This window comes from Exiguobacterium sp. Leaf196 (assembly GCF_001423965.1).
In the GTDB taxonomy this organism is placed as follows: domain Bacteria; phylum Bacillota; class Bacilli; order Exiguobacteriales; family Exiguobacteriaceae; genus Exiguobacterium_A.
In genome coordinates, this window is sequence record NZ_LMPV01000010.1 from 113018 (window position 1) to 162232 (window position 49215).

The following is a 49215-nucleotide window of genomic DNA, read 5'->3' on the forward strand; positions in this document are numbered from 1 at the left end:
ATTCTATTTTTACATGTATAAAAAATATAACTTAAATGCCGAATATATTCATCTTACGCAGATTTCAAGGGTCTCGGCAAATTTGAATCTGCAAAGTTGACTAAAACTAATATATCATATACAGGTAAAAACGGAATAAGCGATACATTTTTTGAGAATAAGGATTAACAGATGCTGTTTTAAGGAAAACAATAGAGGATATGGGACTTCATACTTTTAAATAGGGAAGTGGTTAGATGCAAAAAATGTTCGAAAACAAATGGTATCGATTCGCCTGGTGGGTCATGACATTACTGATTATCGTTTGGATTGGCGATCATGTTACGTTCCTGTTCCGACCGGTCGCAATTCTGCTTCAGATGGTCGTACCGCCACTCGCGATTGCTGGCATTCTTTATTATGTTTTGCTACCGATCGTCGAGTTGCTCGAGAAAAAGATGAAGCGGCGACCTGCTGTCTTAATCGTGCTCGTCGGTTTAATCGGTATTTTAACGACACTCGGCTTCATCTTTGGTCCGATGTTGTCGGAGCAGATCACACAGTTCGTCAATTCGATACCGACGCTTGCAACACAGTTCCAGCGTCAATTGGTCGATGTCCGGGATCAACTCGAAAACAGTGCAGCCTTTTCACGTTTCCTATCAGGACCAGATAACTTGTTCAATAAGTTCTCGGGAAACATCTCGGAATACGCGTCGACGTTCCTGAAAAACATTGGTACAGGTGTCGGTGGGTTCGTCAGCGTCCTGACGACAGCGGTCGTGACGATCATCATCATTCCGATCATGTTGATCTATATGCTGCTTGACGGCGATAAGCTTAAAGGCAATCTCGTTAAGCTGATGCCGTATGAGTACCATAAGGAAACGCAAAAAATCCTCGGTGATGTCCACGTGACGATCATGAGCTACATCCGCGGACAAGTCATCGTCAGTATCGGTGTCGGGGTCATCGCCTATATCGGATATCTCATCATCGGGATCGATTATGCGTTGTTACTCGCCTTGTTTGCGACACTGACGAACATCATTCCATTTCTCGGTCCGGTTCTCGGTGTCATTCCAGCATTGATCGTCGGGTTCATCCAGGATCCAATCCTTGCGATTTATGCGATCATCGTCATGACGGTCGCGCAACAGATCGATTCGCACATCATGTCACCACTCGTACAAGGGAAGACACTCGATGTCCATCCGTTGACGATCATCATCGTCTTGCTCGTTGCGGGGAACATCGCCGGTTTCTTCGGAGTCTTGCTAGGTGTACCGTTCTATGCTGTCATGAAGGTTGTCATCTTAAACATCCGTCGTCTCTATCACCTCCGATCGCAGAAGAAGATGGTCATCACGGAGGAAGAAAAGACGTTCGATACGATCATCACGGAGCGCGATTGAGTTTTGAAATTCATGTAAAAGTGCGTCATACTGAAGAGGTAGCTAAGAGAAGGGGGCAAGAATCAGATGGATTCACGTCATACCAAAGAACAAGCCGATCTACTAGCGTTGCAAAAATTTCAACACAACTTCGAGAACAGTCTCAAGTCGAGTATCATTTATCTCTTGCGTGATGGAGCGTTGACGATCGGGGAACTCGAGCAACGGATTGATCAGTCACACGGGCAAATCCTCGAGCAACTGCAGGAGCTGATTGAAGATGGTCTCGTCATCCAGCAGATGTCTGAGAAAGTACACGGACTGGCCTATTATTTGACGGCACCGGCAGAAGACCTCGTTCGACAATTCACGGAATCAATCCGGTGGAGTAAACAGCACATCCGATATTAAACAGCAGGATTCTAGACCTCCGAGCAGCTGCTCGGAGGTCTTTTTTACGTTTTTTGAAGCGATCCTCCTATAAAAATGGCATGCGCAGGAAAGAATCAGATTAAAACAAGGCGATGCATTTTTTCTTCAATAATTCTGAAGGAGTGAACGAACTTGAAGTGTAGCAGATAAAAGTAAAGCAGGAACCAGATCATCCGTTGGTTCCTGCTCTGCTATCATTTTTGGACGGCGCTGAACGCGTCCTCTGATTCGATTCCGGCTTTACTGACGGCTGTGACGATGAAACGACCTGTTGCATCTTCAGGGAGCGGGAATGCTTTACGCTCGATCGATTCCGTTGTACCGAGTTTTTTGCGTTTTCCGTCCTTCTCTTGATAGATGTTGTATTTGACAACATCCTCATCTGTTGACGCATACCAGTTGATGAATCCACCACTGACACGGATGTTCGTCGCTGGTTTTGGTGGTGTCTTGATGGGGTCAGATGCTTTCTCGTCAAGCTCTGTGAAGACGACGAGGCGGTTATCATACGTTCCTTGATTCTGATCGTACGTTCCGATACAGGTGATTAAGTTCAAATTCCGGGTGTCGGCTGGACCGAAGATTTTCTTCAGTGGTGCTTTTAAGTGATCGTACTGGACGAGCTCTTTGACACGAAAGACGAGCTTACGTCCGGAAGCGTCCGTCACTTCGACCGGATCGCCCTTTTTCAGTTCATGCAGTTTATAGAAGATGGCTGGACCAGTCTTCGTATCGGTATGACCGTCAATGACAGCGTTCCCGACATCACCTGGACGCGGACCGAACTTATACCAACCGGCTTGTTGTTCATTTTTAGGTGTCGCCATGGCACCGTCTTGATCGAGGCCGACTTGTTCGACCTTCGTCTTGATGTCGTGTTTCGGTATGAAGAGTTGTTTTGGGAGCTCGACCTCCGTGGTCGAGAGATCCTTGAACTCCTTCTTAAAGATTTCTGATGGCTTGAGCGGATCTTCCTTCGTCTCGGAAGAGGCCGCGGATTCTGTTTTAACATCACCTTGCGTGATGTTCGATGTGTCCGGTTTTGGTTGACCGAATAAGAGGAACAGCAATGTTCCGACCGATGCGACCATCAAAAGAATGCTCGCCGGTAATAACCAACGTTTCATATGCGCGTAGCTCCTTTCCGAGAGAAGGGGTTCCCTCTATGTAAAAAAAAACAGGATAGCGGATCGCTATCCTGTTATTGAGTATACCCAATTTCTTAGGCGTTTTGACGTTTACGTGCGAGGACAAGACCAACTGCTCCGAGTGCAAGACCGAATACTGCGATCGCACCAGTTGTTGCAGCTGTGTTGTTGTTATCGCTCATACCACCGTTACCTGTGTTCGGCATTGATCCTGGAGTACCATCCATGAATTTCTCTGGTGATTGTTTGACGATGGCATCACCGAGGTTAGCTCCTACGCCGTACATGTAAGCGTAAGACTCACGGAATGTGTCGACAGAACCTTTGTAGTCGCCTTCAACATACTGCATGAATGTATCTTGGACGTACGTCTCGTGACCTGATACGGCTTCTTGTGCTGCTTTTGTTGGAAGGTTTTCTTCTGTAGCTGCACCAAGGAATGCGCCGAAGTCGTTCGAGAACATTTTGAGCATATCTTGCGCGTCACCCATCAATTTCTTGTCGTCGTTGACGGCTGCTGTGACAAGGTTCGCTTGGGCTTCGATGTGATTTTTCGTCCAAACTTGTTCGAATTGATCGGCACCGGCTTGACCGTAGATTGATTTGATGGCTGCTTTGAAGTCAGCTGTGTGCATATCTTCAGCCCAGTTTGCTGCATCGTAGTCTTTCGCTTGGTCAACGCCAGCAGTCATGCTGAGGTTTGCAAGAGCGACGTGTTCAGCTGCGAGGCTGTTGAGTGTTGAACGAAGATCAGCTGCTTTTGAGTCAGCTTTCGTGTTGTCGAATTTCTCAGGCATCTGTGTTGTGATTGCGACAGAGAGTGCTTTAGAGATATCATACATGCGGCTGTATCCTTCGCGGAACGTGTTGTACGATCCTTCGTAGTCACCAGCTGCGTATTGTTGGAAAGTCTTGTAGACGTCTGCTTCGTGAGCACGGAGAACTTCTTCAGCTGCTGCTTTCGGGAGTTTGCCTTCCGTTGCTGTATCGAGGAAGCTTGAGAGGTCTTGTACGAACTCTTCTGTTTCTTTCTTCGAAGCGTTGATACCGTCTTGGTCGTCCGCTTTTACGGCTTTAACGAGGTCTGTCGTATATTTGTTGTGAGCAACGAAGATTTTCTCGAATTGTTTCGCGCCTTCGTCACCGTAGACAGAAGCGATTGCTGGTGTCATGTCGAGTGCGTTTTGTTTAAGTGCTGCTTCGTAGTACTGTGCGTCTTTTGAACCGTCATATTGTTTCTTCATGTCCATGACGGCAAGAACGAAGTGCTCAGAGAGTAATTGATCGAGTGTGGCACGAAGGTCAGCGGCTTTCGTTTTGACCGTGACGTTTTTCGGTGCATCTTGTTTCATGTCTTCTCCGCCACCGGAAGCGAATGCTGCCGTTCCTGGTAGTACGAGTGCTGCTGCCATTGCTGATGCTGCGAATTTTTTCGTGTGTTTCATCTGAAATCATTCCTCTCATTTTTTGGTTTATTTGGTAGGTGTTTCTTGCCTGTTCTGAATAGCTTACGCATCACTGGTCGATTTGGATTGCATGAAGTTTTATTTTTTTCAAAAGACTGTCGAAGTGATGTTTCATGCCATCCGGTGGACCGTTGCTGCGTCGTTCTGGAGAGCTTACGCTGAGCCGTTCATTTTGGATTTAAAAAAATCGCAAAAATCCGCAGATCGTGGGAAACTGTTTTTCTGCTTCCTTATATACACAAACTAAAATTTTTTAGAGAAATTGCCTGTCTGGTCGTGTTACACTAGTTGCGGAACACGTTTTGTAGCGAATTTGGAACTATTTAATACCAGGTACTAATATGCTATACTGTTCTCAGACTGAATCAATGAAAGGTGATCAAGATGGTACAAAACCAAACAGGCACGGATCAGCCAACGCGTGAACGCCTGAAGAAGCAACAGCCTTCGAACCAGGAAACCGGCAATCCAGAGCACAAATCAGAGCGACGTCTTCGTGCGTACTCGACACGCCGAGTTCCGATCATCGTACGTGTACTGATCGTTCTCGTTCTCATCGTCGTAGCACTGATCGTCGGCGCAATGGTGGGTTATGCGACGTTTGGTGGTGGCGAGGCAATGGATGTGTTAAAGCTCGACACATGGACCCGCATCACCGATTTTTGGATGAAATCTTAATTTTAATCAGTGATGGGAGCTGTCGAATATGTATACAATCGAACAAATCAAGGAAGTCATTCCGCACCGGTATCCGTTTTTACTCGTTGACCGCATTTTAGAAGTCGAAGAGGGCAAACGTGCCGTTGGAATCAAGAACGTGACGGCGAACGAAGAATTCTTCAATGGTCATTTCCCAGAATACAATGTCATGCCTGGCGTCTTGATCGTCGAAGCACTCGCACAAGTTGGTGCCTTCGCTGTGCTGAAGATGGAAGAAAACCAAGGGAAGCTTGCCTTCTTCGCAGGAATTGAAGGATGTCGCTTCAAACGTCAAGTCGTTCCCGGGGATCAGCTCCGCCTCGAAGTCGAATTGACGAAGGTCCGTGGACCAATTGGTAAAGGTCGTGCCACAGCAACAGTCGATGGGGAAGTCGCCTGTGTCGCTGAACTGACGTTTGCTATGAAGTGAAGCCAACATGAAACGCTGGCTGATCCCTCTCGCGATTTCCTTACTTGTCATTCCGGGTTGTCAGCGCGCGGAACAAGCGAAGACCGCTTCCCCGACGGTCATCGTTGATCCCGTCAAGCGTGCTGGGCAGACCGAGAACATTTCCGCACAGGTCATGCTGACGGAAAATGATCGGATGCGTCTCGTCATCCGGACAGCGAATGACATTCGGCTCGATGATCAACAGGTCGATATCCGTCTCGATGTCGCCAATCAATCGATTCCGTTTCCGTTCGTCTCCTTCCAAGCGAAGAAGATGGGGGAAATCCGGACCTATACGTCCGATACGACGATTGAAAAAGAAGTCTTCGATGACCAGCGTCTTCCGGTCCTCATCATTGATGCAGGAGCAGGGCGTGGGATCGAGATTCCGCTTGAGATCGTTAAATAAGACAGCATGGTGAGCATTTTGCTCCAGATGCTGTCTTATTTTTGTTTTGTTTCAAGTCATCAGGGTAATCAAAACCTATACAAAGGAGGAATCAATATGGATCACGCAGTACAGCAACGACTGACGGATTGTATTCTCGCCTGTAATCATTGTTTTGATGCCTGTCTGAATGAGGAACATGTCGGACATATGGCAGATTGTATTCGGCTTGATCGCGATTGTGCCGATATCTGTAGCTTATTGCTGCAAGCGATCGCTCGGAACAGCGCAAATGTCGCGGTCCTTGCAAAGGCATGCCAAGAAATTTGTGAAGCATGTGCGACTGAATGTAGTAAACATGATCATGACCACTGCCAAGCCTGTGCGAAAGCTTGTACGGAATGTGCAGAAGCGTGTCGCCAGCTTATCTAATACCTTGTCCTTGGACGAGGTTTTTTTATTATAAAAAAATAGCAAGAATTCAAGATTTCTTCTGGTTATTTTTGGCGGATTTGTTTACTATTTAGGGAGGTAATATTAAATCATGATAGGAGCATACATACACTCATGAAAAAACTTAGCTTACTTTTGATGGCACTCGTTGTTGCATTTGGTCTGAAGTTACCGGTCTATGCAGAAACAGTCGAGTGGGACGTCACAGGAACGGGCACAGGTCCGTACACGTTGACGTTTGAAGGCACAGGCATCGTCGATATCACGTCTGAGACAGCACTTGTCTTTGAAGACGGCGTAACAGGGGAAGATGTCAACATCGAAGAGACACCGGTCGTGACGTTTACGGCAGAGACGGCACCTGTCGTCAAGGTCGTCTCAGCAGATGGACAGCGGACGGTTCTCGTCCAGTTCGGTAAAGTCGTTACACCAGATGAGCCGACGACAGACGAACCGACAACAGACGAACCGACGACAGAGACACCAAAGATGGATGAGCCGGTCACAGAAGATCCAGCGACAGACGAACCCGTCAAGGAAGAACCAACACCGGAAGAGCCTGTGAAAGAAGATCCAGTCAAAGAAGAGCCGGTCACGGAAGAACCAACGACCGAAAAACCGGAGACAGGTGATGACGCGACACCGACACCAGTCGAAACACCGACGACGGCAACGATCGAAGGAACGATCTGGTTTGATGAGAACGAGGACGGGATCCGTCAAGAGAAGGAAACACGTCTCGATGATATCCTCGTCTCTTTGATGAATCGGAACGAAGATGTCATCGATGAAGCCTACACGAAGAACGGCGCATACAGCTTCAAGAATTTGAAGCCAGGAACATATGAAGTGGAAGTCGACGGATATGATATGGGTTATTACTTCTATTCCGAGCAAAACGTCGGTGACGACCGGACGATCGATTCCGATGTCGACGAAGACATGGGAACGAAGAAAGTCCGTCTTGTTGCAGGACAAACGGAAGTGATTGATGCAGGAATCTACGGCGACGAAGAGCTCGATGGTATGTTCGAACATTGGTTAGCCGTCGTCAACTTCTTGGATGCGAACGGCAACCAAAAGCCAGATTATGACGAAGGAACAGTTCCTGCGACATATACGGTGACGGATGCAATCACAGGAAAAGATGTCTATCAAGAGAAGATTTCGAAAGATGACTTAATGATGATCCAGCTCGATCCAGGAACATACACAGTCAAGACGGAAGTCGCAGAAGGCTACACGGTCAAAGCGATGCACCATCTTGACATGGATGACTTAATGATGGATATGGACGAAGAAATGTATGAAGATTATGAGTCATTCGCTCAGCAAGCAAAAGCGATGAAATTGATGGCGAACGATGAAGAAGCCTTGACGCCAGAAGAACAAGAAATGGTGGATGAGTTGTTGAAGTACTTTGAGCGGAAATCACCGGAAGCGGGTGTGACGATCGAAGAAGGTAGCTTCGGTACGATCTTGCTCGCAGAAATTGCGAAAGTAGAACCGGTCGCGAAGCCGACGCCGACGCCAACATCAACACCAACGGCAACAAAAACGCCAGTCAAAGCAGTCGATGCTGCGGCAAAACAGTCGACGCCAACAACAACGGGAACATTACCACAAGCTGGGGAAGACAAGCCATTCCCATATGCAGCAACAGGAGCAGGTCTTGCTGTCGTGGGTCTTTGGTTACTCGTACGTCGTGGAGCATAATCATTACAGAGGGACCTTCTATAGGAAGGTCTCTTTTTTTTTGATGTGTGTATCCTTTGACACACACGCACACATGTGTGTATAGTGAAGATACTACTAGAAGAAAAGAGGGATGACGATGTTAACGACAAAACAGATTAGTGAATTGTTGCGCGTCTCAGAAGAAACGGTCCGTCGCTGGATCCGGACAGGTGAATTACATGCCGAACAGGACGGAAAAGGGTATCTCGTCGATGAGTTAGCGCTGAAGCGTCTCGTTGATCAGAAGTCACAAATTCCAGGTACAGCGATGAATAAGATTCTCCCGCTCATCCAAGACATGTTCGGACCGGAAGCAGCGCAGTTTGCGAAATCGAACCTGTTCGACCCGCTCCGTCAATCGATGGAACAGGCACCCCCGAAACCGGAAGCGTCGACAGAGTCACTCGCGGAAGAACTCGATCGCCTGAAACGGAAAAAACGTCGTCTTGAACTCGAACATGAACTGAAGTTACTAGAGATTGAAGAAAAAATTGCGGCGATTGAACGGAAAGTTCAATCGTAAATATAAAAAGCGATGTCCCTGACCTAGGAGACATCGCTTTTCGTTTCGCTACAAGAAAAACCCACTTCACGAGGCGGAAGGGGTTTTGTCGTTTGCTTGTTTCTTTTTACGTTGCCAGTACCAGTAGGCAAGTCCCAGTCCAATCGGGATTGCAGCCAGATACGGATTGGCTTCGATGAAGCCGATCATCTCAAAGAGCGCGAACCATCCACTGAGTAAACCGAGGATGAGTAAAATCGTCCGTAGTGCTTCGGGAAGCTTGCGGATCCGATACGCAATGAGACAGACGAGGCAAAAGATAATGATAGCCACGAGCATTCCTCCCATTCCCGTAATCCAGTATAGCGTATTCGGAAAGCTTTTTCGATGTTGAATGATGTGAAATGATTCGGATCAGTTCCGAACAATCGAACCATTTGACCTGTCATGATAGGTGAGCCCCACGCGGACTCACCTATTTTTTGATGAAAAGGAGCAGACGAATGGTCATTGATTATTTCGCAGTCTTACCGAGTGGTAAAAAAGGAGCGCTAGAGCCGCACTGTCTGACGCAAGGTACCTGGTATCAGCGTATCAATGAGGAGTTGTTCCGGGCAATTCATTACGGGGCGGGCATCATCCGGATACGAGACAAGGGAGCGGAGCTGCGGATTCCGATTGAGTTCGGGTTCGGTTATGTCCTCCAGTACTTGCGCCAGTTCACGGAAGCGGAGCGACAGGACGGACGAAAGCGTCATGTCTTGCAACGTCAACTTGATTGGATTGGTCGTGGATTACCGATTGAACTCAAACGACGTGGATCAAAAATCGAGATGTGGGCCGATGATGTGCATCGGCTACATCGTGAATCATTTCTTCGGGCAATCGAAAAAGCAGATCATTTCATCTCATGAAATCAAACTTTATTTTAGTAAAACGAAAACAAGACAAAAACTTAATACTATGTAAGCGTTTTCTTTAAGGAGGTAAATCCAAAAATTAATTTCCATGTACAGCCCATATAAATATATTTTAACTTACTACTATTCACCTATTTTTTACAAAAAATCTATTGTGGCGTCTTTTCTAGTTTTGTATATTTGACGTGTAGCATTCTTACCGATTCTCAAAAACGAAACGGTGGTGTGCACGAATCTACAATAAAAATAGCTTTTTGAAGCGGTTTTGGCAGTATCTTTAGTTCATCCCAATCGGATACATATGAATCACGGATAGATCGTCTTGATGATAGACGAATGATCGCACGTGAAACAGAACGTACTCCTCCTAAGACGACTAAAGAATTTTTTGACTGCTCTAAAGTAAAATATTTCTATATTTTACTTATATTGTAGATTTAAAATTGGGATTTTCGCTTTTGATTTGTTAGAAAAGAGGAGGAATAGTAAACATGGGTTATTCGAAGAAAACGAACAAATTGTACGCTGCTGCAGCTGCGCTTGCAGTCACGGCGTCTGTCGTAGCTCCGGTTGCTGCTGATGCAGCATCGAAGGTCTCGGTTAAATACATCTCTCCAATCTTGATGAAACATGCAGGTGGTTCGAAATACGCAGTCAAGAAATTGACGCTTCCGACGAAAGTCAAAGTCAAACTTTCGAACGGCAAGTATGAGATGCGCTCAGTCAAATGGAGCGGTTCTGTCAAATTCGAAAAGAAATACATCAACAAATACCAAGTTCTCTACGGTAAGGTAGCCGGTACGACGAAGAAAGCAGTTCTTAAAGTCGAACTTCAAAACTATGTCGTAGATATCATCGAACCAGTCCTCGAACCGGTTGCTGTTGGCGGAAAAGTTCAATTGCCAAGCACAATCAATGTTCAATACAAATCAGGTATCATCGTCAAGCGCCCAATTAGCAAGTTCAACCTCAAAACTCCATCGACTTCAAAAGCAGGCAAATATAAATTAGCTTACACGTACAAAGGTGCTAACTCTGTCGTAACAGGTTACATCAACTACGAAGTTAAGGCAGCAAACATCTCGAACGTCATGGGAAGCGTTGACGATCAGAAGCTTTCAGTCAAAGCAGACGTTATGTACCCAGCAGTGGGCGCGAAGGCAGAACTCTTGATCTACCCAGGAAAAAACATGTCAGCTACACCAATCGTAGCGAAAGGAACGCTCTCGAAAGGGAAGTTCATGGCATCGCAAGGTGGTATTCCAGAAGGAACACACAGCTATGTCGTCAAAGTCGGCGCTGTCAAATCAGCTGCGATGGACTTCACGATTGCAAGCACAGTCCTCGCTTCAGCAAAAGCAATCGGCAAAGAGAGAGTCGAAGTTTCATTCTCGCGTGCCGTTGACTCTGTCACAGCAGACAACTTCAAAATCGCAGGTGCGACAGTTAAATCCGCGACACTTAGCCCAGACAAGAAATCAGCAGTTCTTAAAGTGGAAGGACTCGAGTATGGCAAAGACTACTCAGTTGACGCGAAAGGGATCATGGTCGGTGGCGTCGCGAAGGATCTCGGTTCGCTTAGCTTCATGACACAAAGTGTTGAAGATATTTGGATGCTAGAAGTATCACCAAAAGCTTCGACAATCGTTGCGAACGGAGCAGATAACACGGAAGTGACATTCGCTCTTAAAAACAAATCGACTGGTGAAGTCGATAAAAATGCAGATGATATCGTCTTGAAATTGTCGACATCATTCGGTGCTCTCGCGAAAGATCGTGTCACGATCCAGGACGGTAAAGCGACGGTTCTGTTGACGTCTGAATTCAGTAATACAGATATCGAAGCAATCATCAAAGCAGAAATCATTGAAACGGCAGCTGGCGATTACAAAAACCTAATCGGTAAGATTGCTGGAGAAACGAAAGTCAAATTCAGCACGATCGCTGTGACGCCTGCTCCAATTGAGATGATCAATGTTCTTGCAGCTGAGTCGAACCAAGCAGATCGCGTAACGATCTTCCTTGATAAAGCGGTCTCACGTGAACTTCTGCTTAAATCATTTGGACTCGATAAAATCATGCAAGGTCTTCATGAAGAAGATTACCTCGCAAACGATAACATCCAAATCGAACAATTTGAGGGAACAAAACGTGTCATCGGTATCAAAGCAGTTCCTTCGAATCCAAAAGCATTCGAGTTGATCTTGGACAAAGAAACACCACTCCAAGATAACGCAGTCGTTAAGCTGACAGCGAAAATCACGAGCAACACGGATACAGAAGTCAAATCAAAAGCAAGCTTCAAGTTAACAGATGCTCGTCAGCCTGAAGTCACTTCTGTTAAGGCTGTAGGGTTGAATCAACTCGAAGTGAAATTCTCTGAATCTGTTGCTACGGCTGATTTCAAAATCGACGGTCAGTACGGCGAGAAGTACTTCGACGTCCTCCATTATGGATTTGATAATAAAATGGGTGTCGATCGCCGCGATACAGTCAAAATCACTTTAAAAGATAACTATCCAGGTCTTAAACAAGGTTACTTCGCAGCGGGTAAACACTCTCTTCAAGTATCAAGCATTTACGACTATGCAGCGCTTTCTGATGAAACGAATATCGGTACGACTCAAAACCTTGACTTCACTGTTGCAGCAGACACGGTTAAACCGACAGCTGGTGTTGTAGTTGAGTCGCCTGAACAATTCCGCATCATGTTCAGTAAAGGTCTTAAAAAAGCGAACATCTTAGCATTGCTTGATAATGAATTGAAGTTTGAGCGTTACAACTCGAATACGAAGAAATATGAAGACTTCAGCAAATATGTCGATGTCACGTCGTATAACAAAGAGACTGGCGAAGCAGTCATCGAGTTGATGAAGGACTGGACGGAAATCTATGATACCGTCAATACGAAAGAAAACTACTACAACGATAAATTCCGCATCACACTCGCGAAAGATGCGATTCAGGCTGAAGCGAATGGAGAGAAGAATGACGCACTCGTACTTGATTTGAACTATGATGGGTCTCCTCTTAATTCACCAGATTTGAAGAGTGCTGAGATTAACACGATCGATCGCTTAGCGCCAAGTAATGATTTCGTTGTTATGATGAGTGAGCCTGTTAAAATCCGCGATCTCGATGAGTACAACACGCCACTCATTAATAGTGATGGTGTAGTCTTACCTCCGAAGACATCTGTTGAATTCATTGGTAAAAACAAAGACGGAAAAATCGTTACAATCGATGGTTCGGTCCTTAATTACACGGATACAACAGACAAAAACTTCCGCGTCGCAGCAAACGAGAATCTACAAAAGCTTGTTGACATGGAAGGTTACGGTGAAGAGTGGAAAGTCGTCGTCAAATCACTTTCGGATGATGTCGGCAACACAGTTGCGACAGCGACACATGATTTCAAACTCATGAAAACACCACCAACACCAGTCTTATCACCATTTGAAATCCTTAAGGTCACTGCTAATGAGAAAAACGAGAAAGATGTCATTCGCATCAAATTCACAGAGGGCGTTCAGTACTCTGGTATGTACGATGCGACAAGTACAGCGAATTATGTCCTGAACGGAAAAGCACTTCCGGTCGGAACAACAATTTCGCTTGCTGACTCAGATGACATCGTATCGAACGGACTGGACATCGTGAAGATCAAAGTCCCAGCTGGTACGCTGAAAACGTTGTCGAACGTCATCGTCGTCAATAAAGATCTTCAGTCGTATGACAACTCTGTCTTGACTGGTGGTTACGAGAAAGCTGTTCTTCTCGGATTGAACTAAGGAATGTGAACCTCTTTCTACTTCGGTAGGAGGAGGTTTTTTTGATTCACATCAATGATTTGTTATATTCCACATAATTCCATCTAATCAGGGTATTGGTAAGAAAGACCTAGAGGGAGGAACGATGATGCGAACATGGATAGCGGGAAGCCTAGCACTTGGTTTGATCTTTAGTACAGTACCGGTCAATGCGATTGAGAAAAAAGAGGCGATTCGTCCTGCGACCTTGGCGAAAGCAAAAGAAGTACCAGCTTTCTCGAAACAAGCGGGGAGTGCTTTAACCGGACGATTTGATTCAAAGGGATTAGCGGTCTGGTATTTTGATGCGAAGGATTTTGTGGCGAAAGGGACACACTTCGAGTTCGAGCTTGATTACAACACGTACGGGACGATGTTCGCGAGCAAGGCGGACGCCGAAGCGGGACGGGTCTACAATCGTTATTACCAAGTCACAGATGATACACTCTACTTCCCGCTCAGTTGGAGTGGACGACAGTACTTAGTACTCGAAGGGTATCCGGGCGACCGCTATTCTGTTCCCGCCTACATTTCTCGTTACGAACCCATCGAGGAATCGATGACAGCAGCCGTTCAATCGGTCAAACCGGCGCTACTCGTACAGACGCGCCCCGGTGCGATGCGAGCGCAATCCTTCGGCGCCGCAAAAGTCGAGTCGATCGCGTCCGAGCTTCGAATCGAGCGACTCGTCTATGCTTCCTACGCGGAAGCGAAAGCGGCACAACAGAAATTCGAACGCTCATCAGCTGTCGCGTTCGCGGAGTTCGATGCACCGATTCAAGCATTCGGAGTCGATGCCTATCAGAAATATCAATGGTCCTTGCAGAATACGGGGCAAAAGAAAGGTCTCAAAGGGGCGGATATCGGTTTCGTCGCCATGCAAAAACGGATCAAAGGTAAAAAGTTATCTGCGACCAAAGTCGCGGTCCTTGATTCTGGTATCAATCCGAGTTACGCCGACTTCGCAAGGAAAGTCCGCATGGATCTTGGCTATGATTTCATCAATGGCGATAAGAGCGCCTGGGATGATAACGGACATGGCTCGCATGTCGCTGGGGTCATTGCAGCTGGAGGAAATAACACATATGGAATGACTGGCATCAGTCCGATGGCGACGTTGATTCCGATCAAGGTCCTCGATGAGTCAGGGGCTGGTTCAGTGTCAGGACTCGTCAAAGGCATTCAGCATGCGACGAAACAAGGTGCCCGGGTCATCAACATGAGTCTCGGTGGAAGTTCCTCTTCGAAATCGATTGAGTCAGCGTTAGCAGCAGCAGTCAAGAAGAATATCCTGATCGTTGCGGCTTCCGGGAACGAAGGGCGTGGAACGATTGCTTATCCGGCTCGTTCGAAATATGTCTTGTCGGTCGGGGCGACAGGACGAAAAGATACGAAAGCCTCGTTCTCGAACTACGGGACGGGACTCGACCTTGTCGCACCGGGTGTCTCGATTCCAAGCTACCTCGCAGATGGGGAGTTGCTGTACGGTAGCGGAACCTCGATGGCGACGCCACACGTCGCTGGTGTCGCGAGTCTCTTGATCAGTTTGAAGCCGTCTTTGAAGGCAAGCAGTGTCGAAAGCATCCTCAAGAAATCGGCAAAAGATCTTGGGAAAAAAGGCTATGATACGAGCTATGGTGCTGGTCGGTTGAACGCCGATAGCGCCGTCAAACTGATTCCTTAAATCATTAAAGAAGTCCTGTGCTGACAGGGCTTTTTTTTTTCGGTCCATTCATTGATTGATGGAGGTGAAAAGAACTAGAAAAATCAATTTTTTCCATTATAATGAAAAAGGATACATGAATGAAGGAGTGAAATCATATGAAAAAGATCATCGTCAGCGCTCTCCTCGTGAGTGCGTTTAATATATATACGTTGGATACAACGGAAGCGGCGACAACGGCTAAAAAAGTACCAGCCATCGAAGCGAAAACGAAAAAAGGCTATATCAAAGGGAAGTTCGATGCAAGTGGGAAAGCGTTGTTCTATTTCGATACCAAAACCTATCTTGCCGGCGGAACACACTTGAAGTTCGCCTTTGATGCTTCCAAAAAAGCGACGGTTTACACGTCGCAGACGGAATACAAACAAAAAGACCCGTATGCGCGGTATGCGAATAGTAAAAAGACACTCTTTTTCCCACTGACGTGGAGTGGGCGACAATACATCGAAGTGACGGGGGCGAAGAACAAAGCTTTTACGATTCCCTATAAACTCGAACGCCTCGAACCCATTCGGGAATACGCGACAAAATCAGCAGCAACCGGACAAGCGACGAGTCTCGTCGTCCGTCTAAACGGAGCGACGAAAGCGAGTACGTTGTCACAGACGTCACGGGCCACTGATCACGAAACGATCGACAGTGCGTTACGTCTTGAAAAGTTCTCCTACAACAGCTTCATCCAAGCGATGGCAGCCAAACGCGAACTCGAAAAAACGAAGGGTGTCCGGTACGTCGAACTCGATCAACCGATGAAGTTACTCAGTACGGATCCGTTCCAGTCCGTCCAGTGGGCGTTAAAAAATACCGGACAACGCGGTGGTGTCAAGGGAGCGGACATCGGTTATCATGCGATGGTCAAGCGGATTGCGAATAAGTCACGTTCAATCGTTCGCGTGGCGGTCGTCGATACGGGCATCAATCCGACCTATGCAGATTTCGCTGGACGCGTCCGGATGGATCTCGGATACGATTTCGTTCATAAGCGCCAGCTCGCTTATGACGATCATGGACACGGTACACACGTCGCCGGTGTCATTGCCGCAGCATCGAACAATGGTTACGGGATGACGGGAATCAATGATCGGGCGAGCATCATTCCGATCAAAGTCATCTCGCGCAATAACTATGCGTCGAACTCGAATATCGCCAAAGGCATTCTGTTCGCCGTAAAACAAAAGGCGAAAGTCATCAACTTGAGTCTTGGTGGTGGCGGTGTCTCACTGGCGATTGAAGATGCCTTAGCGGAAGCGCGTAAGAAAGGAATCTTCGTCGCAGCAGCAACTGGCAATGAAGGTGCACCAAAACTGTCCTATCCGGCACGCTCGAAATATGTTTTCTCAGTCGGGGCGACGAATCGATTCGATAAACGAGCATCGTTCTCGAACTACGGCGAAGGACTGGATCTCGTCGCACCAGGGCAAGACATCGCGAGCTACTTACAAGACGGCGAATCCATCTTCTGGAGCGGCACATCGATGGCGACACCGCATGTCGCAGGCGTCGCGAGTGTCCTCTATAGCTTGAAGCCAAGTATCAAAGTGACGGACGTCGAATCGATTCTTCGTAAGTCAGCGAAGGACCTCGGCAAAAAAGGTCGTGACACGACGTACGGATACGGTCGCTTGAATGCTGATCGTGCCGTTCAGCTCGTGAAATAAAGAGAGGGGATCAAACGATGAAAGTACTCGGAAAAGTGATGGTGATCGTCCTTCTTGCAATAGCCGTTTTAGTTCCAGATACAGCATCTGCAGCAACTAAAGAAGAAACGCGCTTAACAGAATTGTATAAGGACTTAAAGCATGGGATGACAATCGAGCAGGTCGCTACAACACTTTATGGAAAAGAAGCCAAAAAACACATTCGATATCGTAAAGGACAGCCGACGATTTTACGCGTGCCGATCAATGACGAAACAGTCGAAGAAGGGCATAAGCAATTGATTCAAGTGATGGAGGATCGCTCCGTGAAGCAAGGTCCAAGCCTTGTCCTGCATTTCATGACAAAGAAAAGAAGTAACGTCTATCGATTGGTCATCAAAGCCGTGTTCATCGAGCGGAAGTCGAAGACGGGTTACCGAGAAAGTACACATCATCTTAAAAAAGGTGCGAAACCAGAAAATGGGATGACGGAAAAACAGATTGATGCGATGCTCTCGGGTAAAGGACTAGGTCACTGGACGGCTGTTGCAAATATGGATACGACGTCAGGCTACTCTAAAGAAGAAATTCGTCGAGAATTTCAAGAATTAGATCGGATTAAGATTTATGTCTTTCCGACTACACAAAAAAATAAGTGGAAAGAAGTTCAATTTGCTTACAATAAAGAACGAAAAAAATTTGTCGTAGATAATATTCGTACAGTGGGACCAAATGATACAGCTCCTGAGTTTTAATGAAGTAAGTCCCGTCATCAAACGAAAATTGCATTAAGAATGGAAAGTGAGTGGAACCGATGCAGAAATGGATCAAGGTAAGTATTGTCTGTCTGATGGCAATTAGCTTGCTTGGTAGTGGTGCGGTCTCGGCAGCAACAAAAGCCGAGACGATCGCCACAAAACAGTATCATGCTTTAAAACCGGGTATGACGGTGGAGCAAGTCGCAAAAGTACTTTATGGAAAGACATATAAGAAGCAGTTGAAGATGAAAAATGGTTCACAAGTTTTACGATTGAACACAGAGATCGAGATGGAGGAATGGGATCGGAACGTACTGCTCTATGATCTCGTAAATCGAAAAGTGGAATTCCCGTCAGCAATCGGTGTCCTGATGTTCATGACGGAGACAGGTGGAACGAAGTATCGGCTGACGATGAAACAAATGGAGTTCAAGCGTGACACGGCAGCCGGATTTCGGACGAGTGATCGTAAACTGATCAAAGGTGCGAAAATCAAGAACGGGATGACAGAGCAACAAGTTGATCGATTACTAACGGGGAAAGGGCTCGGGGCATTTGGAACACTCGGTCACGTCGATACGACATCTGTTCTTCGAAAAAAAGAAGTCAAAGCAGGGAAGGCGACGATCATTCATACAAAATCATACGTTTTTCCGACAGCAACAAACAAATGGCAATACATCTTTTTCATCTATGACACGAAAAAGAAAGCGTATCGTGTCGAAGATCATAGTCAGTATTAAAAAGGAGAATAAAGTATGAACACGACATTCATGAAAATCACAGTGGCGACAATCATCGCGGGATCAACACTCTTTAGTGGAACGACATCGGCGGCGACGAAAGTCGAGACAGCGGCTACGAATCAATATTCGGCACTAAAAGCAGGTATGACGATGGAGCAGGTCGCAAAAGTCTTATACGGCAAAGACTACAAAAAACAATTAACGACTAAAAATGGCTCACAAGTGTTGAAGACGAAAGAAGAGTTTAAGGACGTTGAAGAGAAGCGTAAGGAAATTTATTACGAAATCTATGATCAGAAGGCAAAGATTCCTCCGACTTTGATGTCGCTCGGTTTCATGACGAAAAAGAACGATTCTGTATATCGTCTTATTTCGAAACAAGTCGAAATGGCACGGAATACATATTCCGAATACCGAGAGAGTACAAGGAAGTTAAACGCGGCGCTAAGATCAAGACGGGAATGACGGAGAAACAACTCGACGCTGTACTTTCAGGTTCTGGTCTTGGAGAATGGGCTGGATTGCTTGAGGAAGATGCACGAAGCGTCTTCAGTGCGAAAGAAATCAAAGCCTATGAGATTGAAGCGTTTAAAGGAAAATTGTATATCTTCCAAAAATCAACGAAATCACGCGTTTACGTTGAGATGAGCTATGACACGAAAAAGAAAACCTACGTCATTGAAAATCACGAGACATTCTAAAAAGGGGATAGGAACATGAAAATGACATTCACAAAAGTTGCCTTAGCAACAGTAATCGCAGGAACAACTTTATTCGGAGGCGTAGCGTCGGCTACGACAAAAGACGAAACGAAAGCAACGGATCGTTATACAGCGTTAAAGACAGGAATGACGATTGAACAAGCAGCAAAGGTCATCTATGGAAAAGACTATAAGAAGCAACTGACGAAAAAGAATGGCTCGACCATATTTAAGAAAAAGGAGAATATGACTACTACATCTCAAGGGCGCAAAGTAAAGGGGTATTCTTTTCTGAATGATAATACGTATTTGAATAATACAGCTTTAACGTTCATGACAAAGAAAAAGGAATCCTTATATCGTTTAACTAATAAGGGATTGAGTCTAACACGTTATGATTCTAAATCTGGTTATCGAGAAAGTAAGATGAAATTAACAAAGGGGTCAAAGATTAAATTAGGTATGACTGTTAAACAATTAGACAATATTCTCTCCGGTAAGGGATTAGGTGAATGGACTTCTCTATATAATGTGGACTGGACTTCCGTTCAAACTAAACAAGAATTAGACTTAGGACTTATGGTTAAAGGATCAATGAAAACTTACGTATTTCCAACAGCAAATGGAAAACGAAAAATGGTTATTTTGAGCTATGACATCGATAAAAAACAGTATATCGTAGATGTTGAAACTACATTATGATATTTCAAGAAAACAGGATCTAGAGGGGTTCTGTTTTTTCATCTTTTCCCGTTTTTGACAAATTACTCAAAAAAATCGTTATAATGAGTTGTAAGTTTGTATAATAAAATCCGATAGTTGTAAGAAGCAAAGTAAAGAAGGGAATGGAAACAGTTGGAGCGAGTAAAGAAAAAACGTAAGGTGAAAAAACGCTGGACCCCATTAAGGATTATGCTGTTAATCGCACTTGTTCTTGTCGTCGGTATTGGTGGGTTCATTGGTTATACATATTATCAAGTCGACCAGACAGTTAAGAAAATCCAATCACCGGTTAAAAATACAGGCGATAAAATCGTCGACGAGCAAAAACCGGTATCCGTCTTACTATTAGGCGTCGATCAGCGACCAGGAGAACGGGGACGTAGTGACTCGATCATGATCATGACGTTAAATCCAACGCGAAATGAAAGTCGCTTGATTAGTATTCCTCGTGATACGAAGGTCGATATCGTCGGTCACGGAACGAACGATAAAATCAACCATGCCTATTCATTCGGGGGACCGGAAATGGCAATCAAGACAGTCGAAAAATTCCTCAATATTCCGATTAACTACTACGCGGAAATCAATATGCAAGGATTCACTTCACTGGTTGATGCTGTCGGCGGGGTAACCGTGAATAATGATCTTGATTTTAAAGTAGGTGGGACGCACTTCCCGGTTGGTAAGATTAACCTGGATGGTGATTCAGCTTTAAAATTCACACGGATGCGTTACGAAGATCCACGTGGTGACTTCGGTCGTCAAATGCGTCAGCGGGAAGTCATCGCTCAAGTCGCTAACAAGCTTTCATCTGATGTATCAGTTAGTAACTTCAACGCGATCATGGATGTCGTTGGTAAAAATGCACAAACGAACGTCTCGTTTAAACCGATGCGGACACTTGCCTTCGATTACATGGATGCGTTCCGTAATCAAAAGAATCTAAAGCTTGAGGGGGCAGGCGGTAAAGAAGGAGATGGAATCTACTACTGGCACCCGACAGATGATTCTCTTAAAGAGACACAAACGGCACTTCGTTATTCACTGGGCCTCGAGTAAACACAAAAGCACCGAATCCTAACGGATCCGGTGCTTTTGATTTAGAAAGATTGCTCTGCCAGACGGACGCGGCTGACCGTACCATCCTTTGCGAATCGCTGTAGGCGATAGGAATTACTTGTGACGAGCCCTGTTGTGTCTGTTTCGAGTTGCAAGGGAGCGAGATTAGCTAACTGATCATTCGTAATCGATGTGTCTGTCCAATCAATCGCGACGACTCGATTTTGATCAAGAATGAAAAAATGTGTGGCATAGAAGAGATAGGAATGTACATCGTCCTGGTATGTCCGGTTCGGTGGACCAAAAGAAGCTGTGAGGTCTTCACTCGATTTTCCCATCAGATCCGTGATCGATCCTTCGACGAATTGAGTATTTAAATTATCCGTTACCCACGATACTAATGCTTCGTCTGTAATCGGATCACCCGTTAACTTCGTTGTCGTCTCAGCTGTTTTGACATAACCAGATAATTGATCTGTCACTTTGACTTGAGTGTTACCGTCTAATTTCTTCACGATCGGATACTGATCGCCAAAATCTGCTTCATACAAGACGGTCGTCATGCTCTCATCTGTATAAATGTTACTGTTTCGTTGATTAATGTATAGCGTCGTTGCCTCTTCTTTTGGAGTTGCTTTTTCTTTTTTCTTCTGTTTTGTCTCGGATTCGTTGACGGTAACGGGTTTTTCGACAGTGGATTCGGGAGTGGACTTTGATGCCACGAAATAATTCGAATACACGTATGTACCAGTAGCGCCTAATAAGAAGCAAAGAAGAAGCAAAGCGAGCCATCCCCAAGGAAGTTTCTTTTTTGAATGAAGTGTACTTGATTCATCACGCTTTCGCCGAGAGGACGTTTCCCGATAACTTCTTGATAGTACAGGTAATTCTTCCTCCTCTTCAGCCGGTAACGGACCATCTTCTTCAAGGAGTGGTCTTGAAACGAGTAAAGCTAAGAAGTCAGCGAGTTCATCATGGTGCTTTCCTTGTAAAAAAGCATTCCATTCCGCTACTGTGACGGTGTCTTCCTTAAATGGAACCAAAGGTGGATTACCGGTCAACCGGATCATCGTATCTGTCAACGATTCAGTTGAAGAAAGACTTGATTGAATTCGCTGATGTAAGCGAGAAATGTCTTCTTGTGAATGAGATGTATAGTACTGGAGTACTTGTAGTGAACGATGCATAAAAACGATTCCTCCTGTGTATGGATAGGGAAATGAATGAAAATAATTACAATCCACTTTTCATTATACGCAAACTTATAAAAAAACATATGGAATTTCTTAAAAAAAAATCAACCATTTCCCATTTATTTGTTATACTATTTTCTAGTTGATGAAAAATAGCCAGTGAATTAGAAAAATAAAGGAGAATTATCAAGCCATGAATGAAACGATTAGTTTACAAGAGTTGTTTTCGATTTTACGGAAATCGTTTTGGCGTATCCTTGCGCTAACGATTGTTGCTGCAGTCATTTCTTTTGCAGTCAGTACTTTTTTAGTCGACCCAACGTATCAAGCAGGTACACAAATCCTCGTCACACCGAAAAAACAGGAAAATGAAGTCATTGACGCCTCACAAGTTCAGTCGTCTGTCACATTAGTCAATACATACCGGGTCATCATTAAAAGCCCCGCTATTTTAGAGAAAGTTCAAAAAGAAGTCTCAAACGCTCCAACTAATTTAACGACATTGAATAATATGATCACGGTCGAAAGTGAACAAAACTCTCAGGTCATCAACGTTTCTGTTCAAAGCACGGATGCGGCATTAGCGTCGAATATCGCGAACTCAATCGCGAATGTGTTCAGTGAAGACATTCCAGAATTAATGAATGTCGATAACGTTAAAGTCCTTTCAGTATCTGGCATCCCTACGACACCAGTCAGCCCGAATATTCTTTTGAATACAGCGATTGCTGCTGTCGTCGGATTTTTACTTGGTGTAGGTCTTGCGTTCCTGCGTGAAGTACTGGATCGTCGTATTCGGACAGAAGAGCAAGTTCAACAAATCCTCGATCTCCCGGTCCTTGGAAGTATCCCGGATATCGATAGTAAGATTTTCAAGACTTCAGCAAAAAAGGCAAGTAAGCGAGAGGTGGTCAAACAGTATGGCTAAGAAAAACAACAAGATGAATAAAGACGCGCGAAAGCTGATTACTGTTACACAGCCAAAGTCTCCTGTAGCCGAGCAATACCGAACGATTCGCACGAACATCGAGTTCATGGCAGTCGATCAGGAAATTCAAGCAATTCTCGTCACGTCTGCGACGCAAAGCGAAGGGAAATCGACGACTGCTTCGAACTTAGCGGTCGCTTATGCCCAGCAAGGTAAAAAAGTCTTGATCATTGATACGGACATGCGTCGTCCGACAGTTCATTACACGTTCAAGGTAGCAAATGGACTAGGGCTTTCTAGTCTGCTAACGCGCCAAGCGGAAAAAGACAAGGCGATTTTACCGACAAAAATTGAGAATCTGTCGATCCTGACAGCAGGTCCGATTCCACCGAACCCGGCTGAATTATTATCTTCACGAGCAATGGAACATCTCGTTTCACAGCTACGAGAGGAATTCGAGATCATCATCTTCGATGCACCACCTTTATTACAGGTGGCGGATAGCCGTATTACATCGAAACTGACAGATGGTGTCGTCCTAGTCGTTGGTTGTACGACATCAGATCGCCAACGCGTTCTGAAAGCAAAAGAACAACTGGAACTAGCGGAAGCTAAAATTCTGGGCGTCGTATTAAATCGCCGCGAACTGACGGATGATTCGGCATATCAATACTACTATTCCTATGAGTGAGGGAACTAATCATGATTGACGTACATTGTCATATACTGCCTCTTGTCGATGATGGTCCAGCGAGTGTCGAACACGCACTTCAACTCGCAGAACAAGCTGTCGAAGAGGGTATTACGCGTATTATCGCGACACCGCATCTCTATCATCCTCAATTTGAGACAGAAGATGTCGATGTCAAGTTGACTGTCAATGAATTCAATGTGTTATTAAATCAACGCAACATTCCGTTAACTGTCTATCCAGGTCATGAGATTCGATTGATTGGTGAGTTGATGGAAGAGCTGGAGGCAGGGAAAGCCTTGCCTCTCTCAGGTTCGCGTTATCTGTTGATTGAGTTTCCGTCAACAGGAATTCCGTCGTATGCTCGACAGGTATTCGCAGAATTGATTTCAGATGGTTTTGTACCGATCATTGCGCATCCGGAGAAAAACAAAGCAATCATTCAAAATCCGTCTTTATTGTTTGAGCTTGTTTCTAACGGCGCAATCAGCCAAGTGACATGTGCAAGCTTGGTCGGTAAATACGGAAAAGATGTCCAACGATTTGCAGTTGCTCTACTCGAAAATGGATTAGCGCACCTTGTTGCTTCAGACGCCCATCATATCGAGAAGCGCCCATTCTATTGGAAGCAGTGTGAAACGTATCTCGAGAAGACGCTAGATGATTGGTTATTTGAAGAAATCTATGAAAACAATGAAGCGGTATTCTTAAATCAAATGGTTACCATTAATCCACCAAGTCCAATCGAAAAGAATTGGAAAGGGCACTGGAAGTAACATTAAGACTTGTAAAGAATAGAGAAGAGAGTGAATTAGCACTCTCTTTTTTCTATGTTAACGCTTACATTATGAATATATGGAAAAGTTTATGGAATTACGTAATAGGTATATGGTATTGTATTTTACATAAAGATTGGAATACTAATAATAAATTGGTAGCCATTTATTCATTTGATAGGAGTGTTTTTCATGATTAAAGTAAAAAAGGCAGTCATTCCAGCAGCTGGATTAGGTACACGATTTTTACCGGCTACGAAAGCGATGCCAAAAGAAATGTTACCAATCGTTGATAAGCCAACGATTCAGTACATCATTGAAGAAGCTGTAGAATCAGGGATTGAAGATATATTGATCATCACTGGAAAAGGAAAACGAGCAATTGAAGATCATTTTGACTCTGTTCCTGAGCTTGAGGCGAATCTGATTTCCAAAAATAAATCAGAATTACTATATCTAGTTGAGGCAACGACGAACATCAATATTCATTTCATTCGTCAGTCAAAACCTAAAGGTCTAGGAGATGCGATCTTGCAGGCGAAAGCATTCGTCGGGAATGAACCATTCGTCGTCATGCTCGGCGATGACATCGTTCAAGCAGAGACACCATGTACGCGTCAATTGATTGAGCAATACGAGATCACGAACAGCTCGATCATCGGTGTGCAACCGGTAGCAGATAAGGATACGCATCGTTATGGGATCGTTGATCCAGGAACGAGTATCTCGAACCAGTTACATAAAGTAAAATCATTCGTCGAAAAACCGTCGCCAGGAACAGCACCTTCTAATCTAGCGATTCTCGGGCGTTACTTGTTGACGCCAGAAATCTTTAAATACTTGGAAACACAGGAAGAAGGTTCAGGTGGAGAAATCCAATTGACGGATGCAATCACACGGTTGAATGAGATGCAACGTGTCTTTGCTTACGAATTTGATGGAAAGCGTTACGATGTCGGCGAAAAATTAGGATTCATCCAAACGACACTTGAATTTGCGTTGAACCGTGAGGATTTGAGCGAAGAGGTCGCAGCCATGATGAAAGAATTATTAGCTATGCATGAAGCGAAATCTTCACTCGTATAAAGATACTTTGATACAGGAGAGAGGAGACCAAAGGTAGTGAAGATCTATTATTATATCCGAACGATCACACTGGCCTGTTTAGACGCAATCGCACTCGTCATCGCAATGGGATTTACTTATTTTTTCTTATATCCGAAGGAATTATTTCAAACCATCGATAGCCGTTCCTTGTTACAGTCAGCGGCTATCTTTGCGGTGCTGTTCGTGATCATTGCTTTTGCGATGAAGTTGTATCGCGTCAACTGGAAGTATGCAAGTATACAGGAAGCGATGACGTTATCGTTATCACTAGCTCTTAGTTCAATCGGACTCGTGATAGTTCAATTGACGATGTTCGGTCAAGTATTGGAACGAATCACGATTCTGAGTTTTATAATCAGTCTTTTGTTACTAGGAGCAATTCGTGTCACGTTAAGGCTACTCGGTGTCGGTCAGCACTGGCGCAAATATGCGCTGCCAAGACGGATGGTGAAGTCTCGGAAACGGACGCTCGTCATCGGTGCTGGACGCGCAGGGCGAGCATTGGTGAGACAGCTGTATGCCTCACCATTTCATGAACTGAAGCCAGTTGTATTCGTAGACGATGATCCGAAAAATCTGCATTTCATGATTCAAGGACTCGAAGTCGCTGGTACGACGAACGATCTAAAGGCAGTCATTGAGCGGCACAAAATTGAAGCAATCGTCTTAGCAATTCCTTCATTGTCGCAACAACGACGGATTGAATTAATCACGGAAGCAAAAACACTTTGTGAGGATGTTCAAACGTTGCCGATGATTGAAGAACTCGTCACCGGGAAAATCTCGGTCAACGCGATTCGGGACGTTTCGATTGCCGATTTACTCGGACGTGAACCTGTCGAACTGGATATCTCCGGTATAAAAGGAGAAATCGAAGGTCGAACGGTTCTTGTCACGGGAGCAGGTGGATCGATTGGATCAGAAATCTGTCGTCAAATCATTCAGTTCAATCCAACGACGCTTCTCTTGCTTGGTCATGGAGAAAATAGCATTTATTTGATCGAACGGGAACTACGTGCCCTGCAGACATCCATCAATCTAGTACCGGTTATCGCAGATGTACAAGATCGGATGCGATTAGAAGATATCTTCACGCAGCATCGACCAGATGTCGTCTTCCATGCAGCGGCACATAAACATGTACCATTAATGGAAGCAAATCCGTATGAGTCAGTCAAGAACAACGTGTATGGAACCAAAAACGTTGCGGAAGTTGCTCATTTACATCAGGTCGAGCGGTTTGTCATGATTTCGACGGATAAGGCAGTCAACCCGACGAACGTCATGGGTTCGACGAAGCGAATTGCCGAGATGATCGTTCAGGATTTAGGAAAACGAAGTGAAACGAAATTCGCTGTCGTCCGATTTGGAAATGTCTTAGGAAGCCGAGGTTCGGTCATCCCACTCTTCAAGTCACAGATTGCAGCAGGTGGACCAGTCACCGTGACTCATCCAGAAATGACGCGTTTCTTCATGACGATTCCCGAAGCAAGCCGTCTTGTCATCCAAGCGGGAATCTTAGCGGATGGGGGAGAAGTCTTTGTACTTGATATGGGAGAACCTGTTAAAATCGTCGATCTTGCGAAGAATATGATTGAATTGAGTGGGTTTACGGAAGATGAGATGCCAATCGTCTTCTCAGGCATTCGTCCAGGTGAAAAGATGTATGAGGAGTTGCTGAAAGATGGAGAGGTCGATCCGGAAGCAATCTATCCGAAGATTTTCGTAGGACGAACGAAACAGGTCGAACCAGTAGAAACGATTCTACGAATGGTTGAAAATCATCACTTGAATCCGATTCAGCTACGGAACGTGTTACTTGATATCGCCAACGATGTCGCAATGAAAGAACAAAAATTAGTATAAACATAAGGAGCTAAAGCAAATGAGTTATATGGCGTTTAAACGTTCGCTAGGATTTTTCTTGGCGCTGGTAGCGTGTGTCGTGTTGATCCCGGTCTTCCTCTTCATCATGGGGGCAATCAAATTTGAATCTCGTGGACCCGTCTTTTTCAAACAAAAACGGGTAGGTCTGAAAAAGAGTCATTTCAACATTTTGAAATTCCGGACAATGTATATCGAGACACCTCAGGATACGCCGACTCATTTGCTTGCTGATCCGGATGTCTATATTACACGTGTCGGGAAATTTCTACGTAAAACAAGTCTTGATGAATTACCACAACTGTTTAACATTTTAAAAGGTGAGATGAGTTTTGTTGGACCACGTCCAGCACTTTGGAATCAGTATGACTTGATTGACGAACGCGATAAATATGGTGCGAATGATACGTTACCAGGGTTAACAGGCTGGGCACAAATCAACGGACGTGATGAATTACCAATCGAAACCAAAGCGAAGTTAGACGGCGATTATGTGAAGCGTATGGGAATCATCATGGATACACGTTGTTTCATTGCAACGATCTTCAGTGTGTTGAAAAGTGATGGTGTAGTTGAAGGTGGTACTGGAACAATTTCATCAAAAGAAGCCGCGAGTACGAAGGAGTAAATAATGAAAAGAGTATTAGTAACAGGAACTAACGGTTACATAGGAAATAAATTCAAAGAGTATATCTCAAAACATCAGATTGAAATCGATTTAGATTATATTTCTGTAAGAGACGATTCATGGAAAAGTATAGATTTTAATAAATATGACTCTATTTTACATTTAGCAGGAATTGCACATGTTTCTAGAAATCCAAAGTTAAAAGAAAAATATTATAAAATAAATCGCGATTTAACAATTCAATTAGCTGAAAAAGCAAAGAAGGAAAAAGTTAAGCAATTTATATTTATGAGTAGCATAATCATTTACGGACAATTTGAAAATGAGATTAATGATTTAACAATTCCGAAGCCCTCTGATTTTTATGGAGATAGTAAATTGCAAGCAGATATATATTTACAAAACATGACAGATGACATTTTTAAAACTGCAGTAATTAGAACTCCAGTTGTTTATGGATATGAATCAAAAGGAAATTTTGTAAAACTGATTAAATTATCGAAAAAAATAAAATACTTTTTTGATTACAATGATAAAAAAAGTATGATTTATGTTGATAATTTAAATAATTTAGTGAGTCTCATAATTTCAAATGAGTATCATGGAGTATTTTATCCTCAAAACAAAGAATATGTTAGTATTAAAAACATTGTTCAAATTTCGAATGAACTGATGGGTAAAAAGATATACTTTACTCGAAGATTCAATTGGATAATAAAATTAATGACAAAAAAGATAAGTTTCTTCAATAAAATTTTTGGTGATAAGTTTTATCAATTAGATACACACAAATTTTATAAAAATTTAGATTATCAAAAAATAACTTTAGAAGAATCAATAAAAAATAGTATTGGTAAGTAATAAAAGGAGAATTGAACTATAGTGAAAAAAAAAATATTATTCCTGGGCAACCATGCATTCGTTATATACAACTTTCGAAAAGAACTAATTCAAACTCTATTAAGTAATGGATATGAAGTTATTCTATCAATGCCCTATGATAAAGATAAGGTTCCTATATTGGAATCATGGGGTTGTAGATTTATTGAAACAAAAGTTGATAGACGAGGCACAAATATATTTAAAGATATAAAATTATTTTTATTTTATCTGAAATTAATTAATACTGTAAAACCTGATAAAGTCTTAACTTACACTATAAAACCTAATTTGTATGGTGGATTATCTAGTAGATTATGTAAAATTCCATACATTGCTAATATAACTGGCTTGGGTAGCGGGTTTAAAAAAGATGGACTTCTAAAAAACATTCTTCAATTATTGTATAAAATTTCTTTAAAGAATGCGCAGAAAGTATTCTTACAAAATACTTCAGATCAACAAATTATTAAAGGTTTGAATGTAGTTTCGGAAGACAAAATGGGTCTTTTACCTGGATCAGGCGTGAATTTGAATGAATTTAAATTTATCGAAAACCGTATAAATAATACATTTAAATTTATTTTTGTAGGACGAATCATGAAAGATAAAGGTATATACGAGTATTTAGAGGCTGCTAAAAAAATATACGATAGCAAAGAATATAAAGCAGAATTTCTTTTAGTTGGATTTATTGAATCAACAGAAATCGAACTAAATCAAAAAATAAAAAACTATCACGATAAAGGAATAATAAGATATTTAGGATATCAAAAAGATGTAAAACCCTTTATTAGTCAATCAAACTCTTTAATTCAGCCATCACATGGTGGAGAAGGAATGTCTAATGTTCTTTTAGAGGCAGGGGCAATGGGACGAATTTTATTAGCGTCTAATGTTCCAGGTTGTAAAGAAATTATCAATGATAAAAAAAACGGATTTGTGTTTTTTAGTAAAGACGCTGATGATTTGACAGAAAAAATCAAAAAAACACTTAGAATTTCTGAAAATGATTTATATAAAATGTCTTTAGAATCCAGGAAGTTTGTAGAACTTAATTTTAATAGACAAATTGTAATTAACGAATATATGGATATTATCGAAGACATTGAAAATTCCAAAAAAAGGGTTGCGAATAATGCGTAAAAGAGATAAAGTAAAAAAATTTAAAGTCATAATAACTTTTCTTGAAAATATCTTCAGATTTTTACCTAAAAAAATTTGCTATTTAATTCTTTCTTATTGTAGGAATTTGCAAGGTAATATTGGTTTTTTATTACGATATTTAGCTTTAACTCGGTTAACTAAGAAGTGTGGATCAAATATCGCTATTTTTCCAGGAGTTTACTTGCATAGACTTGAGAACTTGATTATTGGAAGTAATGTAAGTATACATTCAATGTGTTATATAGATGCAATTGGTGGCATTACTATAGGGGATGACGTTTCAATTGCTCATAACTCTTCAATTTTATCTGAGGAACATAATTATAATGACTTGACAAAAAATATTAAAGACCAGGGATGTAGTTATAAGTTTACTGAGATTGAAAATAACGTTTGGATTGGTGCTGGAGTTAGAATTCTAGCAGGATCTACAATAAAAACAGGAAATGTTATTGCTGCAGGATCCGTTGTGAAAAACACTATCGAATCTAACTCATTATATGCAGGTATTCCAGCAAAATTAATCAAAAAGAGGGGCTTATGAATAGTGAAAGTTTTATTTGCACACGATCATACTTTTTATAAGTACAAAGAAAATTATTATAGTACTGGTGGATTATCAAATGAAATGCTACAACGTTATTTAATACAGTTTGATGAACTAAAAATTGTAAGTAGGCAAAATGAATTAAACGAAAAAATTGATGACAAATTGACTAAAGCTTCAGGAGAAAATATATCTTTTGTAAAAATAGAAAATTTTAAAAAAATTAAAAAAATTTATTTGAGAAACAAAGAGTTGAAAAAAATCGAATCGGAAGTAGTAAATTCTGATTATGTTATTGCTAGAATTCCTAGTTCTATAGGGGAAGCAGCTATAAAGTATGCAAGAGTACATAATAAACCCTATTTAATCGAATTGGTAGCCTGCACTTGGGATTCATTATGGAATCACAGTATTGTTGGGAAAATTGTAGCACCGTTTTCTTATTTTAAATTAAAAAAAATAGTTAATGATGCACCTTATTGTGTTTATGTAACCTCGAAATTTTTACAAAAAAGATATCCTAATCAAAAGAAAAGTATCAATTGTTCAAATGTTAATTTAAAAAATTTACCTTTATTAAAACGAGATATAACAGTGGTAAAGAAGAAAATCATAATAGGAACGACAGCAGCAGTAAATGTAAAATATAAAGGTCAGAAATTTATCATTGAAGCTCTTGGAGAACTTAAGAAAAAGGGTATTCACAACATTGAATATCAACTTGTTGGAAATGGAGAACAAACTTATTTAAAAAAAATTGCTAAAAAAAATAATGTCGAAGATCAAGTTGTTTTCTTGGGAGGATTAAAGCATCAAGATGTTTTAAATTGGTTGGATACTTTAGCTATTTACATTCAACCCAGTTTACAAGAAGGTTTACCTAGAGCACTAATAGAAGCGATGAGTAGAGGAATTCCTTGTTTAGGAACTGACCGTGCTGGAATTCCAGAATTAATTTCTAGTTCTGCTTTAATTAAAGTGAATAGTGAAACTAGTCATAGTTTTGCTGATTCAATATACAAATTGATTAATAATGTTGATTTACAAAGTCAATACAGTCAAGAAAATTACAATGAATCTAAAAATTACTATCATGAAAAAATTGAGAATAGGAGACAAGAATTTTTTAAAGAATTTATAAAAAATTCATAAAAAAAATGTATATAACATCTACTATTTCGTTCTATATTATATTGATTCTGGTTAATGTATTTCTAGTTAAGCTCTCAGAATGGTTTTCTTATAAAGAAAAACCTAACCCTTTGTTTTGGAACTTGTCAATGTTTTCTTTAATTTTTGTTATGGGTTATCGATCTATTGATGTTGGAGTCGATGATAAAAACTATCTAATAAACTATAATGCAGCAAATACATTAAGTTTATTAGACTACTACTCTAGTAGAGTAACTGAACCTGGTTTTTATTTATTAAACAGGCTAGTTGGAATGATATTCGATGATTTTCAAATAGTAATTTTAGTTTCTTCATTTATAACTATTTTTCTATTTTATAAAGCATTTGAATTTGAGTTTAAAAAAATCTCATTAACTTTATTAATTTTTATATTTATAACTACTCAATATTTTTATTACTTTGGGATTGTAAGACTTGGTATAGCAGCAGCAATAATTGCATATGCTTACAGATTTATAGTTAGAAAAGAGCCCAAAAAAGTAGTTGTATCAATTTTGATAGCAACTCTATTCCATTACTCAGCGTTATTTTGTTTTATATTTTTGTTTTTTATGGAGAGAAATCCTAAAAAAACCCTTAAACACGTATTTAAAAACAATAAAATTTTGAAGGTAATAGTAGTAATTCCTATTTTATTTTTATCTATTCGATTTTTAGTATATCCTCTAATTACAATTGATAGATACCAAGGATATGTAAATAGCGACATTCTACTAAACTTTGGCTTTCTCACAACGCTTCCATTTCTAATTATTTTTAGTATAAAATTAAAAGATATAAAAAAAGATGAACACTACTATATTTACTATATTTTATTTATTGTAAAAGTATTGATAGAAATATTTTCGCCTCTTATTGGAATAGGAAGAATGGTTTGGTATGTAAATATTACGCTATGTTATCTAATGTGCAAAGTAATAAAGGTAGAAAAGAATATTTTTGTAAAGTATGTTCTTTTTATAACTGTAATATCTTATTCAATTTACTATTTAAATTACGCTTATTTTAGTGATGTAACATCGATCAGAAGCATGTATTTAATTCCATATAAAAATACATTCTTTGAGTTTTTTGAATAAATTCATAGGAGATAACATATGAAGAAAGTAAATTTTTTAATAGGAACACTTTCCTCGGGAGGTGCCGAAAGAGTAGTTTCAAATTTGTCTTTAAATATGGACAAACAAATTGAGAAGAATATCATACTGTTCGGAGAAAATCAAAAAATCATATACGACTACTCAGGGCAAATCATATCATTAGATAAATCAAATCCAAGAAAACTTAAAAACAAAATAATCACCTTATTGAATAGAGTGAAAGAAATTAGAAAAATTAAAAGAGAATCCCAAGCACCAATGATTAGTTTTTTAGAATATCCTAACATTTTAAATCTGTTAACTAAATCTAGCGGTAAAACTATTATTTCAGTTAGAAATCATATGACTAAAAAACATAGTAAAGGCATAAAATCATTTTTTTGGAGATGTACAATTAAATATTTATATAAATATGCTGATGAAATCATTGTTGTATCTAAAGAAATTAAAAATGATTTGATTGTCAACTATAAAATCCCCTCTGAAAAAATAAATCTTATATATAATTCTTATCCTATAGAGGACATAAAAGAAAAATCATTAAAAAATTACCATTTCAATAAGCTAAAATTTGATACTAATCAAAAATTTATTTGTACAGTTGGAAGATTAAATACTCAAAAGGGTCATAAATATCTAATTGACGTATTTTCTTTAGTTTTAAATCAAAATCCTGATGTTAAGTTAGTTATTGTCGGGGAAGGTCCACTAAAAGCAGAGTTAGTCGGTCAATGTGAGAGGTTAGGAATCGTTGATGCTGTATATTTTGTTGATTTTATTGATAATCCTTTTGAGATTGTTTCCAGAGCAAGAGCATTCGTTTTATCATCTAGATTTGAAGGGTTTCCAAACGCTTTACTTGAAGCAATGATATGCGAAACTCCTGTAATTGCTACTGATTGTCCCTCAGGTCCAAAAGAAATCCTTGGTGAAGGTAAGCATAATCACGGCTTTCTAATTGGAAATTTAGATTCTCAAAATATTGAAGAGACGAAGAAAGATTTATATGAAAAAATTAATTTACTTTTAAACGATAATATAATTTATGAAGACTATAAGAATAGAGCAATTGCTAGATCAAATGACTTTAATATAAAAAAAATTATAAAACAATGGGAAAAATTAATATGAAAGAATTAATTAACTATTTAAATAAAGATTTGCTATCTAAATCTAAAAGAAAAATCCTTCTTTTTGCTTATATTATATTAAATAAAGGAAACTTGAATGCGGTCTTAAGCACAAAAGCGTATTTGATTTTTTCGAATAAGAAAGGACTTATTTATAAAATCATTACGCTGCTTATAAAGAACTATTTAATTAAGAATTATGGTATTGAATTAAGTAGAAATGTAAAAATTGGTAAAAACTTTAGATATGGACATGCGAATGGAATAATTTTAGGTGAAGGAGTAGTTATTGAAGATAACGTTACAATTTATCAACAAGTAACAATCGGATTATCTAATTTAAAACAAAAAGGAAATTTAAAAGACTATCCACATATAAAAAATAATGTTGTTATATACGCCGGTGCTAAAATTATTGGAAATATAGTAATTAATGAGGGTTCTATAATAGGAGCTAATGCTGTGATCAATAGAACCACTGAAAAAAATGGGATCTATGCAGGTATACCTGCAAAAAAAATCAGGTGAGAAAATGAATAAATTTAGTTATAAAAATCTTTTAAAGGATTCATTTATTTTTGCTGTTGGAAGTTTTGGAAGTAAAGTTATTGTCTTCTTTTTAATACCTTATTATACCTTTTACATAAGTAAAGATGATTTTGGAACATATGATTTAATCAATACTTCTGTGAATTTAGTTTTCCCTATTATCACTTTAGCGATATATGAATCAACTTTAAGATTTAACTTAGAAGAAAATACCGATAAAAGTTCTATTCTTTCTAACAGTATATTCATTTTTGTAATTGGTTCTATTTTTACGCTTGCTGCTTCTACTTTATCTATCATTATATTTAATTTAAATATAATGATTTCTATTTCTACGTGTTTATTAATATTACTCAATGCTTTTCAAAAAATATTAGTTCAATATATACGTGGAATAAAGAAAGTTAAACTTTTTGTGATAAATGGAGTAATTATTTCTATTTTGACAAGCTTGATGAGCATACTACTAGTTGGTGTATTGAAATTGGAACTAAAAGGAATTCTATATGCGTCAATGATTAGTATATTTATATCAAATATCTATTTATTGAAATTTTCAAATTTATATAAGATGATCCAAGTTTCAAAAATAGACTTTTCTATGCTTAAAAATATGTTGAAATATTCTATACCACTAATTCCAAATACATTAAGTTTATGGATAACTAGTAGTTCAAACCGTTTTTTCATTTTGTTCTTTTTAGGTTCATCATCTAATGGCTTATTTGCAGTCGCATATAAATTTGCTGCAATAATGACATTAATTAACTCATTTTTTTTTCAAGCTTGGCAAATTGTTGCGTCAGAGCAGTATACGTCAAAAAATAGAAATGAAATTTATGAGAATGTATTTAAATACTTTTCTTTTATCATGATTACTGCTGGTTCTTTATTGATAATAATTGTTAAACCACTATTTGAAATGGTGACTGATGATGCCTACAGTAGCGCATGGAAACTAGTTCCTTATCTTATTGTGGGATCTATAATATCAGGCTTTTCTAGTTTCGTAGGTACTAATTATTCTGCGGCCAAAAATACTGTTGGAGTCTTTAAAACTACAATAATTGGTGCAATTATTAATACTATACTTTGTATAATATTAATACCGATAAATGGACTTTATGGTGTTTGTATTTCATTTGCTTTAAGTTATTTTGTTATTTTTGTAGTGAGAATTAATGACACAAATAAAATTTTGAAATCAAACCAATCTTTTTTCTCAACATATGTATTAATTCTAATATTATTCATGCAAGCAAGTATTCGTATTCTTGAGCTTAATGTATATTTACAATATGTTTTTCAGGTAATCCTTTTTTTTAGTATTACTTATTCATTTAAAGGAAACTATAAAAAAATTGCTGTTAATATAAAAAAGAAGAGAGTGAGTTAATTTGAAAGGTAATAACAATGTGATATTAGTTACAGGGGTAGCTGGTTTTGTAGGTTTTCATGTCAGTAAAAAGTTAATCGATCTTGGGTATGAAGTGATAGGTGTAGATAATGTAAATTCATATTATGATATTAATTTAAAAAAGAGCCGTCTTGAGAAACTGAATAAAAAAGACAACTATAAATTTATTCATTGCGATATTTCCGATAAAGAAAAACTTATCGACGTTTTTCAAACATACTTGCCAACAGTTGTAATTAATCTAGCGGCTCAAGCCGGTGTTCGTTATTCAATTGAAAACCCATTAGCTTATCTAGACTCTAATCTCACAGGATTTTTAAATATTTTAGAAGCATGTCGTAATTATCCGGTAAAACATCTCCTCTATGCTTCTTCTAGCTCAGTTTATGGAGGAAACAAAGTAGCACCTTTCTCAACGAACCACAATGTCGATCACCCAGTCAGTCTTTATGCAGCCACAAAGAAATCAAATGAATTAATGGCTCATACATATAGTCATTTATATGGTATCCCTACGACAGGTCTACGCTTCTTTACCGTCTATGGTCCATGGGGACGACCGGACATGGCATACTTCTCCTTTACGAAAGATATCATCGAAGGCAATCCAATTAAAGTCTTTAATCACGGGAAGATGGAGCGCGATTTCACTTACATTGATGACATCGTCGAGGGAATCGTGAAACTGATTCCGCGTGCCCCGGAACCGAACACACAGTGGGATGAAAGCACAGATGAATTAGGTGCGAGCTTTGCTCCATATCGTGTCTATAATATCGGAAACAACCAACCGGTCCAGCTAATGAAATTCATCAACGTCTTAGAAGAGAAAATCGGTAAGGAAGCTAATAAGCAATACATGGAGATGCAGCCAGGTGACGTTCTACGTACGTATGCCGATGTCTCAGAATTAGAACGAGACATTGACTTTAAACCGAGCACGAGTATTGAAGAAGGTCTCGGGAAGTTCGTCGATTGGTATAAAGAATACTATAATATTACAAACTGAAAAGGATGAGACACTTGAAAATCACAGTAGCAGGAACAGGATACGTTGGTCTATCAATGGCTGTATTACTCGCACAACATAATGAAGTCACATCAATTGATATCATTAAAGAACGAGTCGAAATGGTCAACAACCGTAAATCACCAATCGTTGACGCAGAAATCGAAAACTTCCTTCAACATAAGGAATTAAGTTTACACGCGACAACTGACAACTTCGAAGCTTACAAAGAAGCAGAATTCGTTGTTATCGCAACGCCAACGGATTACGATCCAACACGAAACTACTTCAATACGCGTACGGTTGAGAGTGTTGTTGCAACAGTCCTTGCGATTAATCCAGATGCGACGATGATCATCAAGTCGACGGTACCCGTCGGTTATACACAAGAATTGAAGGAGAAGTTCGATACACCGAACATCGTCTTCTCACCAGAGTTCTTGCGTGAGGGTCAAGCACTACATGACAACCTCTATCCATCACGAATCGTTGTTGGGGAACGTTCAGAGCGTGCGCAGCAGTTCGCAGACTTGTTACTACAAGGAGCAGTGAAGAAAGACGTTCCTGTCTTATTGACTGACTCGACGGAAGCAGAAGCGATCAAGCTCTTCTCGAACACCTATCTTGCAATGCGTGTCGCCTTCTTTAACGAACTCGATACATATGCAGAAGTCAGAAGCCTAGATTCTAAGCAAATCATCGAAGGTGTTGGTCTCGATAGCCGTATCGGTAGCCATTATAATAATCCGTCATTCGGATATGGCGGATACTGCTTACCGAAAGATACGAAGCAGCTACTTGCGAACTATGAGGATGTTCCGAACAACATTATCGGGGCAATCGTCGAAGCGAACCGGACACGGAAAGACTATATTGCAGATACAATCATCAAACAAAATCCGAAAGTTGTCGGTGTCTATCGTCTGACGATGAAGACGGATTCGGACAACTTCCGTGCGTCATCCATCCAAGGCATCATGAAACGGATCAAGGCAAAAGGAATTGAAGTGACTGTCTTCGAACCAGTCTTGACGGAAGATACATTCTACAACTCACGTGTCATTCGTGACATTGAAGCGTTCAAACAAGAATCAGACATTATTCTCTCGAACCGCATGCATCCAGAGTTGAGTGATGTGGAAGAGAAGGTTTATACACGAGATTTGTATAGTAGAGATTAAAGCTACTTAGTGTTACGGATTGCACACGGGATAGATTAAATTACTGAGACCATTTAAGCGTAATGCTTGAGTGGTCTTTTTTATTAAATTCGTTTCATCATAGGGGTTATAAAAAAGTTTAAACTTCATAAATTATAAAAGCGAGATTGAATTAAAAAATGAATAAATAAGGAATAAATCCCTCATTTTTCAAAAAATAATGTACTATTATTAAAAGACTTATTTTACCTGTGGAAAGAGGGATACCAATGTCTATATCAATGGAACCGACAATTAATGTGTTTGACCAGTGGTTAAAAGAGAATGAAGGATTTTTAAATGAAATTCAAGAACCTACAACAGAAGATACAAAAGAGTTTTTTGATCGTCTAAAAAATTCTGGTATTCTTGGAAATCGATTAACCGTTGAATTTATTAGAGAAAATACTATGTCAAATGAGCCTAAAAGAAAAATTGTAAACTTTCGTGTTATGCAACCAAGTTCGACTGGGTACGTACCATGCCCCCATCCACTTAATCCAGATCGAATGTGGGAAATTTCTGGTGTCTGTTCGATTAAAGTAAATACCTCAGCTTCTCCATACTATAAATGTAGCTATGCACCGATGCGTAACCTGCGGACATTAAGTGAGTTAGTAACGTTCCTTCCGAATTCACTTAAACCAATAAAACTAGATTTATCAGAGAGATTACATCATCTCGGTGGTCAAGCACTTGTACAAGCTGCTGAGGAGACGTTCGGGACGGACATTACGACTACCGTAGTAGAACAAGTATTACGCTTGAAAGAAGAAGAAGTCGCAATTGCTCTTGAAAAACTAGAGTCACGGAAGATTTCTCATGAGGAAGAAGAAGCAAGAATCAAACAATCTCTCGAACAACGTCAGCAAGAAGTCGAGGCTGCACAAAATCAGTTAGATGAACAACTACGTATGATTTCCTCAAGTGAGCGTCAGCTCGTAGAAATGCTAATGGAAATTCGTAAAAGTGAGCCGTCAAAAGAAGAAAAGGCCCCTACACTTCCTTTTGAAAGGGAAACATTATTATCAACATTGCAATCACTCTTTTATCACAATCAAGATAAAAAGCTACTGTATGCTACTGATAAAATCGAGCTTTTTCTTCGTGCGATTCAGTCGAATGTCCTGCTCATTTTGAATGGTCCTTCTGGTACAGGGAAATCAAGTCTCGTCAACGCCTTCGCAAAAGCGTTAAAAGGTGCACGGTCAAGCATGGTACCGGTCCAATCGAGTTGGACGGATAAACAAGATTTGCTTGGTTATTTTAGTCCAAGCGAACGTCGTTATGTAGAAACACCATTTTTACGGGCATTGCTTGATGCTAAAAACACAGATGGTCTTCATTTGATTTGTCTTGATGAGATGAACTTATCACACGTTGAATACTATTTTGCAGAGTTTCTAAGTTTACGCGAACAAGATCGTCCCGTTATTTCGCTTTATCCAAAGCGTTACTTCGATGAAGCAAGTGAATTTTGTACTGTCTATAGAGAGAAGACAGAAACGACGTATGAAGAAGATATCAGATACCGAGATGCAAGTGCATTAATTGCCTATCCATCTGAACTTATGATTCCGGATAATGTGCGATTCATCGGAACATTGAATATGGATCATACAGTAAAACCTTTAAGTCCAAAAGTCATCGATCGGAGTTTGATTCTTGAACTGGATCATACGACGTTAGATGATGCGATCATCGAGGAAATCAAATCTAATCCACAGGTTGGTCAAATCGAGGTCCCTCTTTCAGAATTGACAAAGACAATACACGAAAGTGAACAGGTGGAAGAACTTGCAGATCGCATCATTGAGTTATCCAAGGGGCTGGATGCGATTTCAGATGCACGCATCAATGCGCGGGGACGTCAACAATTGATTCATATCCTCCAGTACAGTGAGTTAACGACGCAGACATTAGACCTCTTATTACAAGCGAAGTTATTACCGCGTATTCATTTCTCCACACGAAATGAAACAGCAATGAATGCGTTTTTAGCACTCCAATCAAAGGCGAAAACAGATTCTTATTCAAAAACAGTACAACGTCTTGAGAAAATGAAAAATAACGGCCGTTATATCAACTTTTTTAAATAAGAGGAGGGATTGAATGAAACTATTTGAAATTCAAGTCCGTCGTGTGAAGTCGAAAGTCGAAACGACTTCTAGCCTAGATCAGTTGTTCCAATCGCTTAATCCTGCAGCGAACCAAGTGACGACAGCACCGGTTCGACAAATAAAGGTTGGTCCTGAACTTCAAAAGAAAAACGGAGTCTATCAAAGTATAGAGTATACAAGACGAGAGAAGCGTTTCATCCAAATTGGTGTGGAAATCGAAGCGAGTCGAATCGCTATAAAAGATATGCCGGAAATTCAGTTTGTTCAATCGTCTACTCTTAAAAATGTCTGGTATGAACTGAGTAACATTTGGTATGAAGATGGTTATGCGACATCACAATCTGCACGCTTTGGCATGAATGCATGCGGTCGCTTCATTGTAGAGGCTTACGATGAGGATGATATCATGATTGCACAGGAAGTCATCGTGATTTATCCACAAACGATGTCGTTCGAGCAGTATGAAATCATGCAGGCGGAAGTGCGGGAACTTTTTCGAGTCTTGGATACACGACCGGGTGCTTCTGATAATGAAAGAGAAGTCCTTGAATCACTGTTTCCTCTTGAAAGAATCGAACAGTACATTTACGATCTTCAATTAGCTCTCGACGAGATTATTGATGCTCCGATGGAAGCACTAAATGTCGAAAAGACTTTACTTTCACCTGAGCAAATTAAACGCTGGACATCTAGAACGTTGATCGAACATGAGCGAAAAAAGGGACAACCTAAAGTTCAGGCGGAAGTTACGTCCCGACATACGAACATACCGGAACATCAAATGATTCGGCTGATGCTTGAAACCATCTCTGAGCTACTTCACCAAGCAGAAATGATTGAACGAAGTAAGGTAACATCATTAGAAAATGAAGAACAAACACGACGATCGAAGCTAGGGTCGAGTCGAGAAGAATCAGGGGTCATTGAAGCATTGCGGCGGAAATATACAAAAACTCAAAATGATCGAGAATTCTTCAAAAAACGCACGATGCGCTTGAGAAAATTATTAGATGTAGTGGACTCGTTTCTTGTAACGCCCCTTTTTGAAGTAGAGGCGCTCGATATTGAAGAAACACATTTATCCGTTCATGACACGCGATACAATGAAGTATTTGAACTATATGAGGCTATTCAGTCACTGACTCCACAATTAAATCCGCAAAAGCAGGCATTCGTCCAACAAATGACGAATTCTCCACTTTTATTTGAAGTCTGGACGTTACTTCAGTTGTGTCAAGAGTTAAAAAAAATACGCTTCCGAACGGTGAATCAATCTGTGACCGATTTACTTCTTTCGCATCACGAACGATATGCTACCTTAAGCGGAGTAAGATTGCATTTTACACACGCTGATACGACTGATCAGATTTGGCTTGCATATGAACATGAAGTATTTTTACAACACCAATTTAATGAGAAACGTAAGCCAGACTTCTTGCTTTCTTATGCTGTAGAGGGGGACATGAATCGTCGAAACATTCACGTATTAGATGCTAAATACAAGCCGTATGGTGCTGCCTCTTTTACTGAGTCTTTAAAAGCTGACTTAGATAAGTCTGCTAGACGATACATGGCAGATTTTTTGGGAGAGGGAATGCCGGTTAGAAGCGCATCACTTGTGCATAGTGATATTAGTTCTGACATTCATCATTGGAACATCACCCCTGCTCCTGAGATATATGCATACTCGCATTTTCCAATCGCTCCTGGTCAAAATGAACATTTAAACACGTATATCAAGCGAATAGTGCATCATCATAACCATCGCCATGAAATATGCCCATCATGTGGGTCTGTTACGGAAGGAATTCCGAAATATAATGTGAATTCAGAAGAACCGTATAAATGGACATATATCTGCACATGTGACGAAGTTTGGGTAAATAATAGGTGCCGATATGGCTGGAGGCATGAACCGAGTACATTGCGAGATGTGCGTCTAATCAAATATGCAACAGGTAACTATAACTGGCAGGTCGATCAAGGATGGGATGTCCACTGTCCAGTTTGTCATAAAAATTATCATGGTTTAATACGTAATCCAGGACTAACTCCAAATATACTGAATGACGAAGACTTACCTTTTTAATCGTAAAAGGGGCTGATTCATAAGTCACTCTCAGATTAATTAAATGGCCGATGATTCCTTTTCTTCAAGGAGTCATCGGCCATGTCTATTCAAATTTTACTTGTTCGTTATAATTTATTACATACCTTAGGAACATGATGATATTTATCTTTTGCATTGACAGTTTGTCAAATTAAGCGCAACACTTCTTTGGAAAAGACCTCGTATGCAGTTTTCCAATCCAAACACTTTCTTGGTCGATTGTTGATTCTAGAAAGTGCGTGATCTAATTCTGTCTTGTTGATCATTCCGAAGTTTTCCCTTTGGGAAGAACTAACGGAGAAGACCATTGGCATTCTCGTTGCTACCACGTTGCCATGAAGAATAGGGATCTGCGAAGTACATCGAGATACTAAGAGAGTCCTGTATCCATTCGTGACAGCTGAACTCCTTACCGCGATCCGTCGTCATGGTTTGAAAAGTTCCCGATGGGAAAGAAGAATAAAGAGTTCGGATGGCATGTTCCAGCGAGTGAGAAGAACGATTGATCATCGGTAGTACGATATAGAACCGACTTTTACGTTCGATGAATGTCGCGACACATGCCTTTGTCTGCTCTCGTCCTGATACGACAGTATCCAACTCCCAGTGTCCGACGGACATTTACTGATCGGAAGCCCGATGTTGAAGTGACCTCGTGTTTCACATGGCTTTTGGCGCTTTCCTTTTTGTCGTAAAACGCCTAAACCGCTTTTGATGAATCCTTTATATATCCATCGATAGATTGCACTGTACGATGGTCCCTGTTCGTGAAAGAGCCGTCCAGCGCTCTGTTCGGGAGACCATTGTATCTCGCAGTTTCGAAAGGATACGTGAGCCAAACGAAACGTTTAACAGCGTGAGTGCTCCACAATTCTTTTTTTCATCTCATAACGCCGCCCGGTGTTGATTGCATTGTAGGAAGGATTCCGTTTTAGTTCACGTGAAATCGTAGACAGCTGTCGTCCGAGATGCTGAGCGATTTTTCGCATTGAAAATCCAAGCTCTAGGTAAGTTTCTATTTTGACTCTTTCTGATATGGTAAGATAAATATAACTCTTAACGAATCCTCCGTTGAATTTCGTGTGGTAACTATGTTCTACACGAGGTCGTTATGGGTTTTTTTGCGTTTTCAGCTAGGTAATGTACTTAATATTACAATTCGTCGATTGTAAATAATGTCTAACTATGTATCCTCGCAAATAAAATTGTTATTTCGTTAAAAATTTGTTAATCATAAATCAATTAAGTTCATCTCTCTAATTAAATAAATGTTTATAAAATTAATAAATGTAATAAATTACAAAAAAATATTAATTGAATAAACATAAAGTGTAAAATATGTAATTTAAGAACATTTTTATTGCTAAATTCAAGAAATTTAATTCCATTTATTTATTTTTATGGTATAAATGTATGTGTTAAATAAATAAATGGGGGATTGACACATGTTAAAAAAAATAACAATGGTAATTCTTGCACTTGCACTCTTTATTACTACAGTGGCACCTGAACGCTTTGTAGTAGCTGAAACGAAAAATACAGAAGATGCTGGTATGTTGCAAGCTGATGATTTAAAAAAGGTAAAGTTAAAAAAAGTAGAAAATTTAGATGAATTTTTAGAAATGAGTAATGTTTCAAAAGATGAAATTTTAAAAAATAACTACATTATTAAATCTGAAGATGTAGGATTCATTAACGCAAAAAATAATGAAACTGGAATGTACTACAACTTCTACCTTAAAGGAAATAAAATTTTGTACTATAGTACTCAGCAATCAAAAGATAATGGTAACGCAGTCTTTAAATTATATGATCAGTTTAATAGTTTATCTATGACATCTGAAATTACAAAAACAGGAGAATTTGTTTCGGAAAAAATCTCTGACGGTTTTGCTAATGGAATTCAATCAGTATCGATTAGTAAATCTGCATATGCTTGGGCATGTGTGTTCTCGAGCTATATGGCTTGTATAGGTGTTGCTTTAGCAGCAGGGGCAGCAGGGACACTCGTTAGTGGACCATTCGGAACAGCAGCAGGGTTCGCAGGTGGAGCAGCATGCCGTTACTTATTTAAAACTGCTATCAATAAATATGGAAGTAAAAAGAAAGCTTGCCAAATTTTAACTAAGTAAAATTCTCGTCATTTTAATAAGCTTTAGAACTTGGATTGCATTACAAGTTCTAAAAGCTTATTTTTTTTAGTAGTGAGCTATTAGCTATTATTATGAAATTAGAGTTTTAAATTTATCTTGTGAGATGAGGTATTATGAGAAAAATTATATATACATCAACTATACTCTTAACCATATTGTTAATCTTTTATCTAATTTACGAGACCAAAGATGTTAACAAAACTCAAGTTAGAAGTGAAAGTGACGCTGAAAACTTTTTAAAAGAATATTTAATAAAAAATAGCTATCCAAATGGTAGCGAGAAGTTTAAGGTTCTAAAAAAAGAAACAGATGATTTAGGAATTACTCACTACACGCTACGCCAAAAAGTACATAAGGTATTCTCTGAAGATATTGAAATTAAAATTCATACAAACAAACAAGGAAAAATTTTGCTAACCAACGGAAATATCAAGAGTATAAAAAATGAAAAAATGAAAATTGAAAATGAGGTCAAAATATCTTCTGAAATTGCTGCTAACAACGCAATTTCATTTATTGGACTTCAAGATGTAAAACTTAACAACGGTAACAATAAAATATTTAGAAGCAAGAATTTAGTCATACAAAATAATAGATATGTATATAAAATGGATATCAATACTATGAAGCCTTTATTAGGGCATTGGGAAGTAAATGTAGATGCTGAAACTGGTGAAGTTTTAAACAAAGATCAAATTGATAGAGTGAGAGTAAAAGGAAGCGATGTTAACGAAATAAAAAAGACGGTAGAGATTAAGGATTCTAAATCAAAAGATCAGAATATTTATTGCTATGAGAACCATAAAAGGGGATGCTTGAATATTTCGAAAAACGAAAAGAATCAAGTCCTCAAAAATATCAATTCTACTGTTCGTTATTTCAAAGATACTTTTAATAGAGACTCTTTTGACGATAATAATGGTAAAGTGGTCTCGATTATTAATGTTAATCTGTTTAACGGAAAATCAATGAAAAATAATGCTGGTTGGATTGGTGATAAATTTATATTCGGTTTAAGTGATGGAAAAATTTTTAATGATTTGTATAAAGCGAAAGATATTATTGCGCACGAGTTTACGCACGCATTAACACAATATACTGCTGCTTTAGAATATGAAGATGAAAGTGGTGCATTAAATGAGAGTTTTTCTGACGTATTTGCCTATTTTATTGATCATGAAAATTGGCTGATTGGTGAAGATATATTCTTTTTAAAAGGAAAAGAAAATGCGTTAAGAAGTTTGTCAGACCCAGAAAAATACGGACAACCGTCTCAATACAAAGATTATATTTATATAGATAGCGACAATGGTGGGATTCATATTAATTCAGGTATCCCAAATAAAGTCGCATATAGAACAATAAAAAAGATTGGTATTGAAAAATCTCAACATATTTACTATAGAGCACTCACTCTATACCTCTCGAAGCATTCTGACTTTAAAGACGCAAAAATTTCTTTAGTTCAAGCTTCTCAAGATTTATATGGAAGTAAGATAGCTAATGAAGTAAAAAAAGCTTGGGAGCAAACTGGAATTAAATAGTCAAATATAATTGACATATCATCTTTAGTCAAATATAATTGACATAAGGTTCGAGTGTTTAACAAATATATTGTCCATATGAGGAGGATAGAAAATGAACAGAGTACGTGAATATAGACAAATTGTTGGGGTATCGCAAAAAGATTTAGCTGATCAGGTAGATGTTTCACGGCAGACTATTAATATGATAGAAAATGATAAGTACAATCCCAGTCTAAAGTTATGCATCCAGTTGGCTACAGTGTTAAAAACAGATTTAAATTCACTATTTTGGGAGGAATCATTAAAATGAATAGAAAACTTCAAAGAGATGAGAGAGAAGAACAAAATTACAATTTAGCATTGTCAAAGACATTGAAGTATATATTTATTGCTATTTGTATTTTAATGTTAGGTAGTGTATTTTTCGATTTGATTAATTCAACTGTTTCAATTGTATCTGTTGTTTTATTAGCTTTGTTTTTAGTAATATCGTTAGTCTTATTATTTAATATATACAGTCATAATGCGCAAAAAATTGTTACTAAAAACGATGAAGAGTACACTACCTATTTAAATAGACTGAAATTGCTATTACTTATTCAAGCTATCGTGTTTGGCGTGCTTTTCTACACATTATTTAATGTTATACCTCGATATATAAATCAAAAAAATATAAGCTTTAATTTAATTGATTTATCTTCAGACTTAGTGTTTATGTTGTTTATTGCTTTATTAATGTACTTTGTTGAGAAAAAAAGAGTGATAAAAGATTAAAAATTTACTTATTATGATTGCTAATAAGTAATAAATGTTTTTGAACCAAATTAAATAAAAATGAGATGAATGTCCGGTAGTTGGATCGGGATTCATCTCTTTTTTTGTAGGTCGAAATGTAATATTAAGTGTAGTACCTAGTGGAGAACGAAAAAAACAGTAACGATCTCATCTCAATATAGATACTATACAAAATTTAAAGCAAGATTCTTTATGAAGAATCTTTCAGATTGTAGACAAATGTGTAATGCAGAATAGGAGTGGTTCTTACGCAATGTTAGTGAACGTTAACACGTGTACTCCCGATTAAACATAATCGTTTTCTTACAATATTAACGCTTCATTAAACGCTTCGGATCTGGATTACGACAGAGCACTCGGATACGGAGTAGATCGAAGTTCGCACGCCCATACATGAGGCGTTTAATCATTTTCAATCGATTAACATTACCTTCCACGTAGCCATTGTTTTCTTCGTACTGACAGGCTGCCAAAATGACTGGAAGGTCTTTCTTGAGGCGTCGTACAAAACGGGCGAGTCTCGAATGCGCCATGACTTTCGGGTTCATAATCAATCGGAGCAGCTCCTCACTATCTCGCACACGTATGGCTTCTCGGAATCCTTGGATGAAACAGAATGGGATTGAAAGATCCGGATATTCGCGCAGCAAATCCGAAACATCTGCGATGTCTTTTTCATTCTTTTTCGGCCATTGCCAAAGTAGTCGACAAGCATCTTTACGAGAAAAAAAGAGCGGATTTTCTAGAAGCAACCCCCTACGAATATCTCGAGCCCGATAACGGATAGCCCCGTAAGATCCTTTATACCCTAGACCTCTGAGCAGTCGTTCGATTTCCTTCAATGTCAAGTGGCTCGTGACGTACTCTCTTAAATGGTCCATATAGCGATCAATTGAGTGGGAACGTTTCGGTCGCAGTAACGAGGGTTGATAATTAAACTCACTATACTTCTTGACAGTTCGCCAATTCAGGTGAAGAGAACGAGCGATTGCACTCAGGGACATGCCCTTTTGATACATGGCTTGAACAGAAGAGACAAGTATTTGACGATTATAGTCGATAGGCAAGAAGTCTGTGGTAGAGGGCGGAAGTTCCTCTACCACAGACTGTTTCTTAGGGATAGGTAAGCGACTAGGTAGCACACGACTACAAACGGTAACGAGTAACTCCCACAGATTGTGAATCAGGTGGAAACGATCACTCACTACTGTGACGCCTTTTTTCTGAAGTGTTTCCTGATAACTAGGGAATCTGTCTGAAGAAGCTCGGATAGGCTTTTCGATGAGTCGATCCATCTATGCGATCAGCTCATCGGGATTCCGTGAACGAAATAATTCGATTGGACGATGGGTCTGTGCACTGCAGATGATTGTTCCATAACGACGCCCTTTTTTGAAGGCGAAGTCGTCAATCCCGATGATATCTGGCTGTTCCGAAGGAACAGGGACGCGTCTCAAAATCTTGAGAAGTGTATCGTGACTGATCCTTATACCGATTGTCGGACAAACACGTGCTGCTTCCTTAGCATTCATGGCGAGCATCAATGTCGTCAATACATGATTAGTCCGATTGGTCCGTCTAGAATAAGGTACTGCCCACTCGAGGCGTTCAGTAAAAATGATGCGTTCACAATTCGGGTTATCACAAAACCATTTCGGAACTCGAAGCGTGAGTCGGATACAATGCTGTATTCTGAACAGGTCACCAATCCTTCTCCAAGTGAAACCATGCCTTCTGTCACAACGTGCACCGCAGTCCGGACAGTGGCTAGTGGATGAAACAAGATGCGCCATAAGGCGTGTTTCGTGATCAGTCTTCTCCATCATCATTGCGAATACGCGGATCGAGTTCTTCGATGTCGTACATAGGAATCAGTCCTTTTTAACTCTATTCCCATAGTATTGAAAACATTACCTCACTAACATTGCGTAAGAACCATAGGAGTGCAGACTTGTGCGACGGAAACGTACACAGTTCTGCACTCCTTTTGCGAAAAAAGAAAAGGACTTGCCAGCACCCACAAATTCATCCTAACGTTTAAGTTGCGAAACAAGAACGTTAAGGAGATGAAAGGAATGCTAACAATGTCCGAAATCAATTGTATCAAATTTTTAAGGAACCATAAATCCTATTCCATCAATAAAATCGCGAAAGATCTTAACCTGAACTGGCGAACTGCTAAAAAATATGCCGATGAGTCTTTTCTACCAAAAGAAAGTCCTTCTTCCAAGCGAGGCATGATGTATGGCACCCGTTGGGGCGTGTATAAGGGAAGACGGGTAAAATGCCTTGTTTGAGAAGATGATGGGCGATTGGAACAGTCTTATAGGCAGAGTCAGCGACGACTGCGAATGGTTGTCCGAAATGGTGCGTGACAGTTTGAAGAAG

General features: G+C 40.1%; 47 protein-coding genes and 1 pseudogene. 40 read left to right on the forward strand and 8 right to left on the reverse strand.

Features of this window, described 5'->3' with window-relative positions:
- Nucleotides 1-236 precede the first annotated feature (236 nt).
- Both ASG02_RS13455 and ASG02_RS13460 read left to right on the forward strand, forming a co-directional pair.
- Nucleotides 237-1394, forward strand: a complete 1158-nt coding sequence (locus ASG02_RS13455; protein WP_056064234.1) for an AI-2E family transporter — start codon at nucleotides 237-239, stop codon at nucleotides 1392-1394.
- Nucleotides 1395-1460: 66 nt separating this feature from the next.
- A complete protein-coding gene (locus ASG02_RS13460) occupies nucleotides 1461-1784 on the forward strand; it encodes a helix-turn-helix domain-containing protein (RefSeq protein ID WP_056064237.1) in 324 nt (107 codons plus the stop codon).
- 215 nt (nucleotides 1785-1999) lie between these two features.
- On the opposite strand, the gene ASG02_RS13465 is transcribed toward ASG02_RS13460, so the two are convergent.
- Both ASG02_RS13465 and ASG02_RS13470 read right to left on the reverse strand, forming a co-directional pair.
- Nucleotides 2000-2932 (reverse strand): class F sortase, encoded by a 933-nt coding sequence (locus ASG02_RS13465; RefSeq protein WP_056064240.1) that lies wholly within the window; start codon nucleotides 2930-2932, stop codon nucleotides 2000-2002.
- Nucleotides 2933-3027: 95 nt separating this feature from the next.
- Nucleotides 3028-4398, reverse strand: coding sequence for a hypothetical protein (locus tag ASG02_RS13470; protein ID WP_035410585.1), 1371 nt, complete (start codon nucleotides 4396-4398; stop codon nucleotides 3028-3030).
- Between the two features lie 405 nt (nucleotides 4399-4803).
- On the opposite strand from ASG02_RS13470, the gene ASG02_RS13475 reads away from it, so the two are divergent.
- From ASG02_RS13475 to ASG02_RS13500, 6 genes are all read left to right on the forward strand, one after another.
- A complete protein-coding gene (locus tag ASG02_RS13475; protein WP_056064243.1) occupies nucleotides 4804-5097 on the forward strand; it encodes a DNA-directed RNA polymerase subunit beta in 294 nt (97 codons plus the stop codon).
- A gap of 28 nt (nucleotides 5098-5125) precedes the next feature.
- Nucleotides 5126-5548 carry a 3-hydroxyacyl-ACP dehydratase FabZ gene (gene fabZ / locus ASG02_RS13480; RefSeq protein WP_029342716.1) on the forward strand — a complete coding sequence of 141 codons (423 nt, stop codon included), beginning with the start codon at nucleotides 5126-5128 and terminating at the stop codon, nucleotides 5546-5548.
- 7 nt (nucleotides 5549-5555) lie between these two features.
- The gene (locus tag ASG02_RS13485; RefSeq protein WP_056064246.1) at nucleotides 5556-5978 is read left to right on the forward strand and encodes a hypothetical protein; all 423 of its coding nucleotides are present in this window, start codon (nucleotides 5556-5558) and stop codon (nucleotides 5976-5978) included.
- A gap of 96 nt (nucleotides 5979-6074) precedes the next feature.
- Entirely contained in the window at nucleotides 6075-6389 is a 315-nt protein-coding gene (locus ASG02_RS13490; RefSeq protein ID WP_056064249.1) for a four-helix bundle copper-binding protein, read from the forward strand.
- Nucleotides 6390-6524: 135 nt separating this feature from the next.
- Nucleotides 6525-8126, forward strand: a complete 1602-nt coding sequence (locus ASG02_RS13495; RefSeq protein WP_056064252.1) for an SdrD B-like domain-containing protein — start codon at nucleotides 6525-6527, stop codon at nucleotides 8124-8126.
- Nucleotides 8127-8244: 118 nt separating this feature from the next.
- Nucleotides 8245-8670: a helix-turn-helix domain-containing protein gene (locus ASG02_RS13500; protein ID WP_056064255.1), complete on the forward strand. Its 426-nt coding sequence runs from the start codon at nucleotides 8245-8247 to the stop codon at nucleotides 8668-8670.
- Between the two features lie 66 nt (nucleotides 8671-8736).
- Here the strand turns inward: ASG02_RS13500 and ASG02_RS13505 are convergent, their stop codons facing one another.
- The gene (locus ASG02_RS13505; protein WP_235514041.1) at nucleotides 8737-8988 is read right to left on the reverse strand and encodes a hypothetical protein; all 252 of its coding nucleotides are present in this window, start codon (nucleotides 8986-8988) and stop codon (nucleotides 8737-8739) included.
- A 164-nt stretch (nucleotides 8989-9152) separates the two neighbouring features.
- Between ASG02_RS13505 and ASG02_RS13510 the strand changes: the two genes are divergently transcribed.
- The 10 genes from ASG02_RS13510 to ASG02_RS13550 all read left to right on the forward strand — a co-directional run bounded on the left by ASG02_RS13510 (nucleotide 9153) and on the right by ASG02_RS13550 (nucleotide 20725).
- A complete protein-coding gene (locus ASG02_RS13510; RefSeq protein ID WP_056064263.1) occupies nucleotides 9153-9563 on the forward strand; it encodes a hypothetical protein in 411 nt (136 codons plus the stop codon).
- Nucleotides 9564-10060: 497 nt separating this feature from the next.
- Nucleotides 10061-13360, forward strand: coding sequence for a hypothetical protein (locus tag ASG02_RS13515; protein WP_056064266.1), 3300 nt, complete (start codon nucleotides 10061-10063; stop codon nucleotides 13358-13360).
- A gap of 127 nt (nucleotides 13361-13487) precedes the next feature.
- The gene (locus tag ASG02_RS13520) at nucleotides 13488-15062 is read left to right on the forward strand and encodes a S8 family peptidase (protein WP_056064271.1); all 1575 of its coding nucleotides are present in this window, start codon (nucleotides 13488-13490) and stop codon (nucleotides 15060-15062) included.
- Nucleotides 15063-15199: 137 nt separating this feature from the next.
- Complete coding sequence (locus ASG02_RS13525; RefSeq protein WP_056064274.1) at nucleotides 15200-16759, forward strand: S8 family peptidase; 1560 nt, start codon at nucleotides 15200-15202, stop codon at nucleotides 16757-16759.
- A gap of 17 nt (nucleotides 16760-16776) precedes the next feature.
- The gene (locus tag ASG02_RS13530; RefSeq protein ID WP_056064277.1) at nucleotides 16777-17493 is read left to right on the forward strand and encodes a hypothetical protein; all 717 of its coding nucleotides are present in this window, start codon (nucleotides 16777-16779) and stop codon (nucleotides 17491-17493) included.
- 59 nt (nucleotides 17494-17552) lie between these two features.
- The gene (locus ASG02_RS13535) at nucleotides 17553-18239 is read left to right on the forward strand and encodes a hypothetical protein (protein WP_069201501.1); all 687 of its coding nucleotides are present in this window, start codon (nucleotides 17553-17555) and stop codon (nucleotides 18237-18239) included.
- A gap of 15 nt (nucleotides 18240-18254) precedes the next feature.
- Nucleotides 18255-18707 carry a hypothetical protein gene (locus ASG02_RS13540; RefSeq protein ID WP_235514042.1) on the forward strand — a complete coding sequence of 151 codons (453 nt, stop codon included), beginning with the start codon at nucleotides 18255-18257 and terminating at the stop codon, nucleotides 18705-18707.
- Complete coding sequence (locus ASG02_RS15855; RefSeq protein ID WP_235514043.1) at nucleotides 18704-18943, forward strand: hypothetical protein; 240 nt, start codon at nucleotides 18704-18706, stop codon at nucleotides 18941-18943. Before ASG02_RS13540 ends, ASG02_RS15855 begins: the two co-directional genes overlap by 4 nt.
- A 15-nt stretch (nucleotides 18944-18958) precedes the next feature.
- On the forward strand, nucleotides 18959-19645 hold the full coding sequence (locus ASG02_RS13545; protein WP_056064282.1) for a hypothetical protein: 687 nt from the start codon (nucleotides 18959-18961) through the stop codon (nucleotides 19643-19645).
- A 210-nt stretch (nucleotides 19646-19855) separates the two neighbouring features.
- Nucleotides 19856-20725: an LCP family protein gene (locus tag ASG02_RS13550; protein ID WP_235514044.1), complete on the forward strand. Its 870-nt coding sequence runs from the start codon at nucleotides 19856-19858 to the stop codon at nucleotides 20723-20725.
- A 41-nt stretch (nucleotides 20726-20766) separates the two neighbouring features.
- Here the strand turns inward: ASG02_RS13550 and ASG02_RS13555 are convergent, their stop codons facing one another.
- Nucleotides 20767-21912: a hypothetical protein gene (locus tag ASG02_RS13555; protein WP_056064287.1), complete on the reverse strand. Its 1146-nt coding sequence runs from the start codon at nucleotides 21910-21912 to the stop codon at nucleotides 20767-20769.
- A 199-nt stretch (nucleotides 21913-22111) separates the two neighbouring features.
- Here ASG02_RS13555 and ASG02_RS13560 point away from each other — a divergent pair, with 199 nt between their 5' ends.
- From ASG02_RS13560 to ASG02_RS13645, 18 genes are all read left to right on the forward strand, one after another.
- On the forward strand, nucleotides 22112-22846 hold the full coding sequence (locus tag ASG02_RS13560) for a YveK family protein (RefSeq protein ID WP_056064290.1): 735 nt from the start codon (nucleotides 22112-22114) through the stop codon (nucleotides 22844-22846).
- Entirely contained in the window at nucleotides 22839-23537 is a 699-nt protein-coding gene (locus ASG02_RS13565) for a CpsD/CapB family tyrosine-protein kinase (RefSeq protein ID WP_056064294.1), read from the forward strand. Before ASG02_RS13560 ends, ASG02_RS13565 begins: the two co-directional genes overlap by 8 nt.
- 11 nt (nucleotides 23538-23548) lie before the next feature.
- On the forward strand, nucleotides 23549-24313 hold the full coding sequence (locus tag ASG02_RS13570) for a tyrosine-protein phosphatase (protein WP_056064297.1): 765 nt from the start codon (nucleotides 23549-23551) through the stop codon (nucleotides 24311-24313).
- 195 nt (nucleotides 24314-24508) lie between these two features.
- Nucleotides 24509-25399 (forward strand): UTP--glucose-1-phosphate uridylyltransferase GalU, encoded by an 891-nt coding sequence (gene galU, locus ASG02_RS13575; RefSeq protein WP_056064355.1) that lies wholly within the window; start codon nucleotides 24509-24511, stop codon nucleotides 25397-25399.
- Between the two features lie 36 nt (nucleotides 25400-25435).
- Complete coding sequence (locus tag ASG02_RS13580; RefSeq protein ID WP_082478705.1) at nucleotides 25436-27286, forward strand: nucleoside-diphosphate sugar epimerase/dehydratase; 1851 nt, start codon at nucleotides 25436-25438, stop codon at nucleotides 27284-27286.
- 19 nt (nucleotides 27287-27305) lie between these two features.
- Nucleotides 27306-27932, forward strand: a complete 627-nt coding sequence (locus ASG02_RS13585; RefSeq protein ID WP_056064300.1) for a sugar transferase — start codon at nucleotides 27306-27308, stop codon at nucleotides 27930-27932.
- 3 nt (nucleotides 27933-27935) lie between these two features.
- The gene (locus ASG02_RS13590) at nucleotides 27936-28793 is read left to right on the forward strand and encodes an NAD-dependent epimerase/dehydratase family protein (protein WP_056064303.1); all 858 of its coding nucleotides are present in this window, start codon (nucleotides 27936-27938) and stop codon (nucleotides 28791-28793) included.
- Between the two features lie 21 nt (nucleotides 28794-28814).
- Nucleotides 28815-29957: a glycosyltransferase family 4 protein gene (locus ASG02_RS13595; protein ID WP_056064306.1), complete on the forward strand. Its 1143-nt coding sequence runs from the start codon at nucleotides 28815-28817 to the stop codon at nucleotides 29955-29957.
- On the forward strand, nucleotides 29950-30522 hold the full coding sequence (locus tag ASG02_RS13600; protein WP_069201500.1) for an acyltransferase: 573 nt from the start codon (nucleotides 29950-29952) through the stop codon (nucleotides 30520-30522). Before ASG02_RS13595 ends, ASG02_RS13600 begins: the two co-directional genes overlap by 8 nt.
- Before the next feature lie 3 nt (nucleotides 30523-30525).
- On the forward strand, nucleotides 30526-31677 hold the full coding sequence (locus ASG02_RS13605; RefSeq protein ID WP_056064311.1) for a glycosyltransferase: 1152 nt from the start codon (nucleotides 30526-30528) through the stop codon (nucleotides 31675-31677).
- A gap of 5 nt (nucleotides 31678-31682) precedes the next feature.
- Nucleotides 31683-32798: an EpsG family protein gene (locus ASG02_RS13610; protein ID WP_082478706.1), complete on the forward strand. Its 1116-nt coding sequence runs from the start codon at nucleotides 31683-31685 to the stop codon at nucleotides 32796-32798.
- An 18-nt stretch (nucleotides 32799-32816) separates the two neighbouring features.
- On the forward strand, nucleotides 32817-33950 hold the full coding sequence (locus tag ASG02_RS13615; RefSeq protein WP_056064317.1) for a glycosyltransferase: 1134 nt from the start codon (nucleotides 32817-32819) through the stop codon (nucleotides 33948-33950).
- The gene (locus ASG02_RS13620; protein ID WP_056064320.1) at nucleotides 33947-34477 is read left to right on the forward strand and encodes a serine O-acetyltransferase; all 531 of its coding nucleotides are present in this window, start codon (nucleotides 33947-33949) and stop codon (nucleotides 34475-34477) included. Before ASG02_RS13615 ends, ASG02_RS13620 begins: the two co-directional genes overlap by 4 nt.
- A 4-nt stretch (nucleotides 34478-34481) precedes the next feature.
- Nucleotides 34482-35894 carry a lipopolysaccharide biosynthesis protein gene (locus ASG02_RS13625; RefSeq protein WP_162236137.1) on the forward strand — a complete coding sequence of 471 codons (1413 nt, stop codon included), beginning with the start codon at nucleotides 34482-34484 and terminating at the stop codon, nucleotides 35892-35894.
- Nucleotides 35895-35913: 19 nt separating this feature from the next.
- A complete protein-coding gene (locus tag ASG02_RS13630) occupies nucleotides 35914-36924 on the forward strand; it encodes an NAD-dependent epimerase (RefSeq protein ID WP_056064365.1) in 1011 nt (336 codons plus the stop codon).
- A gap of 14 nt (nucleotides 36925-36938) precedes the next feature.
- Nucleotides 36939-38105 (forward strand): nucleotide sugar dehydrogenase, encoded by a 1167-nt coding sequence (locus tag ASG02_RS13635; protein WP_056064326.1) that lies wholly within the window; start codon nucleotides 36939-36941, stop codon nucleotides 38103-38105.
- Nucleotides 38106-38353: 248 nt separating this feature from the next.
- Nucleotides 38354-40222 (forward strand): McrB family protein, encoded by a 1869-nt coding sequence (locus ASG02_RS13640; protein ID WP_082478708.1) that lies wholly within the window; start codon nucleotides 38354-38356, stop codon nucleotides 40220-40222.
- 13 nt (nucleotides 40223-40235) lie between these two features.
- Nucleotides 40236-42332, forward strand: a complete 2097-nt coding sequence (locus ASG02_RS13645) for a nuclease domain-containing protein (protein WP_056064332.1) — start codon at nucleotides 40236-40238, stop codon at nucleotides 42330-42332.
- 167 nt (nucleotides 42333-42499) lie between these two features.
- Here ASG02_RS13645 and ASG02_RS13650 read toward each other — a convergent pair.
- Nucleotides 42500-43402 (reverse strand): annotated as a pseudogene (locus ASG02_RS13650) (IS30 family transposase).
- Between the two features lie 396 nt (nucleotides 43403-43798).
- Between ASG02_RS13650 and ASG02_RS13655 the strand changes: the two are divergent.
- From ASG02_RS13655 to ASG02_RS13670, 4 genes are all read left to right on the forward strand, one after another.
- Entirely contained in the window at nucleotides 43799-44485 is a 687-nt protein-coding gene (locus ASG02_RS13655) for a hypothetical protein (protein WP_235514045.1), read from the forward strand.
- 134 nt (nucleotides 44486-44619) lie between these two features.
- Nucleotides 44620-46050, forward strand: coding sequence for a M4 family metallopeptidase (locus ASG02_RS13660; protein WP_056064335.1), 1431 nt, complete (start codon nucleotides 44620-44622; stop codon nucleotides 46048-46050).
- 94 nt (nucleotides 46051-46144) lie between these two features.
- Nucleotides 46145-46342 carry a helix-turn-helix transcriptional regulator gene (locus tag ASG02_RS13665; protein WP_056064337.1) on the forward strand — a complete coding sequence of 66 codons (198 nt, stop codon included), beginning with the start codon at nucleotides 46145-46147 and terminating at the stop codon, nucleotides 46340-46342.
- Entirely contained in the window at nucleotides 46339-46806 is a 468-nt protein-coding gene (locus ASG02_RS13670; RefSeq protein WP_056064340.1) for a hypothetical protein, read from the forward strand. Before ASG02_RS13665 ends, ASG02_RS13670 begins: the two co-directional genes overlap by 4 nt.
- A 332-nt stretch (nucleotides 46807-47138) precedes the next feature.
- Here ASG02_RS13670 and ASG02_RS13675 read toward each other — a convergent pair whose 3' ends face one another.
- From ASG02_RS13675 to ASG02_RS15860, 3 genes are all read right to left on the reverse strand, one after another.
- Nucleotides 47139-48122: a transposase gene (locus tag ASG02_RS13675; protein WP_056064343.1), complete on the reverse strand. Its 984-nt coding sequence runs from the start codon at nucleotides 48120-48122 to the stop codon at nucleotides 47139-47141.
- Entirely contained in the window at nucleotides 48123-48380 is a 258-nt protein-coding gene (locus ASG02_RS13680) for a hypothetical protein (RefSeq protein ID WP_056064346.1), read from the reverse strand.
- A gap of 625 nt (nucleotides 48381-49005) precedes the next feature.
- Nucleotides 49006-49215 (reverse strand): hypothetical protein (locus ASG02_RS15860; RefSeq protein WP_235514046.1); only part of this gene is annotated, 210 nt, incomplete at its 5' end.

Bases quoted from the DNA above. Each gene is read 5' to 3' on its own strand.
- ASG02_RS13610 (WP_082478706.1), top strand. From the start codon at position 31,683: ATGTATATAACATCTACTATTTCGTTCTATATTATATTGATTCTGGTT.
- ASG02_RS13505 (WP_235514041.1), bottom strand. From the start codon at position 8,988: ATGCTCGTGGCTATCATTATCTTTTGCCTCGTCTGTCTCATTGCGTAT.
- ASG02_RS13520 (WP_056064271.1), top strand. From the start codon at position 13,488: ATGCGAACATGGATAGCGGGAAGCCTAGCACTTGGTTTGATCTTTAGT.
- ASG02_RS13465 (WP_056064240.1), bottom strand. From the start codon at position 2,932: ATGAAACGTTGGTTATTACCGGCGAGCATTCTTTTGATGGTCGCATCG.
- ASG02_RS13665 (WP_056064337.1), top strand. From the start codon at position 46,145: ATGAACAGAGTACGTGAATATAGACAAATTGTTGGGGTATCGCAAAAA.
- ASG02_RS13555 (WP_056064287.1), bottom strand. From the start codon at position 21,912: ATGCATCGTTCACTACAAGTACTCCAGTACTATACATCTCATTCACAA.
- fabZ (WP_029342716.1), top strand. From the start codon at position 5,126: ATGTATACAATCGAACAAATCAAGGAAGTCATTCCGCACCGGTATCCG.
- ASG02_RS13625 (WP_162236137.1), top strand. From the start codon at position 34,482: ATGAATAAATTTAGTTATAAAAATCTTTTAAAGGATTCATTTATTTTT.
- ASG02_RS13600 (WP_069201500.1), top strand. From the start codon at position 29,950: ATGCGTAAAAGAGATAAAGTAAAAAAATTTAAAGTCATAATAACTTTT.
- ASG02_RS13670 (WP_056064340.1), top strand. From the start codon at position 46,339: ATGAATAGAAAACTTCAAAGAGATGAGAGAGAAGAACAAAATTACAAT.
- ASG02_RS13545 (WP_056064282.1), top strand. From the start codon at position 18,959: ATGAAAATGACATTCACAAAAGTTGCCTTAGCAACAGTAATCGCAGGA.
- ASG02_RS13495 (WP_056064252.1), top strand. From the start codon at position 6,525: ATGAAAAAACTTAGCTTACTTTTGATGGCACTCGTTGTTGCATTTGGT.
- ASG02_RS13585 (WP_056064300.1), top strand. From the start codon at position 27,306: ATGAGTTATATGGCGTTTAAACGTTCGCTAGGATTTTTCTTGGCGCTG.
- ASG02_RS13655 (WP_235514045.1), top strand. From the start codon at position 43,799: ATGTTAAAAAAAATAACAATGGTAATTCTTGCACTTGCACTCTTTATT.
- ASG02_RS13660 (WP_056064335.1), top strand. From the start codon at position 44,620: ATGAGAAAAATTATATATACATCAACTATACTCTTAACCATATTGTTA.
- ASG02_RS13470 (WP_035410585.1), bottom strand. From the start codon at position 4,398: ATGAAACACACGAAAAAATTCGCAGCATCAGCAATGGCAGCAGCACTC.
- ASG02_RS13515 (WP_056064266.1), top strand. From the start codon at position 10,061: ATGGGTTATTCGAAGAAAACGAACAAATTGTACGCTGCTGCAGCTGCG.
- ASG02_RS13535 (WP_069201501.1), top strand. From the start codon at position 17,553: ATGCAGAAATGGATCAAGGTAAGTATTGTCTGTCTGATGGCAATTAGC.
- ASG02_RS13590 (WP_056064303.1), top strand. From the start codon at position 27,936: ATGAAAAGAGTATTAGTAACAGGAACTAACGGTTACATAGGAAATAAA.
- ASG02_RS13560 (WP_056064290.1), top strand. From the start codon at position 22,112: ATGAATGAAACGATTAGTTTACAAGAGTTGTTTTCGATTTTACGGAAA.
- ASG02_RS13455 (WP_056064234.1), top strand. From the start codon at position 237: ATGCAAAAAATGTTCGAAAACAAATGGTATCGATTCGCCTGGTGGGTC.
- ASG02_RS13525 (WP_056064274.1), top strand. From the start codon at position 15,200: ATGAAAAAGATCATCGTCAGCGCTCTCCTCGTGAGTGCGTTTAATATA.
- ASG02_RS13460 (WP_056064237.1), top strand. From the start codon at position 1,461: ATGGATTCACGTCATACCAAAGAACAAGCCGATCTACTAGCGTTGCAA.
- ASG02_RS13565 (WP_056064294.1), top strand. From the start codon at position 22,839: ATGGCTAAGAAAAACAACAAGATGAATAAAGACGCGCGAAAGCTGATT.
- ASG02_RS13570 (WP_056064297.1), top strand. From the start codon at position 23,549: ATGATTGACGTACATTGTCATATACTGCCTCTTGTCGATGATGGTCCA.
- ASG02_RS13530 (WP_056064277.1), top strand. From the start codon at position 16,777: ATGAAAGTACTCGGAAAAGTGATGGTGATCGTCCTTCTTGCAATAGCC.
- ASG02_RS13645 (WP_056064332.1), top strand. From the start codon at position 40,236: ATGAAACTATTTGAAATTCAAGTCCGTCGTGTGAAGTCGAAAGTCGAA.
- ASG02_RS13485 (WP_056064246.1), top strand. From the start codon at position 5,556: ATGAAACGCTGGCTGATCCCTCTCGCGATTTCCTTACTTGTCATTCCG.
- ASG02_RS13500 (WP_056064255.1), top strand. From the start codon at position 8,245: ATGTTAACGACAAAACAGATTAGTGAATTGTTGCGCGTCTCAGAAGAA.
- ASG02_RS13540 (WP_235514042.1), top strand. From the start codon at position 18,255: ATGAACACGACATTCATGAAAATCACAGTGGCGACAATCATCGCGGGA.
- ASG02_RS13640 (WP_082478708.1), top strand. From the start codon at position 38,354: ATGTCTATATCAATGGAACCGACAATTAATGTGTTTGACCAGTGGTTA.
- ASG02_RS13620 (WP_056064320.1), top strand. From the start codon at position 33,947: ATGAAAGAATTAATTAACTATTTAAATAAAGATTTGCTATCTAAATCT.
- ASG02_RS13490 (WP_056064249.1), top strand. From the start codon at position 6,075: ATGGATCACGCAGTACAGCAACGACTGACGGATTGTATTCTCGCCTGT.
- ASG02_RS13475 (WP_056064243.1), top strand. From the start codon at position 4,804: ATGGTACAAAACCAAACAGGCACGGATCAGCCAACGCGTGAACGCCTG.
- ASG02_RS13510 (WP_056064263.1), top strand. From the start codon at position 9,153: ATGGTCATTGATTATTTCGCAGTCTTACCGAGTGGTAAAAAAGGAGCG.
- ASG02_RS15855 (WP_235514043.1), top strand. From the start codon at position 18,704: ATGACGGAGAAACAACTCGACGCTGTACTTTCAGGTTCTGGTCTTGGA.
- ASG02_RS13675 (WP_056064343.1), bottom strand. From the start codon at position 48,122: ATGGATCGACTCATCGAAAAGCCTATCCGAGCTTCTTCAGACAGATTC.
- ASG02_RS13615 (WP_056064317.1), top strand. From the start codon at position 32,817: ATGAAGAAAGTAAATTTTTTAATAGGAACACTTTCCTCGGGAGGTGCC.
- ASG02_RS13550 (WP_235514044.1), top strand. From the start codon at position 19,856: ATGCTGTTAATCGCACTTGTTCTTGTCGTCGGTATTGGTGGGTTCATT.